Annotated in this window: 49 protein-coding genes and 2 pseudogenes (1 of these 51 cut by a window edge); 25 read left to right on the top strand and 26 right to left on the bottom strand. The window is 73.4% G+C overall.

Features of this window, described 5'->3' with window-relative positions:
• The 8 genes in view from ACFXGN_RS15630 to ACFXGN_RS15595 are tightly spaced (at most 44 nt apart) and all read right to left on the bottom strand, a layout consistent with a single transcriptional unit that may run on beyond the window.
• A protein-coding gene (locus tag ACFXGN_RS15630) for an HD domain-containing protein (protein ID WP_384858723.1) crosses the window boundary here: on the bottom strand, nt 1-219 show its beginning. It extends 396 nt beyond the left edge of the window; the window shows 219 of its 615 coding nt (coding positions 1-219); it begins with the start codon at nt 217-219; its stop codon lies beyond the left edge, outside the window.
• Between the two features lie 5 nt (nt 220-224).
• A complete protein-coding gene (locus ACFXGN_RS15625) occupies nt 225-1,934 on the bottom strand; it encodes a carbamoyltransferase C-terminal domain-containing protein (RefSeq protein ID WP_384858720.1) in 1,710 nt (569 codons plus the stop codon).
• Between the two features lie 23 nt (nt 1,935-1,957).
• Nucleotides 1,958-2,755 (bottom strand): radical SAM protein, encoded by a 798-nt coding sequence (locus tag ACFXGN_RS15620; protein WP_384858717.1) that lies wholly within the window; start codon nt 2,753-2,755, stop codon nt 1,958-1,960.
• Nucleotides 2,756-2,772: 17 nt separating this feature from the next.
• Nucleotides 2,773-3,891: a hypothetical protein gene (locus ACFXGN_RS15615; RefSeq protein ID WP_384858714.1), complete on the bottom strand. Its 1,119-nt coding sequence runs from the start codon at nt 3,889-3,891 to the stop codon at nt 2,773-2,775.
• Nucleotides 3,891-5,000: a radical SAM protein gene (locus tag ACFXGN_RS15610; RefSeq protein WP_384858711.1), complete on the bottom strand. Its 1,110-nt coding sequence runs from the start codon at nt 4,998-5,000 to the stop codon at nt 3,891-3,893. Before ACFXGN_RS15610 ends, ACFXGN_RS15615 begins: the two co-directional genes overlap by 1 nt.
• A 3-nt stretch (nt 5,001-5,003) precedes the next feature.
• On the bottom strand, nt 5,004-6,002 hold the full coding sequence (locus ACFXGN_RS15605; protein ID WP_384858709.1) for a D-2-hydroxyacid dehydrogenase: 999 nt from the start codon (nt 6,000-6,002) through the stop codon (nt 5,004-5,006).
• On the bottom strand, nt 5,999-7,312 hold the full coding sequence (locus tag ACFXGN_RS15600; RefSeq protein ID WP_384858706.1) for a glycosyltransferase family 4 protein: 1,314 nt from the start codon (nt 7,310-7,312) through the stop codon (nt 5,999-6,001). Before ACFXGN_RS15600 ends, ACFXGN_RS15605 begins: the two co-directional genes overlap by 4 nt.
• A gap of 44 nt (nt 7,313-7,356) precedes the next feature.
• Nucleotides 7,357-7,842, bottom strand: a complete 486-nt coding sequence (locus tag ACFXGN_RS15595) for an ATP-binding protein (RefSeq protein WP_384858704.1) — start codon at nt 7,840-7,842, stop codon at nt 7,357-7,359.
• 248 nt (nt 7,843-8,090) lie between these two features.
• Here ACFXGN_RS15595 and ACFXGN_RS15590 point away from each other — a divergent pair, with 248 nt between their 5' ends.
• Entirely contained in the window at nt 8,091-9,536 is a 1,446-nt protein-coding gene (locus ACFXGN_RS15590) for a carph-isopro domain-containing protein (protein WP_384858701.1), read from the top strand.
• A gap of 10 nt (nt 9,537-9,546) precedes the next feature.
• Nucleotides 9,547-10,500, top strand: coding sequence for an FAD-dependent oxidoreductase (locus ACFXGN_RS15585; protein WP_384858698.1), 954 nt, complete (start codon nt 9,547-9,549; stop codon nt 10,498-10,500).
• Nucleotides 10,501-10,668: 168 nt separating this feature from the next.
• On the opposite strand, the gene ACFXGN_RS15580 is transcribed toward ACFXGN_RS15585, so the two are convergent.
• Nucleotides 10,669-10,998, bottom strand: coding sequence for a nucleotidyltransferase domain-containing protein (locus ACFXGN_RS15580; RefSeq protein ID WP_384859168.1), 330 nt, complete (start codon nt 10,996-10,998; stop codon nt 10,669-10,671).
• 158 nt (nt 10,999-11,156) lie between these two features.
• On the opposite strand from ACFXGN_RS15580, the pseudogene ACFXGN_RS15575 reads away from it, so the two are divergent.
• A pseudogene (locus tag ACFXGN_RS15575) lies at nt 11,157-11,372 on the top strand (IS30 family transposase); the annotation flags it as partial.
• 4 nt (nt 11,373-11,376) lie between these two features.
• On the opposite strand, the gene ACFXGN_RS15570 reads toward ACFXGN_RS15575, so the two are convergent.
• Both ACFXGN_RS15570 and ACFXGN_RS15565 read right to left on the bottom strand, forming a co-directional pair.
• Nucleotides 11,377-12,342 (bottom strand): sigma-70 family RNA polymerase sigma factor, encoded by a 966-nt coding sequence (locus tag ACFXGN_RS15570; RefSeq protein WP_384858695.1) that lies wholly within the window; start codon nt 12,340-12,342, stop codon nt 11,377-11,379.
• A gap of 401 nt (nt 12,343-12,743) precedes the next feature.
• Nucleotides 12,744-13,034, bottom strand: a complete 291-nt coding sequence (locus ACFXGN_RS15565; RefSeq protein WP_384858693.1) for a hypothetical protein — start codon at nt 13,032-13,034, stop codon at nt 12,744-12,746.
• Between ACFXGN_RS15565 and ACFXGN_RS15560 the strand changes: the two genes are divergently transcribed.
• Entirely contained in the window at nt 13,021-13,539 is a 519-nt protein-coding gene (locus tag ACFXGN_RS15560; protein WP_384858690.1) for a hypothetical protein, read from the top strand. The genes ACFXGN_RS15565 and ACFXGN_RS15560 overlap by 14 nt on opposite strands.
• Nucleotides 13,540-13,559: 20 nt before the next feature.
• On the top strand, nt 13,560-13,724 hold the full coding sequence (locus ACFXGN_RS15555) for a restriction endonuclease fold toxin-2 domain-containing protein (RefSeq protein ID WP_384858687.1): 165 nt from the start codon (nt 13,560-13,562) through the stop codon (nt 13,722-13,724).
• Between the two features lie 120 nt (nt 13,725-13,844).
• On the opposite strand, the gene ACFXGN_RS15550 is transcribed toward ACFXGN_RS15555, so the two are convergent.
• Nucleotides 13,845-14,216: a hypothetical protein gene (locus ACFXGN_RS15550; RefSeq protein ID WP_384858685.1), complete on the bottom strand. Its 372-nt coding sequence runs from the start codon at nt 14,214-14,216 to the stop codon at nt 13,845-13,847.
• Between the two features lie 169 nt (nt 14,217-14,385).
• On the opposite strand from ACFXGN_RS15550, the gene ACFXGN_RS15545 reads away from it, so the two are divergent.
• Both ACFXGN_RS15545 and ACFXGN_RS15540 read left to right on the top strand, forming a co-directional pair.
• Complete coding sequence (locus tag ACFXGN_RS15545) at nt 14,386-15,519, top strand: hypothetical protein (protein ID WP_384858682.1); 1,134 nt, start codon at nt 14,386-14,388, stop codon at nt 15,517-15,519.
• Between the two features lie 10 nt (nt 15,520-15,529).
• Nucleotides 15,530-16,621 carry a phosphotransferase family protein gene (locus ACFXGN_RS15540; protein WP_384858681.1) on the top strand — a complete coding sequence of 364 codons (1,092 nt, stop codon included), beginning with the start codon at nt 15,530-15,532 and terminating at the stop codon, nt 16,619-16,621.
• A gap of 10 nt (nt 16,622-16,631) precedes the next feature.
• On the opposite strand, the gene ACFXGN_RS15535 is transcribed toward ACFXGN_RS15540, so the two are convergent.
• On the bottom strand, nt 16,632-17,000 hold the full coding sequence (locus tag ACFXGN_RS15535) for a hypothetical protein (protein ID WP_351787682.1): 369 nt from the start codon (nt 16,998-17,000) through the stop codon (nt 16,632-16,634).
• Between the two features lie 225 nt (nt 17,001-17,225).
• Between ACFXGN_RS15535 and ACFXGN_RS15530 the strand changes: the two genes are divergently transcribed.
• The 4 genes from ACFXGN_RS15530 (at nt 17,226) to fxsA (ending at nt 21,262) form a co-directional block, all read left to right on the top strand.
• On the top strand, nt 17,226-17,666 hold the full coding sequence (locus ACFXGN_RS15530; protein WP_017242178.1) for an Lrp/AsnC family transcriptional regulator: 441 nt from the start codon (nt 17,226-17,228) through the stop codon (nt 17,664-17,666).
• A gap of 67 nt (nt 17,667-17,733) precedes the next feature.
• Nucleotides 17,734-19,377, top strand: a complete 1,644-nt coding sequence (locus ACFXGN_RS15525) for an amidohydrolase (protein ID WP_384858677.1) — start codon at nt 17,734-17,736, stop codon at nt 19,375-19,377.
• A 467-nt stretch (nt 19,378-19,844) separates the two neighbouring features.
• On the top strand, nt 19,845-20,621 hold the full coding sequence (locus ACFXGN_RS15520; RefSeq protein WP_384858674.1) for a polyprenol monophosphomannose synthase: 777 nt from the start codon (nt 19,845-19,847) through the stop codon (nt 20,619-20,621).
• Nucleotides 20,622-20,668: 47 nt separating this feature from the next.
• Nucleotides 20,669-21,262 carry an FxsA family membrane protein gene (gene fxsA, locus ACFXGN_RS15515; protein ID WP_384858671.1) on the top strand — a complete coding sequence of 198 codons (594 nt, stop codon included), beginning with the start codon at nt 20,669-20,671 and terminating at the stop codon, nt 21,260-21,262.
• 242 nt (nt 21,263-21,504) lie between these two features.
• On the opposite strand, the gene ACFXGN_RS15510 is transcribed toward fxsA, so the two are convergent.
• From ACFXGN_RS15510 to ACFXGN_RS15495, 4 genes are all read right to left on the bottom strand, one after another.
• Nucleotides 21,505-21,879 carry an RNA polymerase-binding protein RbpA gene (locus tag ACFXGN_RS15510; protein WP_015032218.1) on the bottom strand — a complete coding sequence of 125 codons (375 nt, stop codon included), beginning with the start codon at nt 21,877-21,879 and terminating at the stop codon, nt 21,505-21,507.
• A gap of 255 nt (nt 21,880-22,134) precedes the next feature.
• On the bottom strand, nt 22,135-23,511 hold the full coding sequence (locus ACFXGN_RS15505) for an MFS transporter (protein WP_384858667.1): 1,377 nt from the start codon (nt 23,509-23,511) through the stop codon (nt 22,135-22,137).
• Nucleotides 23,512-23,578: 67 nt separating this feature from the next.
• On the bottom strand, nt 23,579-24,343 hold the full coding sequence (locus ACFXGN_RS15500) for a glycerophosphodiester phosphodiesterase family protein (RefSeq protein WP_384858665.1): 765 nt from the start codon (nt 24,341-24,343) through the stop codon (nt 23,579-23,581).
• Nucleotides 24,340-25,047 (bottom strand): YitT family protein, encoded by a 708-nt coding sequence (locus ACFXGN_RS15495; protein WP_384858662.1) that lies wholly within the window; start codon nt 25,045-25,047, stop codon nt 24,340-24,342. The genes ACFXGN_RS15500 and ACFXGN_RS15495 overlap by 4 nt, the downstream gene beginning before the upstream one ends.
• Before the next feature lie 64 nt (nt 25,048-25,111).
• Here ACFXGN_RS15495 and ACFXGN_RS15490 point away from each other — a divergent pair, with 64 nt between their 5' ends.
• Entirely contained in the window at nt 25,112-26,611 is a 1,500-nt protein-coding gene (locus ACFXGN_RS15490; protein WP_384858659.1) for a PLP-dependent aminotransferase family protein, read from the top strand.
• Between the two features lie 196 nt (nt 26,612-26,807).
• On the opposite strand, the gene ACFXGN_RS15485 is transcribed toward ACFXGN_RS15490, so the two are convergent.
• Together ACFXGN_RS15485 and ACFXGN_RS15480 are read right to left on the bottom strand one after the other, a co-directional pair.
• Nucleotides 26,808-28,427, bottom strand: a complete 1,620-nt coding sequence (locus ACFXGN_RS15485) for a hypothetical protein (protein WP_384858656.1) — start codon at nt 28,425-28,427, stop codon at nt 26,808-26,810.
• A gap of 37 nt (nt 28,428-28,464) precedes the next feature.
• The gene (locus ACFXGN_RS15480) at nt 28,465-28,659 is read right to left on the bottom strand and encodes a hypothetical protein (RefSeq protein WP_015032212.1); all 195 of its coding nucleotides are present in this window, start codon (nt 28,657-28,659) and stop codon (nt 28,465-28,467) included.
• 307 nt (nt 28,660-28,966) lie between these two features.
• Between ACFXGN_RS15480 and ACFXGN_RS15475 the strand changes: the two genes are divergently transcribed.
• The 3 genes from ACFXGN_RS15475 (at nt 28,967) to ACFXGN_RS15465 (ending at nt 35,932) form a co-directional block, all read left to right on the top strand.
• Entirely contained in the window at nt 28,967-29,359 is a 393-nt protein-coding gene (locus ACFXGN_RS15475; protein ID WP_384858653.1) for an ankyrin repeat domain-containing protein, read from the top strand.
• Between the two features lie 256 nt (nt 29,360-29,615).
• Nucleotides 29,616-31,031: a HEAT repeat domain-containing protein gene (locus ACFXGN_RS15470; protein ID WP_384858650.1), complete on the top strand. Its 1,416-nt coding sequence runs from the start codon at nt 29,616-29,618 to the stop codon at nt 31,029-31,031.
• A 1,166-nt stretch (nt 31,032-32,197) separates the two neighbouring features.
• Nucleotides 32,198-35,932 (top strand): hydantoinase B/oxoprolinase family protein, encoded by a 3,735-nt coding sequence (locus ACFXGN_RS15465; RefSeq protein WP_384858648.1) that lies wholly within the window; start codon nt 32,198-32,200, stop codon nt 35,930-35,932.
• Nucleotides 35,933-35,935: 3 nt separating this feature from the next.
• Here ACFXGN_RS15465 and ACFXGN_RS15460 read toward each other — a convergent pair whose 3' ends face one another.
• Genes ACFXGN_RS15460 through ACFXGN_RS15450 form a run of 3 tightly spaced genes read right to left on the bottom strand, consistent with a single transcriptional unit; the run spans nt 35,936 to nt 38,321 of the window.
• Nucleotides 35,936-36,799 (bottom strand): biotin-dependent carboxyltransferase family protein, encoded by an 864-nt coding sequence (locus ACFXGN_RS15460; RefSeq protein ID WP_384858646.1) that lies wholly within the window; start codon nt 36,797-36,799, stop codon nt 35,936-35,938.
• A complete protein-coding gene (pxpB, locus tag ACFXGN_RS15455; RefSeq protein WP_384858643.1) occupies nt 36,796-37,521 on the bottom strand; it encodes a 5-oxoprolinase subunit PxpB in 726 nt (241 codons plus the stop codon). Before pxpB ends, ACFXGN_RS15460 begins: the two co-directional genes overlap by 4 nt.
• The gene (locus ACFXGN_RS15450; RefSeq protein ID WP_384858641.1) at nt 37,518-38,321 is read right to left on the bottom strand and encodes a LamB/YcsF family protein; all 804 of its coding nucleotides are present in this window, start codon (nt 38,319-38,321) and stop codon (nt 37,518-37,520) included. Before ACFXGN_RS15450 ends, pxpB begins: the two co-directional genes overlap by 4 nt.
• A 156-nt stretch (nt 38,322-38,477) precedes the next feature.
• Between ACFXGN_RS15450 and ACFXGN_RS15445 the strand changes: the two genes are divergently transcribed.
• The 5 genes from ACFXGN_RS15445 to ACFXGN_RS15425 all read left to right on the top strand — a co-directional run bounded on the left by ACFXGN_RS15445 (nt 38,478) and on the right by ACFXGN_RS15425 (nt 47,358).
• Nucleotides 38,478-39,188 (top strand): GntR family transcriptional regulator, encoded by a 711-nt coding sequence (locus tag ACFXGN_RS15445; protein ID WP_384858639.1) that lies wholly within the window; start codon nt 38,478-38,480, stop codon nt 39,186-39,188.
• A gap of 69 nt (nt 39,189-39,257) precedes the next feature.
• Nucleotides 39,258-40,802: a hypothetical protein gene (locus ACFXGN_RS15440; RefSeq protein WP_384858636.1), complete on the top strand. Its 1,545-nt coding sequence runs from the start codon at nt 39,258-39,260 to the stop codon at nt 40,800-40,802.
• A 380-nt stretch (nt 40,803-41,182) separates the two neighbouring features.
• Complete coding sequence (locus ACFXGN_RS15435) at nt 41,183-41,743, top strand: hypothetical protein (protein WP_384858634.1); 561 nt, start codon at nt 41,183-41,185, stop codon at nt 41,741-41,743.
• The gene (locus tag ACFXGN_RS15430; protein WP_384858632.1) at nt 41,740-42,639 is read left to right on the top strand and encodes a hypothetical protein; all 900 of its coding nucleotides are present in this window, start codon (nt 41,740-41,742) and stop codon (nt 42,637-42,639) included. Before ACFXGN_RS15435 ends, ACFXGN_RS15430 begins: the two co-directional genes overlap by 4 nt.
• A 39-nt stretch (nt 42,640-42,678) precedes the next feature.
• The gene (locus ACFXGN_RS15425) at nt 42,679-47,358 is read left to right on the top strand and encodes a hypothetical protein (protein ID WP_384858629.1); all 4,680 of its coding nucleotides are present in this window, start codon (nt 42,679-42,681) and stop codon (nt 47,356-47,358) included.
• Nucleotides 47,359-47,566: 208 nt separating this feature from the next.
• Here ACFXGN_RS15425 and ACFXGN_RS15420 read toward each other — a convergent pair whose 3' ends face one another.
• Nucleotides 47,567-47,935, bottom strand: a complete 369-nt coding sequence (locus ACFXGN_RS15420) for a hypothetical protein (RefSeq protein ID WP_384858626.1) — start codon at nt 47,933-47,935, stop codon at nt 47,567-47,569.
• 436 nt (nt 47,936-48,371) lie between these two features.
• Here ACFXGN_RS15420 and ACFXGN_RS15415 point away from each other — a divergent pair, with 436 nt between their 5' ends.
• Genes ACFXGN_RS15415 through ACFXGN_RS15400 form a run of 4 tightly spaced genes read left to right on the top strand, consistent with a single transcriptional unit; the run spans nt 48,372 to nt 52,836 of the window.
• The gene (locus ACFXGN_RS15415; protein ID WP_384858625.1) at nt 48,372-51,371 is read left to right on the top strand and encodes a nitrate- and nitrite sensing domain-containing protein; all 3,000 of its coding nucleotides are present in this window, start codon (nt 48,372-48,374) and stop codon (nt 51,369-51,371) included.
• Nucleotides 51,368-51,814, top strand: coding sequence for a roadblock/LC7 domain-containing protein (locus ACFXGN_RS15410; RefSeq protein WP_351795414.1), 447 nt, complete (start codon nt 51,368-51,370; stop codon nt 51,812-51,814). The genes ACFXGN_RS15415 and ACFXGN_RS15410 overlap by 4 nt, the downstream gene beginning before the upstream one ends.
• Nucleotides 51,815-51,824: 10 nt before the next feature.
• Nucleotides 51,825-52,250 (top strand): DUF742 domain-containing protein, encoded by a 426-nt coding sequence (locus tag ACFXGN_RS15405; protein ID WP_384858622.1) that lies wholly within the window; start codon nt 51,825-51,827, stop codon nt 52,248-52,250.
• A complete protein-coding gene (locus ACFXGN_RS15400; RefSeq protein ID WP_384858620.1) occupies nt 52,231-52,836 on the top strand; it encodes an ATP/GTP-binding protein in 606 nt (201 codons plus the stop codon). The genes ACFXGN_RS15405 and ACFXGN_RS15400 overlap by 20 nt, the downstream gene beginning before the upstream one ends.
• Nucleotides 52,837-52,926: 90 nt before the next feature.
• Here ACFXGN_RS15400 and ACFXGN_RS15395 read toward each other — a convergent pair whose 3' ends face one another.
• From ACFXGN_RS15395 to ACFXGN_RS15385, 3 genes and pseudogenes are all read right to left on the bottom strand, one after another.
• Nucleotides 52,927-54,084, bottom strand: a complete 1,158-nt coding sequence (locus ACFXGN_RS15395; RefSeq protein WP_384859166.1) for a lipid-transfer protein — start codon at nt 54,082-54,084, stop codon at nt 52,927-52,929.
• Nucleotides 54,085-54,260: 176 nt separating this feature from the next.
• A pseudogene (locus ACFXGN_RS15390) lies at nt 54,261-54,704 on the bottom strand (Zn-ribbon domain-containing OB-fold protein); the annotation flags it as partial.
• Nucleotides 54,705-54,785: 81 nt separating this feature from the next.
• Nucleotides 54,786-55,607, bottom strand: a complete 822-nt coding sequence (locus tag ACFXGN_RS15385) for a M15 family metallopeptidase (protein ID WP_384858618.1) — start codon at nt 55,605-55,607, stop codon at nt 54,786-54,788.
• 59 nt (nt 55,608-55,666) lie between these two features.
• Here ACFXGN_RS15385 and ACFXGN_RS15380 point away from each other — a divergent pair, with 59 nt between their 5' ends.
• Nucleotides 55,667-56,176, top strand: a complete 510-nt coding sequence (locus ACFXGN_RS15380; RefSeq protein WP_384858616.1) for an NUDIX domain-containing protein — start codon at nt 55,667-55,669, stop codon at nt 56,174-56,176.
• The last annotated feature ends 138 nt before the right edge of the window (nt 56,177-56,314 follow it).

The raw sequence follows: 56,314 nt of genomic DNA, 5'->3' as shown, positions 1-56,314 counted from the left end.
GAGGAGGAGAGTCTCCACGTGGCTGACGCTGACCTCCGTCCTTAATAGCGTGATGATGGTCAGCGGATGGTCCATGTACGGAGTGCCCTGGTCGCGGGTGTGGCCGTCGTAGACGGTGAGGGCGAGGGCACCGGCCAGGCGGGCGCGGGACTGCTCGTCCGCGCCCCACGCGGCGGCTCCGAGCACGGTCAGGACGTGGTCCAGATCGATGGGGCTCATCCGCCTCACCGCGTACGGACGGCTGTGGCACAGGGGTCGGGCACGTGGTCGGCGAGGAGCAGGGTGTCGCCGACGGCCAAGGCGTCGAGGCCCAGACTGACAGTCGCTGACACGGCTTGCTCGGCGGTACGCAGGATCGGGGTGCCTTTGCGGTTGAAGGAGGTGTTCAGCAGCAGCGGCAGTCCGGTGCGCTCGTGGAATCGCTCCAGGAGTTCGCGCAGGCCCTCGTGGTCGGCGGCGACGGACTGCGCGCGGGCGGTGCCGTCGTGGTGGGTGACCGCGGCGATGCGGTCCGCTCGGCATCGGCGGACGCGGGCGACACGGTTCATGAACGGGTCGCCCGCCGACATGAACCACTCCGTGGCGTGCTCGGCGAGGACCGCTGGCGCGAAGGGGCGGTATGCGGCTCGCTTCTTGATCGCGTTGAGCCGGTCACGCGTGGCAGCGTGGCCGGGGTGGGCGAGGATCGAGCGATGGCCGAGGGCTCGTGGCCCGAACTCGAGCTGTCCCTGCACCCAGCCGACGATGTGGTGTTCTGCCAGGAGTGCGGCCACCGTGGGCGTCAGATCCGGGCCGAGGCCGGTCAGGGCACGGTATTCGCTCGGTACCGAAGGCACCGCGCCCGGGTGCGGGCCCCAGGCCGCGTCGGTAGGCACGGGGAGCCGCTCCTGGCCGAGCTGGTAGTGCCAGCCGTAGAGCGCGGCGCCCACGGCGGTGCCCGCGTCGTGCGGGGCCGGGGCCACGAAGAGGGTGTCGAAGCCGCTGTCGGCGGCCAGCTGGCCGTTGAGATGGGAGTTCAGGGCGCACCCGCCGGAGAACACCAATGTCGATGCAGTGGTGAGCCGTTGCAGGTGACGGGCGACGTGGACGACGGACTCGGCGAAGACCTCCTGGGCGGCGGCGGCCAGGTCGGCCCGCTCGTGCTCCGGCTGTTCCGCGACGTTGTCGGCGGTCCAGGCACGGCCACCGAGCAGCAGCGGTGTGCTGCTGTCCGCCGAGCCCCAGGGGTGATCGATGCGGACCTCGCCGTCGTCGCCGAGCCGGACCAGCTCGCGGATCTGCGCTCCGTAGCGCTGGGGATCGCCGAAGGCCGCGAGCGCCATCATGCTGCCCTCGGGCTCGTCGCCGGGTGGGATCACCCGCCGCGCGAGGTTCCGGTAGAAGTGCCCGAGGGAGGAGTGGAGGCGCCGGGGGCTGGCCGGGCCGGGGACGAGGGTCGGCATGCCCTGGTGGAGGCGGTCGATGCGATCGGGCCGCAGGTCGTACCCCGTGATGCGCTCCCGGCCAGGCCCGAAGTCGGATCCGAGAGAGGAGCCGCCGGCGTCGATGACGAGTCCCGCCGCGTGCTCGTGGCCGGAGAGCAGGTAGCCGGAGAGCACGTGGGCCGTGTGGTGGGAGAGGAGGCGGAGGTGTTCGCCGAGCGGGGCGGGCAGGAGGGCGGCGAGTTCGTCTCGCTCCTCGGCCAGCCACCAGCCGGCGGCGGGGTTGGGGCGCATGGAGGCGGCCCAGACGGCGTCGATGTCCTGCGGTTCGAGGCTGGCGGCCTCCAAGCACCACTGGAGCGCGCGGGTCGGGGCGGTGAGCGTGCCCTTACGGGTGGGGTGGTTGTGCTTGACGCCGCTCCAGCGTTCCTCCTCGGCCGCGTAGAGGCGGCCGTCGACGACCAAGGCGGCGCTGGTGTCGTGGTGGAAGTTCAGTCCGAGGACTGCGGGCATGGTGGTGTACCTCCGGTCTGGGGTCAGACGGTGAGGGCCGGGACGGGGAGGAGGGCGGTGCCGGAGTCGGTGTACTCGTGGCAGCGCAGGCAGAACCGGAAGTGGTGGCTGCGGGGCGCGAACACCTTGGCCGCGAAGTCCTCGTCCCAGATGCTGAATTCGCTGTCGTCCTTCGACATGGCGTTGAAGCAGCGGTAGCAGGATCCGTCTATCTCGATCATCAGGTGCTGGTCGAGGTAGCGGTCGCAGATGCCGCGCAGCTCGTTCGCCGGCTGGCCGACGTCGATGTGGTGTACGTGGTTGGTGACGTGGATGGCGCCGTACGTGTTGCACAGCCTCGCGAGCTGCGTGAGGCGGGTGGAACTGATGCCTTCCAGGACACTGTTGATGACCACGGTCTTGCCGGCCTCGCGGAGGCGGGGCACGACGGCGTGGACCTCGTCGTAGTTCTCGTGCTCGTCGTCGCAGCCGATGAGGACCTGGTCGTACGAGCGGAGGGTGGCCTCCATGATCCGCTTGTTGCGGGCCAAGGTGATGGCGTTCGTGCCTAGGACCATGACCTTGTGGGGCAGGCGGGTGCGGGCCGCGTCGCTGAGGGCGGGGAAGTCCCGGTGCACGGTGGGCTCGCCGCCGTTGATGTGCAGCTGCTGGAAGGGGGTGGTCTCCAGCCGGGCCAGGATGGTGGAGAACAGCTCCATGGACATGTTCTCGCCCTGGGCGCCGTCGGCGAAGATGCAGAAGTCGCAGGAGCGGTTGCACTTCGTCGTGATCTTGATCTTCGCCGTCTTCAGGGCGCGGGGCAGGGGCGCACGCACGGGCATGGGCGGAACTCCTTGGGTCAAGGGTGGGCGTCGCCGGGGGTGAGGCTGAGGAAGTCCTGCACGGTCGACTTCTGCCGGTGCCAGAGCGCGAGGGTCGCGCGCAGGGTGCCAGCGGTGGTCGGTCCGGTGGGAATCAACGCCGCCATCCGGGCGGTCAGCCGCTGGGCGGGAGTGGCCTCGTCCGCCGCGAGCGCGTTCAGGGTCTGCGCGGCGGCTCGGAGTTCCTTCGCCTCCCGTCGGATCAGGTAGTCGGTCGCCACGCCGGGCGGCGGGTCGAGGTAGTACAGCCAGCGGGCGACGCGTACTCGGAGCATCCCCGCGGTCATCACCCAGTCGGTACGGGCGTGCTCCTTGCCCGGGGCAGCGGGGCTGCCTACGGCGGGGACGCGGCGCATGGCCGCCTCCAAAGCGACATGTGCCTTGCGGAGGAGGTGACGAGGGTTGCGGGGAACGGAGTCGGGCCGGTCCTCGGCGTGCCCGAGGAACAGCTGGGCGTACTCGTCCAGCCCGTCCGGCCGCCACTGAGTGAGGGCGGCCGTCTTACCGGGGCAGCGGGTTCGTGTCGCGAGCGCGGAGGCGGCGAACCAGCACGGGGCGAGGTAGTGCCAGGCCACGCAGTGGCGCCGGTACGCGGCGATGTCCTCGACCACGTTGTCGGTGCTGTCCGCCGCCAGCTGGTACCGGCCGCCCAGCCGCCCCTGGAGGATGCCCCGGTAGAACCGCTCGTCGACCTCGCACCACGGCGCCATCTGGGCGCGGGACTTCCAGCGCTGGAAGTCCCGCGCGCTCCCGCTGATCAGCGACCAGGTCGCGAGCTCGGGCGCGGAGACGAGCCGTCCGTCCGCCTCGGCCACGGTGAACGCGAAGCCGGGCGGGTGCTCCAGGAGACGTCCGTGGGAGACCTCCTGATCGACCGCGGTGGTGTGCGCGGCGGCCAGGCGGTGGTTCCACTCCTCCCAGTCCGCCGGAGCCTGGGGGAGGAGGAGCCGGACGTCGATGTCGGAGTGGGGAGCCAGCAGGTCGGCCGGCTGCCACTTGTGGGTCAACATCACCGCCCCGACGCCGTGGGCGTCCAGCTCGCGTTCGTACAGCGCTCCGAGCCCCGGGTACAAGGGCGGCGCCTCGACCATGACCATCACCGCTCTCCGCTGGAGGCGCGGGAGCAAGCGGGCTCGGCCGCGTTCGTGGTGAGCAGGGGGAGCAGGGGCAGGACTGGGGTGCCTTCGGGGCGCTCCATCCGGTCCCAGCGCAGGTCGTAGTCCACGTAGTGGAAGCCCTGCCAGGCGTCGTTGGTGTTGCGGTCGAGCATGGCCTGGAAGAGGTGGGCGAAGGCATTGCCGAGGGTGCCCTCGGCGAGATGGGGCTTCAGCGGGATGTCGCGGTTGTGGAGGATGCAGGGGCGGGCCACACCGGTGGGCGTGATCTTGATGCGGTTGGCGTCGGAGCAAGTGGCGCAGCTGGAGTTGGAGATGAAGCCGATCGAGCCCGCCCAGCCGTCCGGGCGGAGGTACTGCCCGGGGCTGCGGACCCCGAGCTCGTCCCTGCGGACCTCGCTGGCGTTCGAGAACCACTCGTGGAGACCGTCGCGGGCTTCCGCCTCGCTGATGAACTCGGTGTCGAAGAGCGCCTGCGCGGGGCCGATGTTCTGGAGCTCGATCAGCCGCACGGCGATGGGCAGGTCGCGGGCGAGCCCGGCGACGGCGAAGGCGTCGTCCAGGTAGGTGCGCTGGAGAACACAGTTGATCTTCACGCGCAGGCCGAGTGCGAGGGCGGTGTCGAGGGTGCGCCGGGTGATGCGAGGGTCGCCGCCGCCCATGATCTCGGCGGATCGGTCGGGGTCGAGGCTGTGGAGGCTGAGGTTGAGGTAGGTCAGGCCGGCGCTGTGGAGCTTCTCGACGCTCAGGCCGCGGCGCAGGTTGCCGTGGCTGGTCATGCCGATCGCGGCGTCGGGTCCGAGGCCGTCGGCCAGGCCCGCGATCACGTCGAGGATGTCCGCGCGGAGGGTTGGCTCGCCGCCGGAGCAGTGTGCCTTCCTGATCTTCCAGGCGCCAGCCTCGGCGGCGATGGCTGCGTAGTCGGAGGAGGTCAGGGGACGGTCCTTGTGCCCGTAGTCCGGCATGCAGCGCGGCTTGCAGAACACGCAGTCCAGGTTGCAGAGCGAGTTCAGGGTGAAGGCCAGGTAGGGGTGGTTGCGGCCGGTCGTGGCGAAGGCGGCGGCGAGGTCGTGGCGGCGCGTGGTGGGCATCGGTCAGCCTCCTACGAAGGGAGAGCGGGCAACTGGTACCTCGGCCAGGCCGTTAAGCGGCTGGTCGGTGAGGTAGCGGCGCAGGTTGTCGGCGAAGAACGCGACCGCCTCGTTCATGTACGTGCGGCTGAGCGTGGAGCTCTTCGGCGTGAGGACGACCCGGGGGTGGAGCCGCAGCGGATGGCGGGCGGGCAGCGGTTTCGGGTCGAAGACGTCCAGGGCGGCGCCGCGAAGGTGGCCGGCGTTGAGGGCGGCCAGGAGGGCCGACTGGTCGACGGTCGCCGCGCGGCCGAGGTTGAGGAAGACGGACTTCGGCTTGAACGCCGTGAAGAGGTCGTGGTCGAAGAAACGGTCCGTGGCCCGGGTGGCGGGCAGCAGATCGACCACCACGTCGGCGACGACGACCGCCTGGTGGACCGCCGACGTGTGCATCCACGTGATCCCACCCTCGGCGGCCACCGGCGGCGTCCGCCGTACGCCGATGACGTCCATGCCGAAGGAGCGGGCCGCACGAGCGAGGTGTCCGCCGATGCTGCCGCAGCCGACGATGGTCATGGTCGCCCCCGCCAGGTCGAAGAACTCCTCGGCCAGGTCGTCCTTCCACCAGGACCGGTTCCGCTGGGCGAGCTGACTCGTGAACAGCCCGCGGGAGAAGCCCAGGACCATCCCCATGGCGTGCTCGGCCATGGGCCTGCCATGGAATCCGTACGAGCGGGTCAGCACCACTCCGACGGAGTGGGCCTCGGCGACGGGCAGATGGTCCGTGCCAGCGGCCGGGGAGGCGATCCACCGCAGATGGGGAGCGCCGAACAGCCACGAAGGCTTGAACGCCCAGCCGAAGTAGACGTGCGCCTCGGCCAGCTGGTGCGGCACGGACTCCTCGGTCGCCGTACGGAACTCGACACCGGGGAAGGCGGCGGACAGCGCCCGCTCGTGCTCGGCGGACAGCCGCCAGAAGGAGTGCGGGGACTTCAGGCTGATCAACACCACCGGCCGGTTCATCGCGCTCGGCCCTCCGCGCTGGACGCTGGCGCGAGAGCCCAAGGAGCGATGCGTTCGACGACGGAACCGATGCTGGCCTCGTAGTCGTGGCGCGAGCGCACCAGGACCACCCCGGCGCTCCGGAGCCGGTCACGCTCCCGGGGCAGGACGGTCAGGGCGCGATGGAGCGCGGCGGCCAGGGACCGGGCGTCCCGTGGTGCGGCAGTGAAGCCGGTCTCGCCCTCGACGACAGTCTGGGCCAGCCCGCCGGCCGTGGTTGCCACCACCGGGCCCGCTCCGGCCGCGAACGCCTCCAGAGGGATGCGACCGAAGGGCTCCTCCCGCGAAGGAACGACGACCGCGCGCAGGGCCGGGTTGTGCAGCCAGGCGCGGATCGCGGGGGTGAAGCGCGTGATCAGAGTCGCGTCCAGGCCGTAGGCACGGATGCGCGCTGCCAGGTCCTCCTGATACGAGGTGGGGCGCTCGTGCTCCTCCGAGGTCACGGCCGCCAGGACCAGGTGCGGAGCTCGGACCCCGCGCTCCTTGAGGAGGTGCAACGCCTCCAGGAGGTCGTCGAAGCCCTTCGTCGGCACGGCACGGCCCATGGCGAGAAGGAACCCGGCGCGGGCCTTGAAGGGCAGGGGCGGCGCGCTCGTCGGCCGGGCCATCTCCTCCTGGATCAGCCCGTTCGGGACGCTCACGATGCTTCCCCGAGGGACGGCGTAGCTGACGACGAGGTGGCCGCGCATGTGGGAGGAGATGGCGCCGATCCGCCCGCCACGGACGGTCGCCGCCCGCAGGGCGTCCCGCTCCCAGCGGACTCGGGACATGTCCTTGGGCTTCGTCAGCGCCGTCGTGGAGCGGGGCACGAGCAGCAGGTCCGTAGTCGGCGATGTGTAGGGGGCCAGCCCGAGGAACGGGATGTCGAGGCCGATGAGGAGGCACCGGCTCGCGCAGTCGGCGATGCCTACGGCCGCTTCGCCTGCCAGGTCGCACAGCTGCATGGAACCGTGGATCGAGTCCGGCGCCGCCTGGACCTCCGGGATCGTGATGACGTCGGCCTCGGCCTGCCGCAGCATGTGCTGGACCTCGCCGGCCCACCGCCGGTCGTGCGCTCCTGCCGTGTCCGGCACGTGCGGGGTGATCACGGAGAGGCGGCCAGGGGGCAGCAGACGAGCGAGGGCCGTGAGGAAGGCCCGGTTGCTGAAGCCCGTGCCCGAAGCCGCACCGTAGAAGCCCTCGTGGAGGGCGACGACGACACGGGGCTGGCGGGCCGCCTCCGGTACGGCGGCCGTGGGTGGGAGTGGTGGAGTGGCATGGTCGATGCGCACCGTGTGGTGCCTCCTTCGAGGAAGGGGTGTCGTGGGCGTGGACATCAATGGGTGCCGTCGGGCGAGTGGTGGGACCCGCGCCTGAGTCGGCACCAGGCACGGGTGCCGTGATTACCGGTCGTCAGCGACCAGGCATCGGCCAATGCCTCGACGATGACCAACCCTCGTCCCGATTCGGCCTCCTCCTCAGGAGCTGGAGGAGAGCAGGGCGCAGGGTCAGAGCAGCCGCCGTCGGTGACCGTGATCTCGACCTCCAGGTCACCGGCGGTCTGACTCCTGCGGTCGACGCACAGGACCAGAGGCGGCCTGCCCGAGGCGAACGCGTTCGTCGCGAGCTCCGACGTGATCAGGCGGGCGTCATCAAGCAGGTCCGCCTCGGCGTCGTGGAGGGCGACCGCCACAGCCTCCCGCGCGACTTCGGCCGCCTTCGGCCCGTACGGCAGATCCGTGATCAGCGTGGTCGCGTCGGCGGCGTCGACGCCGCCCTGTCCGGCGACGGAGGTTGCTCGCCCGGTACCGATCTCCAGCACACTGCCCGGATGGTCTCTGGAAGTGCCCGTGCGGTGTCTCAAGGCCCACCCCTCTCTCCGTCGGCACCGAAGGCGGCGCCTTCCGCCGGGATCCAAGAACACCGGAGGAGGCTGGTCGCGCAGGACCCGATCAACGGGTCAACTCGGTCAACTTCCTTGAGAAGCAGGTGAATCAGCCGCCTGGGGGCGTCACCATGAGGGAGCGCGAGAAGTGATGGACGAACCACTGGGGCAAGAGGTGGTCGCACGTGGCACCGCAGGCAGGGGAACCCAACGCCGTACTGGCGCGGTGCCTCGACGAGCTCGGGTGGAGCCCGAAGGCGCTCGCTCGGAAGCTCAACAGGGTCTTCGGAGCGGGGACGGTGGCCGAGTCGGCGCCGTACCACTGGCGAGACGCAGGCTCGCTGCCGCGCTTGCCGTTACCGATGATGGCCGCCTACGTGCTTTCCCAGGAACTGGGTAGACCTGTCTCGGTGGCCGAACTCTGGCAGGGCCGCGTCGGCGACTCCTCGGCACTTGTTCCGGCCGACACGGATCTCGCACGGCCCTGGAGCGTGCAGGGCATGGAGGCGATCGTGGAGGACTGGGTGATGGGAGGGCTCGTCGACCGGCGCCGCTTCCTCGCGATCTCGGGCGCGGGGCTCCTCGCGATCGTCGCCCAGTACCTCGACGGAACTGCGGGGCGCGGCCAGTACGCGCCCCGGATCACGCCCTCCCCTGGCGCCGATCCACTCGTGGACCAGGTCGAACAGCACCTGCCCATGCTCTCCGTGCTAGACGACGAACACGGTGGGGCACGTCACCTCCCTTACGTGGGTGCCCAGTTCCGTGCGGTCGGGCTGCTGATCCGCGAAGGCGGTCATGCTCCCGCCGTCGCGAGCCGCCTCATCCGTGCGCTCGCCGAGATCGGCCAGCTGGCTGGCTGGATGGCCTTCGACGCCGCCGACCACGGCCTGGCACAGCGCTACTTCGCCACCGCGCTGCGGGCAGCGCACCAGGTGAACGACCTGCCCCTGTGCGCCCACATCCTCGGCGACCTCTCCTTCCAGGCGGCAAGTCGGGGCCACCCCGCGGATGCCATCGCCCTCGGCGAGGCCGCCCGCCGCGCCGGCGACGCCGCCCCGCCTGTCGTACGGGCATCCGTCCTGTCGCGGCTCGCCTACGCGTACGCCGCCGCCGGCCGCGACAACGACTTCGCGCACACCCGTGGAGGCGCCCGTGATTTGATCGCCAGCCGAGACGGCGGCCGGGAGGAGCCTCGCTGGATGTATTTCCTCACCGACAACCACCTGGACTGCCAGGCCGGTTATGGGCTCATCCAGATGGGCCGAGCCCAGCTCAAGGCGGACGGCAGCACAAGGGCACGGCGCTATCTCGCCCAGGGGACGGAGATGCTCCGGACTGGGGCATACGACGTCCCGCGTGGCGACCCCAGCCAGCGCAGGGCTATGTTCGAAGGAGCCTGGCTGGCCCTGGGCCACAGCGCTCATGGCGACCTAGAGGCCGCCTGCGAGGTCGGCCAGATCGTCGCCGACCGCCTCGACGTCGTGCGCTCACCTCGCAGCGCGGCCCTGCTGCACCAGCTCGCCGCGGACCTGCGCCGCCGACAGCGCAACTCCCATGTGCACAGCTTCCTGCCGGCCCTGGAGCACGCCCTTGCCGAACATGCCCCCTTGACGTCACCTGGCCGTTAGGGTCGGGATCATGACCGTAGGGGAGCGTGTTGTCGTCGTCGGGGCTGGGGTGACGGGGCTCACCACCGCCGTCCTTCTCGCCGAGGCCGGAGCCTCGGTGCACGTGATTGCCGAGCAGGTGCCGGGTGTCACCTCGCTGGCGGCCGGGGCGATGTGGGGGCCGTACCTGGTCGAGCCGAAGGACAAGGTCGACCGATGGGGGCAGCGGTCCCTGGAGATCTTCCGGGAACTGGCCGAGGACCCTTCGACGGGTGTCCGGCTCACCAGCGGCATCGAGGCGTCCCGCACGGCCGAGGTGCCACCGGACTGGGCCACCACCCTGCCCGGCTTCCGGCCGTGTGAGCCGGCCGAACTGCCGGCAGGGTTCTCGGTCGGCTACCGGTTCACGGTGCCGCTGATCGACATGCCGCCCTACCTCTCCTATCTCCTGCGCCGGCTCGACGCCGCTGGAGGATCGGTTGAGCGGCGCCGCGTGGCCTCGCTCGCAGACGCCACGCCTGCTTCCGTGATCGTCAACTGCACGGGCCTTGGTGCCCAGGAACTGGTCCCGGATCACGACCTTCGGCCCATCCGCGGCCAGCATGTCGTCGTCACCAACCCAGGGCTGACCGAGTTCTTCTCCGAGGACACTGGCCTCTCCCCGGACCTGTTGTGCTTCTACCCCCACGGCGACACCGTCGTCCTGGGCGGCACCGCCATCGACGGCGAAGGCGACCTCACGGCTGACGACAAGGCGGCGGCCAATATCTTGGCCCGCTGCGCCGAGGTCGAACCCCGCCTCGCCGAGGCCCGCGTCCTGGAGCACCGGATCGGTGCCAGACCGACCCGGGCCCGAGTCCGCGTGGAAGCAGAGCGGGCGGAGGACGGCACCGTGGTCTTGCATAACTACGGGCACGGAGGCGCCGGCGTCACGCTCTCGTGGGGATGTGCTGAAGAGATCAGCGAGTTGCTGACCGCCCAGTGACGGAGTGTTCGAAGGGTTACGTCTGAGTCGAGCTGATCGTGCGGCGCTGAGGGCGACTGTGCATCATCTTCGCCAGCACCAATGGGCGCGGTTGGGGTCAGCCACCTCCTCAGCGCCAAGGGCCAGTTCCCCAACGAAATCTGATCATGGAGGTCACAGGGACCGCGATCACGTTGATGCGCCCGCTGGCCAGGCGCGTGCCGGAGCATCGAGCAGCGGCAGTGCCGCTTCGAAGTCGGTCCCGTCCTTGTCCCGGGTCGCCGACACCAGATGTCGTGGAGCGGCTGCCGAAGGACCACTCCAGGACGCCACGCTCTCAGCTGCCCGTGGCTGGGCGGGTCCGCAACTAGAGGTCCCAGCCGGCCAGCAATTCCCGTACGCGGGCACCAGGATGTCGAGATCACCGTGTGCGCGCAGCTCGCGTCCAACCGCGAGTTCGATTGCGTAACCACCGGCGATCCACCGCGGGAAGTCCGCCTCGGCGAAAATCGTGTCCACATCCTCGGGATGGTCCGGCACCCAGTGTCCCAAGACCTCAGCAGTCACCCGCCCATACTGCCAGTCGCCCGACAGGCGGGGGACGCCAAGGCCGGCGGCGGGTCGGCGGTCTCGTAGAAGCGGCCAGATGCCACTCCTGCGAACCGGCCTACCTCTGACAGCGCGACTCGAACGAGAATGCGAACGGACTGCCGCGGCAGTACTTTCCAGAGGGGGCCGATCCGTCCCGGCACACCCGTGAGTACCTGGGCATCGTCTCCGCCTAACCCAACGGGTGGCCCTGTGAAACGCTCGGCTGGGACACCCCAGCCGAGCGCCTGCATCGACTCCTCGCGGAGCGAGCAGCGATTCCTGATTCCCAGGCCGACGGCTGATGCCCTACAGGCCGTGGCCGTGGGTTCGGTAAGGAACACCCAGTCGGTTGCTGACCTCTGCCAGGACGTGCGGGCAGAAGTAGTACCAGCGAAGGTGCGTGATGCCCTCGTCGGCTGTCTCCGCGCGCAGGACGTCCTCGACCGCCTCGGGTCCGTCGCCGTCGGTCGGGGTGGCCCACATCAGCACCAGCGGGTCGCTGTCCAGCTCGCGGACTTCGGCGCGCCATCGGACGGACGTCTCCAGGTGGAGCGTGTGGCGCAGCGAGCCGGCGGCGATCTGATCCCGCCCGACTTCGTGGGCCATCCCGATGACGTCACTGACCGCGTCCTCGGTGAAGAGCTTGGCCAGCCTGTCCAGGTCGTACGCGGTGAACGCTGTCGCAAGGGCATCGAGGGTGTCGCGGTCGGGAGCCGCACGGCGGGCGAGCGCGGCGGCCCGGTCCGGGTCGGTGAGCCGTCCGCGGCCACGATGCAGTGCGGCCTTGACCGCCCCCTCGGTGGTGCTGAGCATGGCGGCGATCTCCTTCAGGGGCAGGTCGAAGACATCCTTGAGAACGACAGTCGCACGTTCCTGGGGTGCCAGTAGCGTGGTCATCTCCGCAAGCGCGTCCCGCACCTCGGCCGGGTCGGCGAGGGCAGGTGCCGCACGCTCGGTGGGCTCGACGAGAAGCGGGGCGGGACGTCGGACCTGGTCGAGATAGGCGTTCGTAGCGATCCGCACCAGCCAGGCCATCGGGCGCTCGACCTGCTGGTGGGACTGCGCAGCGCGCGTGAGGGCTCGGGTGAGCGTCTCCTGGACCAGATCCTCGGCATCCCACATGCTTCCGGTCAGACGACGGCAGTATCTGAACAGCTCGCCTCGCAAAGGCTCCAGAGCAATCAGGAACTCACGGCGTGCCGCCTGAGCCACCGCCAGCAGAGAGTGCGGCAGCACGTCGAGCGCGGGAGACAGATCGGGTTCAGGCGCCACTTCACAGCTCCTTGCATGGTGAACGGCTGTACACACCAGTACGACGTGACAGCCTTCGAGTCCGATACGTAGCCGCGGAAGTGAGCCCGGTCACGCCGCGTATGAAAGCAAGGTGGCTCCTGCTCAAGGGGGAGCCATCCATATAGCCGAGTACCGTTCTGACCGAGGCTCCAAGGGCCTGGAAGCGCATCAGATTCCAGCGGTGGTACCGGCGGCGTTTTCGACAGGAACCGACCACAGATGGTCCGCATGCCCGGCGTGGCGGAGTTCCTCTCCACATCAAGGTGTACGGTCCATCGAACATCCTGGTGGCCGAGGGCACGGGGGGTCTTGAATCTTCAGCACAAGGCCGGGAACTACGTCAACGCCTCGTGGTCCATGGTGCGGCTGCGAGACCTGATCTACGACGCTGGGTCTTGCTGTTCACCGAACTCAGCGCTCATGGCGGGATGGCGGGTGACGACAATGCTGGCCAGGCCTTCGCCGTCGTCCACAAGCCGGCCGCGAAGACCGCCTTCGAGGCGGTCGGCCTCGCTCGCCAGGCGATGGCGAACGGTGCGGGCGCCGCCATCCTGAAGGCCACCGGGCGACGCGTACGGGGACTCCGAGAGCGCTTGGCGTACCGCGACCGCCCGGCAGCTCGGCGAGACCGCCGCAGCCGTCCAGACCTTCTTCACCATGTTCGTCGGCAAGACGCCGCCTCCCTCCGAGGTCGGCGAGGACGAGACCCTGATGGCGGACCTGCCGTCCGCCTGTCGGATGATCGCCCACGCCTGCGACGCGTACGCGGATCACATCGAAACGGCGCCGAAGAAGATCCCGGATGAGGAAAGCCCCCTCTTCGGAGAGCCGCTCGCCATCTGGGGACGACCGCAGTTCGGCGGCGAGGGACACGACGGCGGCCTGCGTGAGCTCGTCACCGGCGACATGCGCATCGCGCACCTGGGGAACATCCCACCGGCGCCCGACAGCCCGCAGGTCAAGGTCCCCATGCCGCAGCCTGACGGGGGCGGATCCCTACCCTTTCCGCCCCTGCCGCCCTTCCTCGCACCGCTTATCCGGGTGCCTCTCCTGGTTCGCGTGGGCTACCGGCCGCTGAACGGACCTCGCGTACAACCCATAAGCCCCACCGACACCTCCGGGCCCGTGCTTCCCCACTCAGTGCCCCTGAGCAGTAGAACTTTCAGACATGGCTGAACTCGCCGTGCGCTGGAGACGTGTCCGGCGGGAAGCCTGCCGAGGTCGCCTACCCGAAGCGGGTCGCCGGATACCCCAAGTACGAGGTCCCCATCCCGCCCGGCGTCAGCCCCAACAACACCCTGATGGTCGACGGCTTTTGGAACCGCGACGGCATGGCGAGCGAACCGGTCCCGGGCGCGTGACGGACGTCCGTACGGGTGCCCGCTCCGTCCGTCATCGGCGCCGTGTGTCCGCACGACGCTGATCCGCCCCCGCGCGAGGGCGGCTTCGGGCGGTCGGAGGTCCTCAGTCCCGGAGCCTCGTCATCGTCCGTCACCCGGTCGGGTCAGGGTTCCGTCGACTCGTACGGTCCGGTCCGGTCGGACGGGACCGGTGGCCGGACGGGTCCACTCCTGGTCGTGGTGGCCGGGCAGGGTCCGGCCCTGGCTCGCCCAGAGCGACAGCACCGCCCTGTAGAGGGGCGGGTCGGAGGGCAGGAGGACGGGGACCCGCGCCGGTACGGGGGCGGGCGGGGGCGCGGAGACGGCGGCGGGCGGTGGCTGCCGCACCGGCTCCCGTACGGGAGTCTCCGCCGGGGCGGGCGCCGACACCGGGAGAGGAACCGATTCTTCAATGCGCGGTCCGGTCTGCCGGTGCCGACCGAGACCGCTGGGAGGGGTGAACAGCGTGGTCATGCCCGGACCAACGCGCCCCGGCGGCCCCGGTCACCGCCGAACGGATTCGAGCGACAGTTCACCCGCTACCCGCTACCCGCTACCCGGTGCACGGCACTGGCCCCTCGGCTCGTAACTGACATACCGTCAGACGCCTGTCCGGGAGCCCCCGCCGACCAGGAGGTCAGCCATGTCCGCGCACCGGCACGACGACCGGCCCGTAGCCCTCGACGAATACCCCGTGCACCAGGCCCCGCTCTCCATGAAGCACCACGTCAGCGGCGACCGGAACGCCTACGACCGGTGCATCTTCCACGTCTTCGACCACACCGGCCGCGCCCTGCTCATCGCCGGTCTCGGCGTCTACCCCAACGCCGGGGTCGTCGACGCCTACGCCACCCTCCGCGTCGGCGACCGGCTGCACGCCGTCCGGGCCTCCGACGCCCTCGGCGACGACCGCACGAACCTCTCCGTCGGTCCCTTCACCATCACCGTCGACGAACCCCTCCGACGCCTCACCCTGTCCTGCGCCGCCGACCCCGCCGACCCGGAAGGGCTCTCCTACGAGATCGCCTGGACCGGCGACTTCCCCGCCGTCTGGGAACCCCACCACACCCAGCGCCACGGCGGCCGGCTCACCCTCGAAGGCCGCCGCTTCGTCCAGGCGGGACACTGCGCGGGCACCGTCCGGGCCGGTGGCCGGGAGTTCGCCGTCACCCCGGACGGATGGACCGGCACCCGCGACCGCAGTTGGGGCGTCCGCCCGATCCCCGGCGAAGAACCCGGCCGCGCCACCGAGTTCCGCCCCGAGGGCTTCCACTGGCTCTGGATACCGATGCGCTTCGAGGACCGCTTCCTCATGGTCATCGCCCAGGAGGACGCCGACGGCTACCGCACCCTCAACGAGGCGCTCCTCGTGCGCGAGGGCCGCCGCGACGTCCAACTCGGCTGGCCCCGAACCGAGATCACGTACCGCCCGGGTACCCGCCACCCCGAACGGGCCACCGTGCGCCTCACCGACCCCGGCGGCGAACCCCTGGAGATCGGCGTCGAGGTCCTCGCCTCCTCCCCGCTCGCCGTCGGCGCGGGCTACCCGCCCGCCACCGACTGGCAGCACGGCACCTGGCGGGGCAGGGACTGGACCGACCGGCGCGTCTACGACCTCTCTGACCCGGCGGCCCATCCCGCCGCCGCGTACGGCGTCACCGACCACTCCGCCCGCTTCACCCTCGACGGCCGCACCGGGTACGGCATCTTCGAACACGGTTCCTTCGGCCGTCACGACCCCAGCGGATTCGCCGACCACACGTCAACGGCCCTCTGAGGAGCCCCCCTTGACCTCCGCGCCCCGCCCCCGGACCACCACCCGCGACCCCGAGGAACTCGGCCGTCGGCTCACCGCCTGGCTGCACCGGCACCTGCCCGGGGCCCGCGTCACCGGACTCGCCGTACCCGGCTCCAACGGCATGTCCAGCGAGACCCTGCTCTTCGACCTCGACCACCCGGACGCCCCGGTCCGCGGCTGCGCCCTCCGGCTGGCCGCCGACCCCGCCGCGTACACCGTCTTCCCCGTCTACGACATGGCCCGGCAGCACCGCGTCATGCGGCTGGTGGGCGAGCACACCGACGTGCCCGTGCCGCGCGTGCTGTGGCTGGAGGAGGACCCGGGGCCGCTCGGCGCCCCGTTCTTCGTGATGGCCCGCGCCGAGGGCCGCGTCCCGCCCGACGTCATGCCCTATACGTACGAGGGGAACTGGCTGCACGCCGCCACCGACGCCGAACGCGCCCGGCTGGAGGCCGAGTCCGTCGCCGTGCTCGCGCGGCTGCACGACCAGTTCCCGGTGGCGGAGGCCGCCTTCCTGCTCCCGGAGGGCCGGGGAACCCCGCTGCGCCGCCACGTCGACGCCCAACGCGCCTACTACGCCTGGGTGGTGGAAGGTCTCGCGCGCTCGCCGCTCATCGAGTCGGCCTTCGAGTGGCTGGAGGGGCACTGGCCCGCCGACGAGGGCCCGGCCGTCCTCGGCTGGGGCGACGCGCGCATCGGGAACATCGTGTACGACGGCTTCACCCCCGCCGCCGTCCTCGACTGGGAGATGGCGGCCTGCGTCCCGCGCGAGGTGGACCTCGGCTGGACGGTCTACCTGCACCGCTTCTTCCAGGACCTCACCGTCGGCTTCGGCCAGCCGGGACTGCCCGGCTTCCTGTCCCGCGACGCGGTCGAGCGGCGCTACGCCGAACTGACCGGGCACCTCCCGCGCGCCATGGAGTTCCACACCCTCTACGCGGCCCTGCGGCACGCGATCGTGATGCTGAGGATCGCGTACCGGCAGGCCCACTTCGGCGAGGTCGAGGTGCCCGAGGACCCCGACGCGCTGATCCTGCACCGCGCCGCGCTCGCGGCGATGGTGCGGGGAAGCTACTGGTGAACCGGGCGGCTCAGGCCGCGCGCCGCATCTGCGGCACCTGGATCGGGCGCGAGCCCGGACCGCCGACGTGCGAGAAGGGCTGCGTGCGCCAGTCGAGGCCCTGGGGGAGCGTCAGGAGCAGGGCGGTGTCCTGCTCCAGCACCTCCAGGGTCTCGTCGGCCGGGCGGGCCTCGCCCGCCGACAGGCCCGTACCCGGGCAGACCGTCAGCACGAAGGGGTTCCACGGAGTGGGGCAGAGCGCGTGCTCCGGCAGCACGTCCTCGTCCGCGAGCAGCGCGATGGGCTGCACGCACTCCGGGCAGACGACCCGGAACATCTCAAACGTGTCGTACGCGTCGAGCTCGTCGGACGTGTCGACCGAATCAACAGGCTCCTGCATGGAGATCTCCCCCTCGGGTGGGTCGGCCGGATCTGTGTGGCCTCGACCACAGCAAGCACTTCCCATGCGGTGGTCCGCATAACCGTGTGGCGGTCTCCGGAGGCGGGCGCAAACCTGTGGCGTTCGTCACATGCCCGTCGCAGGTGCCCCGCTATGACTGATACCCGTCGATAGTGGGTGGCCCCGGCGCTGCCGCCCGTCCCCGGGGAGCACTAGGGTCACCGCATGGAGGAGCTGGATCGTCAGATCGTGGAGTTGCTCGTCAAGGACGGGCGCATGAGCTACACCGACCTGGGCAAGGCCACCGGCCTGTCCACGTCGGCGGTGCATCAGCGCGTCCGCCGTCTGGAGCAGCGCGGAGTCATCCGCGGCTATGCCGCGGTCGTCGACCCGGAGGCCGTGGGCCTGCCGCTGACCGCCTTCATCTCGGTCAAACCCTTCGACCCCAGCGCCCCCGACGACACCCCCGACCGGCTCGCCGACATCCCGGAGATCGAGGCCTGCCACAGCGTCGCCGGTGACGAGAACTACATCCTCAAGGTCCGGGTCGCGACCCCGCTGGAGCTGGAGCACCTGCTCAGCCGCATCCGCTCGCAGGCCGGGGTCTCCAGCCGCACCACCGTGGTCCTCTCCACGCCGTACGAGGCCAGGCCGCCCCGCATCTGACCCCGGACCGCCCGCCCGGGGGGACCTGCCGGACAAACCGGGTCCGGACAGGTCCTAGCCTGGTCGCATGAGTGAGTCCATGCCTGCCGCGCCTACCGCCGAACACCGCACCGTGCTGCTGCGCGGGGGAGAGGTCCACAGTCCCGCCGACCCCTTCGCCACCGCCATGGTGGTGGAGCGCGGGCACGTCGCCTGGGTGGGCTCGGAGGGCGCCGCCGACGCCTTCGCCCCCGGCGTGGACGAGGTGGTCGACCTGGAGGGCGCGCTGGTCACCCCGGCGTTCGTCGACGCGCACGTGCACACCACCGCCACCGGTTTCGCCCTCACCGGGCTCGACCTGTCCCGGGCCGCCTCGCTCGCCGAGGCGGCGGAGCTGATCCGGGCCCACGCCGCCGCCCGCCCCCGGGACCGCATCCTCATCGGGCACGGCTGGGACGCCGCTCGCTGGCCCGAGCGCAGGCCCCTGACCCGCGCCGAACTCGACGCCCTCACCGGTGGCCGACCGCTCTACCTCACCCGTATCGACGTCCACTCGGCCGTCGTCACCACCGCCCTGCTCGACCTCGTCCCCGGCGTCCGCGACCTGGACGGCTTCCACGACGGACAGCGCCCGCTCACCGGGGACGCCCACCACGCCGTACGGGCCGCCGCCTTCGGCGCCGTCTCCGCCCATCAGCGCACCGAGGCGCAGCGCGCCGCCCGCACCCGGGCCGCCTCCCTCGGCATCGGCACCCTGCACGAGTGCGGCGGCCCGCAGATCTCCTCCGAGGACGACTTCACCGGCCTCCTGGACCTGGCCCGCGACGAGCCCGGACCCCGGGTGGTCGGCTACTGGGCCGACCTCGACGTGGAGCGGGCGCGCGCCCTCGGCGCGCTCGGCGCCGCCGGGGACCTCTTCGCCGACGGCTCCCTCGGCTCCCACACGGCCTGCCTCCACGAGCCGTACGCGGACCACGCCGACGCCGGGCACACCGGAGCCGCCCACCTGGACGCGGTCACCGTCGCCGGACACGTCGTGGCCTGCACCGAGGCGGGTCTCCAAGCGGGCTTCCACGCCATCGGGGACGCGGCCGTGACGGCTGTCGTCGAGGGCGTCAGGGCCGCCGCAGAGAAGCTGGGACCGGCCAGGATCAGGGCCGCCCGGCACCGCGTGGAGCACGTCGAGATGCTCACCCCCGAGACGATCGCCGCCTTCGCGGAACTGGGCCTCACCGCCTCCGTGCAGCCCGCCTTCGACGCCTTCTGGGGCGGGGACGAGGGCATGTACGCGGACCGGCTCGGCGTCGAGCGGGCCCGCACCCTCAACCCGTACGCCGCGCTGCTGCGCGCCGGTGTGCCGCTGGCCTTCGGCTCCGACAGCCCGGTGACCCCGCTGGACCCCTGGGGCACCGTCCGGGCCGCCGCCTTCCACCGCACCCCGGAGCACCGGATCTCCGTCCGCGCCGCCTTCGCCGCGCACACCCGGGGCGGCTGGCGGGCGGTCGGCCGGGACGACGCCGGGACGCTGGTGCCGGGCGCCCCCGCCGACTACGCGATCTGGGGCGCGGCGGAACTCGTGGTCCAGGCACCCGACGACCGGGTGGCCCGCTGGTCGACCGATCCGCGCTCCGGGACGCCCGGTCTGCCCGATCTGACGCCCGGTGCCGACCTCCCCGTCTGCCTGCGCACGGTCGTGCACGGACAGACGGTGTTCGTACGGCCGAACGTGTGATGTGGGGATATGTCCCCCCGGGGACGGTCGCTCCGGGTGTTTGTCCCCGACCTGCGGATCTTCCCCTCCGGCCTGCGCTTATGAACTGTCTCCGCAGGTCAAGAGGGTATTGACAGTCGCCGGTCGGGGGCGGGTAGGTTCTCCGAGTCCACCACAGGACGTCCGCCGGGACCCCGTTCCTCCCGCAGTCGCCGTACGCCGCCCGCGCCTCGGCCCGAGGGAAGGTTTCTCCGGTGGAAGGTGCGACCCGGGTGGGGCCCGGACGTTCAGTAGACAACGGCTCTCGGTCGACCCGCAGCCAGCGGATCCCAGGTCGGACCGAAGGACGCCGGGCCCCGCACCGCCCTTCCCGCGTCCCGGTGGTCCCTTCCGTCCCGTCTGTCACCCGGGCCGGGCGACCGCCCCGCCGGAGCACGCCGGGGACCTCGCTATGGTGGGGGCCTGTGTATGTATCCGAAGGGGCAGTAGTGAACGACGGTGGCCAGAGGCGTTACGGCCCGCTCGGCAAGGCCTTGGTGATCATTCCGACCTACAACGAGGCGGAGAACATCAAGCCGATCGTCGCGCGGGTACGGGAAGCCGTACCCGAGGCGCACGTTCTCGTCGCCGACGACAACAGCCCCGACGGCACGGGCAAGTTCGCGGACGAGATCGCGTCCGAGGACGACCACGTGCACGTCCTGCACCGCAAGGGCAAGGAGGGGCTCGGCGCCGCCTACCTCGCCGGATTCCGGTGGGGCATCGAGCACGGCTACGGCGTCCTCGTCGAGATGGACGCCGACGGCTCCCACCAGCCGGAGGAGCTGCCGCGCCTGCTCACCGCCCTCAAGGGCGCGGACCTGGTGCTCGGCTCCCGCTGGGTGCCGGGCGGCCGGATCGTGAACTGGCCGAAGTCCCGCGAGTTCATCTCGCGCGGCGGCAGCCTCTACTCGCGCGTGATGCTCGACGTGCCGATCCGCGACCTCACCGGCGGTTACCGGGCCTTCCGCAAGGAGACCCTGGAGGGCCTGGGCCTGGACGACGTGGCCTCGGCGGGCTACTGCTTCCAGGTCGACCTGGCCCGTCGCGCGGTCACCGCGGGCTTCCACGTCGTCGAGGTCCCGATCACCTTCGTGGAACGCGAGATCGGCGACTCGAAGATGAGCCGGAACATCGTCGTCGAGGCGCTGTGGCGGGTCACCGGCTGGGGCGTGACGGCCCGTGCGGAGAAGGTCGGCAAGCTGCTCGGCCGCAAGCCCTCCTGATCGCTCCTTTACGACGTTCCGGCAGGGCGCCAGGCACACTGGTGACCATGACGACCGGCGCACCGCCTCCCCTCGCCCCCAAGCGCTCCCGCGCGCGCACGTTCCTTCCGCTCGGCGTCGCCGCCTGGCTGGTCCTGGAGATCTGGCTGCTCACGGTGGTGGCGGACGCGGCGGGCGGACTGACCGTCCTCGCCCTGCTCGTCGGCGGCGCCGTCCTCGGCGCCGTCGTCGTGAAGCGGGCGGGGCGCCGTGCCTTCCGCAACCTCACCTCGACCTTCCAGCAGGCCCAGGAGGCGGCGCGGGCGGGCACCGCGCCCGTACCGCCGGAGCGTACCGGCGCCGAGGACCGCAACGGCTTCCTGATGCTCGGCGGTCTGCTCCTGATGCTTCCCGGCCTGATCTCGGACGTGGCCGGTCTGCTGCTGCTCGTCCCGCCGATCCGCTCCCTCCTGGGGCGGTACGCGGAGCGGGCCGTCGAGCGGCGGATGAGCGCGGCCCCTTCCGGCAGCCTCCAGGACGCCTTCCAGCAGGCCCGTATCCACCGCCCGGACGGAAAGGTCGTCCCGGGCGAGGTCATCCGCCAGGACGGCGAGCAGGCCCCCCGCCGGGCCGACGGACCCCGTCCGCCGCTGACGCCCTGACGCCCCGGCCCCGGACGCCCTGACGGCCCCGCCCCTCCGTGGGGGCGGGGCCGTCGTGCTCTCCCAGGCGGGCGGAGGATCCGGACGCCCGCCCGCGACGGAGAACCCCGTGTCAGGGGTCCGTGGTGATCAGGAGGTCCAGGACACACGTCCTGGACGCGCGTCCTGGACACGGAAAAACGCCGCGGGGCCCGGTACACGGATCGTGTACCGGGCCCCGCGGCGTTGTCCTGCCGGGTCCGTCAGGCGGACTTGCGGCTGTCGCGCGGATGCACGGCGATGTTCATGGCGCCGGAACGGAGGACGGCCAGCCTTTCGGCGAGGACCTCCTCCAGCTCCTCGCGGGTGCGCCGCTCCATGAGCATGTCCCAGTGCGTTCGCGCCGGCTTGCCCTTCTTCTCCTCGGGTCCGTCCCCGTCCACCAGGAGAGCCTGGATTCCGCAGACCTTGCATTCCCACTCCGGCGGAATCTCCGCCTCGACGGAGAAGGGCATCTCAAAGCGATGTCCCTTCTCACATGCGTACTCCACCGCCTGGCGCGGGGCCAGATCGATGCCGCGGTCGGTCTCGTAGCTCGTCACCACGAGGCGCGTGCCGCGAAGAGCTCGCTCACTCATGAATCGTGCCTCCCGGGCTTGTCGCCCACAGGACAGGTGTCGCTGTCGTCGTTATCCGGTCAACGTCCGGTCGGCGGTAAAGATTCCCGTGCCGGGTCATGCGTCGCCCGTCGTGCCGCCCCTTGTTGTACCCACCAGTGACCGTTTTGTCACATCTGGCGGCAGATGTGACCCGGTGTCTTCACCAAAGCAGCACGCAGTAACGGTCCGCCTGGCAGGCCAAACGCGTACACTACCGCCCTTTCGGTGCCACGTCTAAACGCGATCGGGTATCGGGTTCCCCGCGTCCAGGACCGCCTGCCGCACCGGGACCCGGGCGAGCAGGACGGAACCGACCACGAAGAAGATCACCAGGGAGATGATGGCATCCCGATAGCTTCCGGTCACCTGGTACGCGAGACCGAACACCAGCGGACCCAGCCAGCTGAGCCCCCGGTCGCTCATCTCGTACGCCGAGAAGTACTCCGCCTCCTTGCCCCGCGGCACCAGATGCGAGAACAGCGAACGCGACAGGGCCTGGCTCCCGCCCAGTACCAGGCCGATCGCGGCTGCCAGACAGTAGAAGAACACCGGCGCCCCGGCCGGCAGGAAGTACCCGGCCACCAGGATCAGCGTCCAGACCACCAGCGAGCCCAGAATCGTCCGCTTGGCGCCGTACGACCGGGCGAGTCGCCCCATGCCGAGCGCCCCCGCCACCGCCAGCACCTGCACGAGCAGGACCGCCGTGATGAGCGTGGTCTGCTCCAGGCCCAGTTCCTCCGAACCGAACACGGACGCCTGCGAGATCACCGTCTGCACACCGTCGTTGTAGACCAGATAGGCGAGGAGGAACGCCAGGGTCCTCGGATGGCGCCGCATGTCCCTGAGCGTCTCCCGGAGCTGGCGCCAGCCCCCGCCGACCGCGCCCCCGCCGACCCGCCCGGACTCCCCGGTCCCGCCGCCGGTCCGCCGGTCCCGCAGCCGCCGCAGCGGCACCAGGGTGAACGCGCCCCACCACAGACCGGCCGAGGCCAGACAGAGCCGGACCGCCTCGCCCTCCGTGAGGCCGAAGGAGTCGTGGCCCGAGTACAGGACCAGATTCAGTACGAGCACGAGCGCGCCCGACGTGTAGCCGAAGGCCCAGCCGCGCGAGGAGACCGTGTCCCGCTCGTCGGGCTCCGAGATCTGCGGCAGATAGGCGTTGTAGAGCACCATCGACACCGAGAGCGAGGCGTTCGCCACGATCAGCAGGAAGGCGCCCAGCAGATACCGCTCGCCCGCCAGGAAGAACATGCAGGCCGTCGCCGTCGCCCCCAGATAGGCCGACGCCGCGAGCAGTGGCTTCTTCCGCCCCGTACGGTCCGCCACCGCGCCCACCAGGGGCATCAGGAGGACCGCCACCACGATCGACGCCGACACGGTGTACGCGAAGAGCGAGCCCGCCCGCACCGGGACGCCCAGCGGGTGCACGAAGCCCTCGGCGTCGGCCGCCGCCCGCGCCACCGAGGTCAGGTACGGCCCCAGGAACACGGTCAGCACGCTCGTCGAGTACACCGAGCAGGCGAAGTCGTAGAAGTACCAGCCCCGTTGCTCCCGCCGGCGTTCGCCGGGATCGGAGACGTGCTCCTCCGGCGCGGTGGTCCCTGCGGTCACGGCCGCCCCCTCGTCCCGTCCCCGTGTTCCGTCCCCGTCGTCCCGGCGCGGTGCCGCCGGGACGCGCTCAGACCCAGACGCCCCGGTCGGTCAGCACCGCGCGCAGGGTCTCCAGCTGATCGGTCATGATGCCATCCACGCCCAGGTCGAGGAGGGAGTTCATCCGGGCCGGATCGTTCACCGTCCACACATGGACCTGGAGCCCGCGCGCGTGCGCCTCCCGCACGAACCGCCGGTCCACGACCCGGACACCGCCCTGCCGCTCGGGGACCTGCGCCGCCACCGCGCCGGGACGCAGCGGCGCCGGGACGCCCAGCGACCGCAGCCGCAGCGCCAGCACCCCGCTCACCCCGTACGAGGTGGCCAGCCGGGGCCCCGCCAGCCGCTGCGCCCGCGCCACCCGCGCCTCGGTGAAGGAACTCACGCAGACCCGGTCCCAGGCGCCGGTCGCGCGGACCAGGTCGACCAGCGGCAGCAGCGCCGACTCGGCCTTGAGGTCCACGTTCCACCGGGCCTCCGGGAACTCCTCCAGGAGGTCCGCGAAGAGCGGCAGCGGTTCCGTGCCCGCCACCCGCGCCTCCCGCACCGCCGCCCACGGGAGGTCGCGGATGCGGCCCGAGGCGTCCGTCACGCGGTCGAGGGTCGCGTCGTGGAACGCCACGAGCGCCCCGTCGGCCGTCGTGTGCACATCGGTCTCGAAGTAGCGGTAGCCCTCGGCGGCGGCCCGGCGGAAGGCGGCGGCGGTGTTCTCCAGGCCGTTCGCCGCACCGCCCCGGTGGGCGAACGGAAGGGGCAGGGGATGGTCGAGATAGGGATGGCGTACGCGAGTCACGGCCGCAGTATGGCCTGTCCCGGTGTCCCGGGGGCGACGGCGGTGCTTCCGGAGTCCTGCTCGGGGAGGGCGAAACGGCGCAGGAAGAACTGCGCGAGCGGTCCGATGGACAGGGCGTACAGGACCGTGCCGACGCCGACCGAGCCGCCGAGCAGGAAACCGGTGGCGACCACCGCCACCTCGATCGCCGTCCGCACCACCCGGATCGACCGGCCGGTGAGCCGGTGCAGACCGGTCATCAGGCCGTCGCGCGGGCCCGGACCGAAGCGCGCGGCGATGTACAGGCCGGTCGCCACCCCGTTGAGGACGATCCCCGCCACGAGCAGGCCGATCCGCCAGGCCAGCTGCCGCACGTCCGGCACGAGGGCCAGGGCGGCGTCCATGGCGAGGCCGACCACGAACACGTTGGAGACCGTGCCGAGGCCCGGCCGCTGCCGGATGGGTATCCACAGCAGCAGGACGGCGGCCCCGACGACGATCGAGACCACGCCGATGGTCAGACCGGTCCTCTCGGCCAGGCCCTGGTGGAGCACCCCCCAGGGCTCCAGGCCCAGACCGCTGCGGACCAGCAGGGCCGCACTGGCTCCGTACAGCGTGAGACCGACGTAGAGCTGGACGAGGCGGCGGCCGAGGTACCGGCCGTGGAGGCCGGAGGTGATGGACAAGGGACTTTCCCCCAGGGTGGTGTCAGTGGACTGGCTCATGACACTCTGTGGCGGGGGAACGGGTGCCAACCATGGCCAATTCGAGGAAGGTGGACTGATTTCGATGGCCCAGTGGACTTCGGCGGTGGGTCCTGCTCAGCTCGCCCGGCAACTCCAGGCCCAGCGGCCCCGGAGCGCCACCCCGGGTGCCCGCAAGCCGCCCGCCTACCGCGCCCTCGCCGACGGCGTCCGGCTGCTCGTCCTGGAGGGCCGCGTCCCGGTCGCCGCCCGGCTGCCCGCCGAACGGGAACTCGCCCTCGCCCTCACCGTCAGCCGGACGACCGTGGCCGCCGCCTACGAGGCGCTGCGCGCCGAGGGCTTCCTGGAGTCGCGGCGGGGCGCGGGCAGCTGGACCGCCGTCCCCGCGGGCAACCCGCTGCCCGCGCGCGGTCTCGAACCGCTGCCCCCCGAAGCGCTCGGTTCCATGATCGACCTGGGTTGCGCGGCGCTGCCCGCGCCCGAGCCCTGGCTCACCCGGGGGGTCCGGGGCGCCCTGGAGGAACTGCCCCCGTACGCCCATACGCACGGCGACTACCCGGCGGGCCTGCCCGCGCTGCGGCAGATGCTCGCCGACCGCTACACCGCGCGCGGCATCCCCACCATGCCCGAGCAGATCATGGTCACGACCGGTGCCATGGGCGCCATGGACGCCATCTGCCACCTCTTCGCGGGGCGGGGCGAACGGATCGCCGTCGAGTCCCCCTCGTACGCCAACATCCTCCAGCTGATGCGGGAGGCGGGCGCCCGGCTCGTCCCCGTCGCCATGTCCGAGGGCCTCGGCAGCTGGGACCTGGGCCGCTGGCGCCAGGTCCTGAGGGACGCGGCCCCCCGCCTCGCGTACGTGGTGGCCGACTTCCACAACCCGACCGGCGCACTGGCCGACGAGGACCAGCGGCGGCAGCTGGTGGAGGCCGCCCGCTCGGCGGGGACCGTGCTCGTCGTCGACGAGACCATGACCGAACTGCACCTCGACGACGTCGAGATGCCCCGTCCGGTCTGCGCCTTCGACCCGGCGGGCTCCACCGTCCTCACGGTCGGCTCGGCCAGCAAGGCCTTCTGGGCCGGGATGCGGATCGGCTGGGTCCGGGCGGCCCCCGACGTGATCCGCTCGCTGGTCGCCGCCCGCGCCTACGCGGACCTGGGCACCCCGGTCCTGGAACAGCTCGGGGTGAACTGGCTGATGCGCACCGGCGGCTGGGAGCAGGCCGTGGCCCTCCGCCGCGAGCAGGCGCGGGAGAACCGGGACGCGCTCGTCACCGCGGTGCGCAGGGAACTGCCGGAATGGGAGTTCTGGGTGCCGAACGGCGGACTGACGCTCTGGGTCAGGACCGGCGGTCTGTCCGGCTCCCGGCTGGCGGAGGCGGGGGAGCGGGTCGGGGTCCGCGTTCCCTCCGGCCCGCGCTTCGGCGTGGACGGCGCTTTCGAGGGCTTCGTCCGGCTGCCCTTCACGGTCGGCGGAGCGGTCGCCGACGAGGCCGCCGCCCGGCTGGCCGCCGCCGCCCGCCTGGTCGAGTCGGGCGCGGGCGGCGGCGGCGCGGAACCGCCGCGCTCCTTCGTGGCGTAGCGCGGTCGGCGCGCTCGTCGACGGTGCGCGGCGGGCCCGGCGCCGGGCCGGGTGGACGTGAGCGGGTGTCCTGGCCCCCGTCTGCCCCACGCGTGCGCGTGGCCGTGTCGTCCCTCCGGCTCCGCGTGCGGGCCGGACGGGCGAGTGGCCGGTACGGACCCGGAGTCCGTACCGGCCACTCGGCCGTCCAGCGGGCTCAGCCCTCGGCGGGGACCGGGGTCTGGAGGGTCGCCGGGCCCGGGTCCGGTTCGGCGGGGGAGGCCGGGGCGGCGGTGGCGGCGGGGACGGCCTTGGCCATCGGTACGGCGGCCGTGAGCCGCTCCGGGAGCAGGTCGAGGACGGCCCGCCGGTGCGCCTCGCTCGTCGCCTCGTCGTACGGGTCGGGCGTGGCGGGCACCTGGAGGCGCAGCACGGGTCCGGTGCCCAGGCGCGCGTAGCCCCGGCCCGCCGGGACCTCGGGCGTCGGCGTGGTGTGCGGATCGGCGCCCAGGACCGCCGCGATCTGCTCCGGCGAGGACGGGCCGAGCGCGATCCGGGCCCTGGTGTGGGTCCGTACCGCCTCGCTCAGGGTGTCCGCGCTGTCGAAGTGCTCGGCGACCACCACCGTGACCTGCGCGGCGCGCCCGTGCCGCAGCGGTACCTCGAGCAGGTCCTGCGGGTCGGGTCGGCCGTCGGCGGCGGCCAGATGGCCGAGGACGCTCGGCCGGTCGAGGAGGATCCAGAGCGGGCGCCGGGTGTCCTCGGGGGCCGCGTGCCCGGCCTGCCGGGCCCGGTTGGCGGAGATCAGGCGCCGTTCCGTCTCGTGCGCCGCCCACTCCAGGCTGGTCAGGGCGCCGGAGAGGCCGCACTCGACGGCCAGGACGCCGTCCCGTCCGGTGAGGCACGCGTACTCGCCCGTCCCGCCGCCCTCGACGACGAGGACGTCACCGTGGGCGAGGGCCTGGAGCGCGATCGAGCGCAGCAGGGACGTGGTGCCGCTGCCGGGCTGGCCGACGGCGAGGAGGTGGGGCTCGGCGGAGCGGGGGCCGGTGCGCCAGACGACGGCGGGGGCGTCCTCCGTGCCGTCCGCGCCGATCACGGGCACGGTCCGCCGCACGGCGTCCGCGTCGGTGAAGCCGAGGACGGTCTCGCCGGGCATGGTCACGAAGTGCTGGGCGGCGATGGTGGTGGGCAGGGCGGGCAGCACGCTCATCACGAGCCGGTTGCCCTCCTCGTCCCAGTCGAAGCGGTACTCGCGACCGCGCCCGGACTTGGCGTGCAGCAACTGCTCGATGCGCGCGCGTGCGGCGGGCTCGCCGTCGGTGAAGTACGGGGGGTAGGCGATCCTCAGCCGGGTGAGCCGTCCGTCCCCGTCGAAGGCGTACTCCCCGAAGGCACCGCTCCAGTCGCCGCCGTGGGCGAAGAGCGGGGAGGGGTCGTCGGCCACGGAGAAGTACGGCACGAGGGCTTCGTAGAGACCGCTGAGACGGGCGGCCTCCGCGTCGTCCGGCCCGGTCTTGACGACCGGGCGCTCACGCCCCTGCCAGGCAGCCGCGCCCATGAGGGCGACGAGGGCCAGGAGGGGGCCGTACGGCGCGAGGACGACGACCATGACGCAGGCCGCGACCAGGAACAACGTGGGACCACGCCGGTCCTTGGGGGTCGCGGCCCACTTGGCGCGCGCGGTCGCGGCCAGCTTCCGCAGACCGCGGGAGACCGTGATCAGCGGATGGAGCACGTCGGTGGCGCTGTCGGCGGCCGTCCGCGCGATCTCTCGACTGCGAGCGATCTGTGCGCTGCCGCTGCTCAGAATGCGGGGGAGTGGTCGCCGGGCCACGAGGTGCTCCTGTAGTGGTGGAAGGGACGGAAGGGCGTCAGAACTTGATCCCGCCCAGGAGACCGGCGAGGCTCTGGCCGCCCGCCGTGATGCTCGGGGCGATGGCCGTGCCCGCGAGGTAGAAACCGAACAGCGCGCTGACGAGGGCGTGCGAGGCCTTCATCCCGTCCTTCTTGAAGAACAGGAAGCAGATGATGCCGAGCAGGACCACGCCTGAGATGGACAGGATCATTGGTTGTTCTCCTGGTTGAGGGGACAGTCACCATGAGTCCTTCCAGGTTCACAGCAAGTATCTATATGACTAAAGCTGCATACGGGTGAAAAACGGGTGATTTCACCTCACCGGCGGACAGTGGCCGGACCGCCGAGTGGCGAAATATCCGGTGTGCGCTAGAGGGGTGCCGGAGGTGTATTGCCGTGATCTTTGCCTTGGTGGGGCGAGGTCATGTCGGTGAACGGGCAGTACCCTGTCGATTCACTCGTACGGCTGCGCTTGCCGTGCTCAGGCCAACACTGCAGGAGAGAGGCGGTTCCACCCGATGAGCGACACTCCGGACCCCGAGGTCATCGAACTGGCGTCCAAGGTCTTCGACCTCGCCCGCACCGGGGACGCCGACGCGCTGGCCGCCTATGTCGACGCGGGTGTGCCGGTGAACCTCACCAACGACAGGGGTGACTCCCTCGTCATGCTCGCCGCCTATCACGGCCATGCCGCCGCGGTCTCCGCCCTCCTCGCGCGCGGCGCCGACGCCGACCGCGCGAACGACCGCGGCCAGACCCCGCTCGCCGGTGCCGTCTTCAAGGGCGAGGAGGCCGTGATCCACGCCCTCCTGGCCGGCGGCGCCGACCCGGAATCTGGCACTCCGTCAGCCGTGGAAACCGCACGCATGTTCGGCAAGGCGGAACTTCTCGACCTCTTCAGTGCCCGGTGAACGGCCGCTGAACCCCAGGTGGGAGCGGCGTCGTAAATGTGGTCGCGTCGGCGAAATGGGTGGGTCATCATGACGTCGGGCCCGGCAAAACGGGCCACCGACGAGAGGCTGAGGAAGATGATCACTACCAAGCGGAACACGACGAGCGGCCCGACATGTCGCCGCACGACCTAGGAGTACGGGCCGCTCAGCGCCCTGCCCCGGTCATCCCGGCATCCCCCGGTCGTGTCGACAGCTTGATGTGAGGCGTCTCCCCATGTTCGAACCAGTCATAGCGCCGAGCGGCACTCTGCTCGGCCTGCTGCAGAGGGGCCGCGGCGACGGCACCCTGCACGCGCTCGCCGCGCCACGCGCCGAGGCCCTCGCGGCCCTCAACCACTGCGTTCTCGACGATCCCCGCCACGACTGGCAGGTCGAGAACCGCTCCCTCTACTACGCCCGTCTCTACCTGGACCTCCACGGAGGTCTCGACGAGATCGAGGCGCACCTCTTCGGTGCCGAGGACCGTCTCGACACCGAGGAGTCCAGGACCGGGCTCGCGCTCGCCGTCCTCGGCCACCTCGCGTCCTACGGACGCCAAGATGCCCTGCTCCTGCTCCGCCGCTACGCGGCGACCGGCACGAACTGGGCCTGGGCCCTGGACGAACTGGCGCTCCGCGACGACGACACCGGACTCCGCGCGCTCGCCCTGCCCGTGCTGTCCCGGTTCCCGGCCGACGCGGAGGGCGCCGCCGAACTCGCCGCCGTCGTCCGTGACGCCTTCGAGCCCCGCCCGTGGCGACTGTGGGCGGAAGACCCGCGCGAAACCGTCGGCGCCCGTGTCAGGGCCGCCGGGGAACAGGGCTCCTTCGACCGCTGGCAGCGCCAGATGCGTCCTTCGGGGCCCCGCCCCGGCTGGAGCGTGCGCGCCGTCCTCGACTGGGCGCAGGAGGGGTACGAACGCGGAGCCGTGCTGTACGGGCCCGCCGCCCGCTGCCTCACCGCCGTCGCGGGACCCGAGGACCGGCCCGAACTGCTCGCCGCCGCCCGGTACGGCGCGGTGGGAGCCCGGGGCGCCGCCCTGCACCACCTCGCCGAGTCGCGAGATCCCGCCGTCCTCGATCTCGTCGAGGCAGCCGCCGACGGGGACTCCCACGAGGTCGCCGAGGCCGCCGTCGCCGCGTACCGGCGCATGTGCGGCGAGGACGCCGTCGCCCGCGCCCGCGCCTGGGTGCGCAGGACGGACGCCCTCGGTGTCGCCGCCGCCGACGTGCTCGCCTGCCGTGGTACCGCCCAGGACTCCCCCTCCGTCCTCGGCGCACTCCGTGGCACCGTCCGCTCCGCCGGTCCCGACGCGCCCGCCCTCGCCGGGCTGGTCGACGGCGCCGGCCGCCTCGGGATCGCCTGCGCGGCCCCCGTGCTGCGCCATGTCTACCGTGAGACGACCTCCTCCCAGCTCCGTGGTCGGGTGGCCCGCGCGCTCGCCGCCACCGACCCCACCTTCGCGACCGGTTTCGCGGTCGAATGCCTCTGGGACTGCGAGGAGACCACCCGCGAGGTCGCGGCCGGGCACGCCGAGACCGGGGACGTGCGCGTCGCCGAGCGATTGCGCCGCCTCGCCGCGGACCCGGCCGAGGAGGCCGAGGTCCAGACCGCCGTGCGCAACCGGATAGGCCCGGACCTCCAGGTCTGACCGGTCCCCTCCGGGGCGGCGCGGCCCGCGGTGGAACCCTCCACCGCCGTGGCCCCGCCCCGGAGCGGCGACCGACCGGCCGTGCCCCGGCGGTGAGGCTCCGCCCCGGGAACGAGCACCTGGGGGCATCGCCGGGACGAGCCCCGGTCGGGGCGGGCACCGGTGGTCGGGGCGGGCGTCCGGTCGTACGAGCTGCCGGTCGTACGAGCCGTCGGTCCGTACGAGCCGTTGTCCGCGCGAAACGCTCATGGGGTGTTCCCTCCCCGTCCGGATCCATGGCGTCGGGGACCCGCCGAACGCGATGACGACACCCGTATGCGTGTCGTCACCGTCACCGAATCCTTCTCCTCCCCCCTCCCGACGTCAGCGAGGTGGCGCATCGCGCCCTGCGGACCGCGCGCCACCTCGTCCGGCGGGGCCATGCCCTCTTGTCATCGCCGCCCGCCGTCGCCGCCCCCGTCGTCGCCGACCCGGCGGCCGACGCCGACGCCCCCTGCCCGGTTGTCGGGTGCTCTCTCCCGCTGTCCGGCCATCCGCGGGTCCGCGTCGCCCGCCACGGCTTCGGCATCGGGGCCGTCGCCCGCCACCCGTGCGAGGACCGCGCCGACCCGGACGCCGCCGGGGCCGTACTCCCGACCGCGTGTCTGCCCGTCCCCGACCGGAGCCCGTCCCCGGTCGTCTGCCCGTCCCCGGCCGGATGCCCGGCCTGTCGCCGCCGCTGGTCCGTCCGCCCGCCCGTCGCCAGCGGACCGTCAACGCCGTCGCGCCCGCTCTCATCGCCCGGTACGGAGCCGTCCATCCGCACCTCGCCTACGAGGCGTGGGCCCGGGGCCGCGCGCTGTGGAGCGCCCGATCGGCCGCATCCGGGGGAGCGGGAGCACCGGGCCGTCGCCGTGGGCTTCCACCGGCTCCTCGTGGGCCCCGGGCCCGCCCATGGCGCACCGCCCGCCCGGGAGCCCGCCCCACCGCCGCGGCCCGCGCGGAAACCCTCCTCAGGCTCGCCACCGTCGGCCCCGGACGGGTCCCGCGCCGCAGCACCTCGCTCCCGCGGCTCCGCCCGCTCGCCGCCGCCGAACCGCGGCACCCGGCCGACGGCGCCGGCACCGGGCCGCTCCACGCGGCGTGGACGCCGCCCCCGTCACGGCTCCCGCGGTCACAATGGAGGGATGAACGACCGCTGGGAGTTCTGGATCGACCGGGGCGGCACCTTCACGGACGTCGTGGGGAGGCGGCCCGACGGGCGGCTCGTCACCCGCAAGGTGCTCTCCCACGACCCGGCCCGCCGCGCGGACGCCGCCGTCGCCGGAATCCGCCTCCTCCTCGGCCTCGGGCCGGACGACCCCGTCCCCGCCGACCGGGTCGCGGTCGTCAAGATGGGCACCACCGTCGCCACCAACGCGCTCCTGGAACGGCGGGGCGAGCCGACCGTCCTGCTGATCACCGAAGGCTTCCGGGACGCCCTGCGCATCGCCTACCAGAACCGGCCCCGCATCTTCGCCCGGCACATCGTGCTGCCCGAAGCGGTCTACGCGCGCGTGATCGAGGTCCCCGAACGGATCGACGCGCACGGCCGGGTCGTCCGGCCGCTGGACGAGACCGCCGTCGCCGAGGCACTGGCCGTGGCCCACCGCGACGGCCTCCGCTCCGCCGCCGTCGTCCTCCTGCACGGCCACCGGTACGCGCGGCACGAGATCCGGACCGGAGCCCTCGCCACCGCTGCCGGATTCACGCAGGTCAGCTGCTCGCACGAGGTCAGTCCACTCATCAAACTGATCCCGCGCGGGGACACCACCGTCGTCGACGCCTATCTGTCGCCGATCCTGCGCCGGTACGTCGACGAGGTCGCCCGCGAACTCGCCGGAATCCGTCTCATGTTCCTCCAGTCCAACGGAGGGCTGCGGGAGGCCGCCCACTTCCGGGGCAAGGACGCCGTCCTGTCCGGACCGGCCGGTGGTGTCGTCGGCATGGCCCGCACCTCGGAGCGGGCGGGCCACGACCGGGTCATCGGTTTCGACATGGGCGGCACCTCCACCGATGTGTCGCACTACGCGGGCACCTTCGAGCGTGAACTCGGTACACAGGTCGCCGGGGTCCGGATGCGGGCACCGATGATGAGCGTCCACACCGTGGCCGCGGGCGGCGGCTCCGTCCTCCACTACGACGGCCGCCGCTACCGGGTGGGACCCGACTCGGCGGGCGCCGTCCCCGGGCCCGCCTGCTACCGCCTGGGCGGCCCGCTGACCGTCACCGACGCCAACGTCATGCTCGGCCGGGTCCAGCCCGCCCACTTCCCCGCCGTCTTCGGGGAGACGGGCGACCGGCCCCTGGACGCCGACGTCGTACGGGAACGGTTCACCGCCCTGGCCGGGGAGGTGGGCGGCGGCCGGACCCCCGAGGAGGTCGCCGCCGGTTTCCTGGAGATCGCCGTCCTCAACATGGCCAACGCGGTCAGGAAGATCTCCGTCCAGCGCGGCCACGACGTCACGAAGTACGCCCTCACGAGCTTCGGCGGCGCCGGGGGCCAGCACGCCTGCGCCGTCGCCGACGCACTGGGCGTCGACACCGTCCTCGTCCCTCCGCTGGCCGGGGTCCTCTCCGCGTACGGCATCGGGCTGGCCGACGCCACCGCGATGCGCGAGCGGTCCGTCGAGGCCGGACTCGACGACCCCGGCACCCCCGCGCGCGTGACGGCCCTCTGCGCCGAACTCGCCGCCCGGACCCGCGCGGAGCTCCGCTCCGACGGCCTCGCGGACGAGGCGATCACCACGCACGCGCGCGTACTCCTGCGCTACGAGGGAACGGACGCGAGCCTCTCGATCGACCTCGCACCCCCGGAGCGCCTGAAAAGCGAGTTCACAGCCGCACACCGCGCGCGGTACGCCTTCACCATGGACCGGCCCCTCGTCGTCGAGGCCGTCTCCGTGGCGGCCGTCGGCCGCGCCGGACCCCACGGCCCCGTCCACACCGCCCCGACCACCGACCCGCCACAGCCCACCCCGGCCACCGGCACCGCAGAGACCGCCCCGACCACCGGCACCCTACGGACCGGCCCGACGCCGGGAACGGCACCGGCCGGACCCCCCGTACCGCACACCACCGTCCGGATGCACAGCGCCGGAACAGCGCACGAAGCCCCGCTCCACCGGCGCGAGGACCTGCGGCCCGGCGACACCGTGGACGGGCCCGCGCTCCTCGCCGAGACCGACGCCACCACCGTCGTCGACAGCGGCTGGCGGGCCACCGCCACCGGCACCGGACACCTCCTCCTGCGCCGCGTCGCGCCCCGCCCCGCACGCGTGGCGGCCGGGACGGACGCGGACCCGGTCCTCCTGGAGGTCTTCAACAACCTCTTCATGGCCATCGCCGAGCAGATGGGCGTCCGCCTGGAGAACACCGCCCAGTCCGTCAACATCAAGGAACGCCTCGACTTCTCCTGCGCGCTGTTCGACGCCGAAGGCAACCTCATCGCCAACGCGCCCCACATCCCCGTCCACCTCGGCTCCATGGGCGAGACCGTCGGGGAAGTGCTGCGCCGACGCGCCGACGACCTGCGCCCCGGCGACGTCTACGCGGTCAACGACCCGTACCACGGGGGCACCCACCTGCCCGACGTCACCGTCATCACCCCGGTCTTCGACGACGCCGTGCCCGCCACCGGCGGCCCACGGCTCCGCTTCCTCGTCGCCTCGCGCGGCCACCACGCCGAGATCGGCGGGATCACCCCCGGTTCCATGCCCGCCTTCAGCCGGACCGTGGACGAGGAGGGCGTCCTCTTCGACAACTGGCTGCTGGTCCGCGACGGACGGCTGCGCGAGACCGAGACCCGGGCGCTGCTCACCCACGGCCCGTACCCCTCCCGGGACCCCGGCACCAACCTCGCCGACCTGCGGGCCCAGATCGCCGCCAACGAGAAGGGCGTCGAGGAACTGCGCCGGACCGTGGAGGAGTACGGGCTCGACGTCGTCCAGGCCTACATGCGGCACGTCCGCGCCCACGCCGAGGAGTCCGTCCGCCGGATCGTCGCCCGCCTCCACGACGGCACCTGCCGCTACGAGACCGACGACGGCGCGGTCGTCCGGGTGGCCGTCCGCGTCGACCGCGAACGCCGCTCCGCCGTCATCGACTTCACCGGCACCTCGCCCCAGCTCCCCGGCAACGCCAACGCCCCCACGGCCGTCGTGACGGCCGCCGTCCTGTACGTCTTCCGCACCCTCGTCGACGAGGACATCCCGCTCAACAGCGGCTGCCTCGAACCCCTGGACATCCGCGTCCCGCCCGGCTCCATGCTCGCGCCCGTCGCCCCGGCCGCGACCGTCGCGGGCAACGTCGAGACCTCCCAGGCCGTCACGGGCGCCCTCTACGCGGCCCTCGGCGTCCAGGCCGAGGGCTCCGGCACCATGAACAACGTCACCTTCGGCAACGCGCGCGTGCAGTACTACGAGACCGTCGCCAGCGGTTCGGGCGCGGGCGACGGCTTCGACGGCGCCGACGCCGTCCAGACCCACATGACCAACTCCCGGCTCACCGACCCCGAGGTCCTCGAATGGCGCCACCCCGTCCGGGTCGACGCCTTCTCGGTACGGGAGGACGGCGGCGGGCACGGCCGGTGGCACGGCGGACACGGGGTCGAGCGCCGCCTCCGCTTCCTGGAACCCATGACGGTGGCCCTGCTCACCGGACACCGCAGGATCCCCCCGTACGGCATGGCGGGCGGCGAGCCCGGCGCCCTCGGCGAGAACAGCGTGGAACGCGCCGACGGCACCGTGGAGCGCCTCGCCGGGCGGGCGACCACGGAGGTGGGTCCCGGCGACGTCCTCGTGCTGCGCACCCCCGGCGGCGGTGGCTACGGCCCGCCGCCCCGGAGCCCTCGCGGCGCGGACCCCGGCGGCGCGCCGGACTGAGCGTCAGCGCACCGGGACGAACCGCACCGGCGTCCCCGGGACCGCCTGCGCCGCCGCGCCCAGATCGGCCTCCCGCACCACGCCGACCACCGGATAGCCCCCGGTCGTCGGATGGTCCGCGAGGAACACCACCGGGCGCCCGTCCGGCGGCACCTGCACCGCGCCCAGGACCATGCCCTCGCTCGGCAGCTCGCCCGGCACCGCCCGCTCCAGGGCCGGTTCTCCGAGGCGCAGCCCCACCCGGTTGCTCGCCGGGGACACCCGGTACGCGCGCGTGGCGAGGGTCCGCAGCGCCGGGCCGGTGAACCAGTCGTCGCGGGGCCCGAACCGTACGCGCAGGACCAGCACGTCCGGCGGGCCCGGCCACGGGGGCGTGTCCACCGGTCCCGGCGCCCCCGCGACCGGCCCCAGCGGCAGCACCGCGTCCGCCGTCAGCGGCGCGGGACCGAGCCCCGACAGCAGGTCCGTGGAACGGCTGCCGAGCACCGGCTCCACGTCGACACCGCCGCCCAACGCCACGTACGACCGCAGCCCGCGCACGGCCGCGCCGACCTCCAGGACGGCCCCCGCGGGCACCCGCAGCGCGGACCCCCAGGCTGCCGGGCGCCCGTCCACCCGTACCGGGCAGGGCGCCCCGCCCACCGCGACGGTCACCGCTCCGCGTGGCCGCAGCGCGCAGCCGTCCACCGTGGTCTCCAGGACGGCGGCCGTCTCCGGATTGCCGACGAGCCGGTTCACGAGCCGCGCGGCCACCGGGTCGAGCGCGCCCGAGCGGCCCACCCCCACGTGCGCGTGGCCGGGGCGGCCCAGGTCCTGGACCGTGGTCAGGGCCCCGGCCCGTACGACGGCGACGGTCCGGTCGCTCATCGCCCGCCCTCCGCCCCGGCGACGGACCCCGAGGCCCCGTCCGCCGACGGGCCCCGCCCGGGAACCGCCCCGGTGGACCCCTTCCGCCCGGGAAGGCCCGCCTCCGTGAACCGGACCCGGGTGCCCGGCGAGAGCAGCGCGGCCGGTCGACGGTCCGCGTCCCACAGGACGGCGTCGGTCGTGCCGATCAGCTGCCAGCCACCGGGGGAGGAACGCGGGTACACGCCCGTGTACGGGCCCGCCAGCGCGACCGATCCGGCGGGGACGGAGGTGCGCGGTGTCGCCCGGCGCGGCACCGCGTACCGCTCGCCGAGCCCCGTCAGATAGCCGAAGCCCGGAGCGAAGCCGCAGAAGGCCACCCGGAACTCGGCCGCCGTGTGGAGGCGCACCGCCGCCTCGACGGACACCCCCCAGTGCGCCGCGACCTCCGCCAGGTCGGGACCGCCGTACCGGACCGGGATCTCGACGGCCCGGCCCGCGCGCGCGGGGACCGGACCCGGCTCCCAGTCGGTCAGCTCGGCCGCGAGCCGCTCCGGGTCCGCCACCCCGTCGAGCAGGACCGTCCGCGCGGCGGGCACGATCTCCCGTACGGCGGGCAGCGTCCCGGCCGCCCGCCGCCGCAGCAGCCCGGCGTGGAACGCCTCCGTCTCCTCGCCGTCGCGCAGCTCCACCAGGAGCGCCCGCTCGCCCACCCGCAACACGCGCGTGCCGGAGCCCGTCATGCGAACGCCTCCACCCGTATCCCGGCGGCTTCCAGGCGCTCCCGCACCCGCCGGGCGAGGTCCACGGCGCCCGGGGTGTCGCCGTGCAGGCACAGCGACCGGGCCCGCACGGCGACCGTTTCGCCGCGGTGCGCCGTGACCACCCCGGACCCGGCGAGGGCCAGCGACCGCTCCACGACCGCCTCCGGGTCGCTGACGACCGCGCCCGGCTCGCCGCGCGGCAGCAGGGAGCCGTCCGCCCGGTACGCCCGGTCGCCGAAGGCCTCGGCGACCACCGGCAGCCCCGCAGCCGAGGCCGCCTCGTGCAGCCGCGACCCCGGCAGCCCCAGGACCGGGAGCGTCCGGTCCGCGAGCAGGACCCCCGCCACGACCGCCGTCGCCTGTTCCCCGTCCCGGACCACGCGGTTGTACAGCGCGCCGTGCGGCTTCACGTACGAGACGCGGGAGCCCGCCGCGCGCGCGAACACCTCCAGGGCGCCGATCTGGTAGGCCACCTCGGCCGCCAGCTCCGCCGCCGGGACGTCCATGGCGCGCCGCCCGAAACCGGCCAGGTCGCGGTAGGAGACCTGGGCCCCGATCCGCACCCCCCGCGCGGCGGCCAGCTCGCAGACCCGGCGCATGGTGGCCGCGTCCCCCGCGTGGAAGCCGCAGGCGACGTTGGCGCTGGTCACCACCGAGAGGAGCCGCTCGTCGTCGGTGAGCGTCCAGCGGCCGAAGCCCTCGCCGAGGTCGGCGTTCAGATCGATCGAGGGACCGGCCGGGGCCTCCTCGGCCGGGTGCGGGCTCGGGGGCGTGCGCATCTGCACCTCGCGGGGGGAGCGTGCCGGGGACGGCACGGGGGACCGGGCGGCGGGGACCGTACGGCGCCGTCAACGTAGAGGATCGTTCAACAATCCGACAAGACCTCCGGTCGGCCGCGTACGATCCCGCACACGACGTACGAGGAGGAGCGCGCCGTGGCGGTGGGCGGAACCGGGGACCTGGCCGACGACCGGGAGCCGCTCGGCCGGACCGGCACGGCGGAGCGGGTCGCGGACGTGCTGCGCACCCGGATCGCGGAGGGCTGGTTCCCGCCCGGCACCCGGCTCTCCGAGGACGCCCTCGGCGGCGCCCTCGGCGTCTCCCGCAACACCCTGCGCGAGGCCTTCCGGCTCCTCACCCGCGAACGGCTCCTCGTCCACGAACTCAACCGGGGCGTCTTCGTCCGGGTCCTGGCCGTCGAGGACGTCGACGACATCCACCGCACGCGCCGCCTCGTCGAATGCGCCGTCGTACGCGGTCTGGGACGGCCGCCGTACGCCCTCGACGGGCTCACCGCCGCCGTGACGGCGGGCGAGGGCGCCGCCCACGCGGGCGCGTGGGCGGACGTCTCCACCGCCAACATCCACTTCCACCGCGAACTCGTCGCGCTGGCGGGCAGCGCGCGCACCGACGAACTGATGCGGGGCGTCCTCGCCGAACTCCGCCTCGTCTTCCACGTCGTCGGCGACCCCCGGCCGCTCCACGAGCCCTACCTCGCCCGCAACCGGGAGATCCTGGACGCGCTGCGCGCCGGGGACCGGACCACGGCGGAACGCCTCCTCGCCCGCTACCTCGACGACTCCCGCGCCCGCGTCACGGCCGCCTACGCGCGGGCCGTGGAAGCCCCGGGGGGCCGTGCGGGCTGAGCCCCCGGGGCCGGGTCCGCATCTGCGCCGTTTCGACCGTTGTCAGTTCGAGGACCTAATCTGTCCACCGTGACTTCGCCTGCCTCGACGGACCTCGCTCCGCCCCAGCTCAGCGCGGGGCCGCGGCCCGCGCAGGGTCCGGCCGCCGACGAAGGGCTCGCGCGGCGCCTGCGCGCGCTCGCGTGCACCGCCCCGCTGCACGACCTGGACGCCCGCAAGGCGAACCTGGCGGGCGAGTACACGGTCTACGCGATGGCCGAGGTGGCCCTCGCCGCGATCGACCTCATCACGCTCAACATGGACTTCGACACCGGCGCCGACCACGAGCAGATAGTGGCCAGGCTGCTGCCCCGCGTCGCCGCCCAGGCCCCCGGGCGGCCCGCCGCCGAGCACGAGCGGGTGGCCCGCTGGGTCCTGGAGAACCTGATCAACGTCGGCAGCGTCGACCGGGGCTTCCGCGCGGTCTACGGCACCTTCGGCACCGACGGGGCGTACGTCCGCAGGGACTACGACTTCAAGCTCATCGAGGAGGTCCCCGGCTACGGCGGCGGGGTGTACCTCCGCACCACCGACGAAGCGGTCAACGTCCTCGTCGGGGCCCTCGACACGGACGTCACCAGCGCCCAGATCGCCGCCGAGGTGAAGCTGGAGGTCCTGATCAACCGGGGCCGCCTCGCCGATGCCCAGCTCGCCGCCGAGCAGGCCCGGTACCGGACCGTCCAGTACGCCGAGACCCTCCGCAGGACCCTGGAGGCCACCCGGCGCAACGTGCGCGCGGTGGACTGGCTCCACGCGGTCCCGGACATGATCGCCGAGGCCCTCGACCACGTCGCCGACCGCTACCGCCACGAGAACGCGATCCTCACCAACATCCGCCGTGTCCGGGACGAGGCGGAGGTCGCGTCCGACGCCAGGACGGCCGAGCACAAGCGGCGCGCCGCCGAACTCGTCGACATCGTGAAGGACTGCATCCGGCGCCACACCCAGCTCCAGTCCCGGCTGCTCGACGCCGGACCGCTCTTCCGCGCCGAGCAGGACCGGCAGGCGTTCGCCGCCCCCACCGTGTACACCGGGCTCGACCTGTACGGACAGCTCGTCGCGCCCACCCTGCCGCTCCCCGTCGAACAGGCCGCCAGGGTCACCGACGCGTTCTTCGCCCGGGGCACCGGACTGCGCACCCCCGCCTCCGTCCGCCTCGGCGACCTCGTCGACCTGCTCCTCACCCCGCCCGTCGAGCGCGAGCACCTCGGCGCGGAGATGCCCGAGCCCGACCTCATCGCCACCCCCGACGACTCCCGCTTCAGCGAGGAGCAGCTGAGAGACGCGCTGCGGCTGCTCGACCTGGAGCACGACGCCCCGCGCCGCCTCTCCGGGCTGCTCGCGGAGGCCAGGGACATGGACGCGGAGCTGCCGTACCTGGTCGCGCTCCTCGCCGTGCACGCGGCGAGCCCCCCGGTCGGCACGGCCTACCGGCAGGGCGAGGAGCGCCTCCTGTTCGCCGTCGACGACGGGACCCCGCTGGACGACGCCGAGTTCGGCGGCGCGGACCTCATCGTCGGTACGGCCCTGCTCGACGCGGCGGGCATGGCCGCCGACCGCTCGGAGGCGACGTGACCCTCGTCCCCCCGCCCCCGACGACCGCCCCTCCCGCCCCGGCCCCGTGCCGGGCCCCCGCGCGGCAGCCCGAACCGGCCTCCGCGCGCGTACCGAAGCCGGACCCCGGACCGAAGCCGGCCCCCGGACCGGCCCCGGAGCCGACCCCCCGACCGGCACCGGCCACTGGTCCCGACGCCGTGCGCGGGACCGCGCCCGGCACCGAGCCCGCGCCGGAAGCCGGGCTGACACCCGAGGCCGGGGCCGGACCCGAGGAGGCCGGATCCACGTCCGGATCCACGTCCGGGGAAGCGCCCTGCCCCGGCGAGACGTCCCGGCCCGGGGAAGCCCCCCACCCCGGTGAGACGGCCCACCCCCGCGAGACGCCCGCGCCGGACCCCGTGCCCGGCCACGCGCGCGCGTGCACCCCGGAGACCGCACCCGCGCCGGGCCCCGACCCGGGTGCCCCGCTCGCCCCGGTCCCGGACACCGGGACCTGGACCGCCCCGGACCGGGGCGCGCCGCTCCCGGCCCCCGTGCCCGTACCCCTCCCGACTCCCGGGGGCGGCCCCGCGCCGTCGCACGAGACCGGCCCCCCACGACTTCCGCGCCCCGGGGCCCCGTCCCGCCCCGGCCCCCGTCTCGCCCCCGTCCTCGTCGAGCCGCCCCGAGTCGCGGACGGCGCCGCCGGTGCGGAGGGCGGCGGTGAGCGGTCCGTGCCGGGGGAGGGCGCCGCCCGGCCCCGGCTCGGGGTCGTCGCCGTCCCCGTCGCCCCGCGCGCCGGGGCCGGGCGGCGGCCGGGCCCGCCCACCGTGCGGGCCGTGCGCCTCGCCGACGGACCGGCCGCGCCCGGGGAACGCCCCGGCGCCCCGGCGGCCGTCACCCCCGTACCGCTGCCCGTCCCCAGGGCCGTACCGACCACGCCACCGACCGAGAGCCGCACCGAGGAGCCCCAGCCGTGAGTGAGACCCACGCCGAGCACGCCGACGCGTGGAGCGAGCAGGAGCCCCCGCAGCCCCCGGCCGGTGCCACCGTCCCCGTCACCCCCGCCGACGCCGCCGACGCGGCCCGGCTGGTCTCCTTCGGCCTCCAGCCGAAGCTGCTGCCCGCCCGCGACGCCGAATACGGCGAACTGCTCCGCCGCTACCGCGAGAACCCCGCCTTCGCACGTCTCGCCGACGCCGTCGCCACCGGCCTCGGCCTGATCGTCCTGGAGGTCTCCCCGCGCGCGGGGATGGCCGTCACGGCGGGCGAGGACTCCGTCTTCGCCGTCCGCATGGGCGACTACGCGCGCCGCGCCTCCACCGACTCCGCCGACCGCTTCCTGCACGGTCTGGCCCACCTCGCCGTCGCCACCATGGCCTTCCCCCGCCCCGAGGACCTCGCGGACGACGCGTACATCGGGCGCCTCACGGTCAACGGCGTCGACGCGTTCGTACGCCAGGCCTGTCTGCGGCTCGAACAGCGCGCCGAGGAGCAGGGGGAGAACACCGACCCCGTGACCGGCGCCCCCGGTCTGGAGGCCGCCTGGCGGATCTACGCGCGCCGCAGCGCCACCGGCGCCACCAAGGACGCCCGCCGCCTCGCCGGTTCGACCACCGGCATCGTCGGCAAGGCCGCCGCCTTCCTCACCGACTCCGGCTTCCTCCAGCGCACCGGGGACGAGGGCGGCGGCTCCTACCGCACCACCGCCCGCTACCAGCTCCAGGTCCGTGACATGGCGGGTTCCGCCGCCATGGCCGAACTCCTCGAACTCGGCGTCGTCCCCGTCAGCGACGGCACCGCGACGCTCCTCCCGCCGCCCGAGGGCGACGATCTGGAGCTCGCCGCCGACGCCGGCCTGCCCTTCCACGCGTAACCCGCGCACCACCCGAACGAGACGACGAGAGTCCGACGCATGTACGAGCTGTCCCGGGTCCGCCTCTACTCCATCGGCCCCGCCGGTGCGCGCTACGCCGACACCGTCCTGGACCTGCGCGGGGTCGGCGCCCCCGTGCCCCACCCCGCACCCACCCAGGCGGAGTTCTTCGAGGAGGAACCGGTCGGCCCGCCACGCCGCCCGGCCCCCGCGGGCGTGCTCTTCCTGGAGAACGGCGGCGGCAAGTCCGTCCTCCTGAAGCTGATCTTCTCCGTGATGCTCCCGGGCCACCGCAACACCCTGGGCGGCGCCAGCTCCGGCGTGCTGCGCAAGTTCCTCCTCGCCGACGACTGCGGCCACGTCGCCCTGGAATGGCAGCACACCCTCACCGGGGAACTCGTCGTCGTCGGCAAGGCCAGCGAATGGCGCGGCCGACAGGTCTCCTCCGACCCGCGCAAGTTCGCCGAGGGCTGGTACTCCTTCCGGCCCGGCCCCGGCCTCAGCCTGGACAACCTCCCCGTCGCCGAGGCGACCTCCGTCCGCCCGCCCGTCGAGGGCGCCTCGGGCGCGACCGGCCGCCGCCGCACCATGAAGGGCTTCCGCGACGCGATCACGGAGGCGGGCAAGGCGTACCCGCACCTGGAGGTCTCCTGGGAGGAGATCCACGACCGCTGGAACGAGCACCTCGGCGAGCTGGGCCTCGACCCCGAACTCTTCCGCTACCAGCGCGAGATGAACGCAGACGAGGGCGAGGCCGCGGGCCTCTTCGCCGTCAAGAAGGACTCCGACTTCACCGACCTGCTGCTGCGGGCCGTCACCGACACCCGCGACACCGACGGCCTCGCCGACCTCGTCGGCGGCTTCGGCGACAAACTGGGCCGCCGCGCCGAACTGACCGCCGAACGCGACTTCACCGCCGGTTCCGTCGACCTCCTCGGCCGGATCGTCGAAGCCGCCGCGACCCGCGCCCAGGCGCGCGAGATCCACACCGCGGCCGAGCGCCGCACCCGTGGCCTCGTCCGCCGCCTCTCCGCGCGCGCCACCGAGGAACGGGGCCGGGGCACCGAACTCGCCCAGTCGGTCACCTCCGCCGCCCACGCCGTCGCCGAGGCCGAGACCGCACGCGGGCACGGGGCCCTCATCGCCGCCGAACTCGCCTACCGGCACGCCTCCCTGGCCCTGGCCGCCGCAGAGAAGGGCGCCGCCTCCCAGCGCCGCGAACTCACCGACGCCCGCACCGCGCACTCCGCCTGGCAGGCCGCCGAGGTCGTCCTGCGGCACCGCGCGTCCGGCGACCGCTCCGCGCGCGTGGCCGCCGCCATCCGCGAGGCCGAACGGGACGCCGCCCCCGCCCTCGCCGCCCGCTCCCTGGCCGCCGCCGGCCTGGTGAGGGCCCTGGCCGCCGCCGCCGAGGAGGGCGGACGCCACGCGGCCGAGGAGGAGGAACGCTCCAGCGCCCTCCAGGAGGTCGGCGAGACCGCCCACCGGGACGCCACCTCCGCCGCGACCGAGGCCCAGCGCGCCCGCAGCGAGGCCGGACACCTGCGCCAGCGGCTCGCCGAGGTCGAGCAGGAGACCGCCGAAGCGGTACGGGCCGGCTGGCTCGACGACTCCGCGCCCGACGCCGACCCGGCCCGCGCGGCACTCGCCGCGAGCGACGCCGAGAAGACCACCGTCGCCGCCTGGGACACCGCCCGCGAGGCCGCCCGCACCGCCGCGGACCGCGCCCGCGAGAGCGCCGCCGCCGAATCCCGCGCCGAACTCGCCGCGGCCCGCGCCGCCGACGCGGCCGAGGCCGCCGGGAACGCCTACGACGCGGAGCGCCGCGCCGCCGAACTCCTCGCCACCGAGGAGCGCCTCGCCGAACTCCTCAGCCTCCCCGCCACCGGCTCCCCCCTTCCCGGCCAGCGCGCCGACGGCGGCGACCGGGACCCCGGCGCACCCGCCCCGGACGAGGGCCCCACCGGAGACACCGCGCCCCAGGGCCCGCTCACCGTCACCGAGTTCGACCGGTACGCCGACGAACTGCGCGGGATGCTCGACCAGGCCGTCGCCTCCGCCGAGCGCCAGCTCTTCGACCTGCGCACCGCCGCCGCCGACGACTCCCGCATCCTCGGCGCGCTCGGCGACGGCGGACTGCTCCCGCCCGGCCCCGACGTCCTCGCCACCGTCGAGTACCTCGGCGAGCACGGCATCCCCGCCCTCCCGGGCTGGCGCTACCTCGCCCAGGCCGTCGACCCGGCCGACCACGCCCGGGTCCTCGCCGCCCGCCCCGAACTCGTCGACGGCGTCGTCATCACCGACCCCGTCTCCTACGGCCGCGCCCGCGACGTCCTCGGCACGGCCGCCCTGCTGCCCCGCTCCGCCGTCGCCGTCGGCACCGCCGCGGCCCTGCTCGCCCCCGTACCGGCGACCCACCCGGCCGACGACACCGGCGTCTTCCTCGTACCGCCCAACCCGGCCATGCACGACGAGCACGCGGCCGACGAGGAACGGCACGCCCTGCGCGCCCGCGCCACCGCCCGCGACGAGGAGATCCGCTCCCTCGCCGCCCGGCTCACGGGCGACCGCTCCCTCGCCTCCCGCATCGGCGCCTGGCGCGCCGACTGCCCGCCGGGGATGCTCGCCGAACTCGCCGCCGTCGCCACGACGGCCCGGGAGACCGCGGAAGCCGCGGCCACCACCCTCGACGAGACGCGCGCGGTCCGCGCGGAGGCCGACGAGACCGCCGCCGAGGCGTCCCGGACGCGCGACGAGCGCCAGGAGGCGGCCCAGCGCGCCCGCCGGGCCGCCGACGCCCTGGCCGGACTCGCCTACCGGCTGCGCGAGCGCTCCGCCTGGCAGGCCAAGCTCCGCGAACTCGCCGACGACGCCGCCGAGGCCGAGGCCCGCGCCCAGACCTGTCTGGAACGCGCGCGCGCCGCCGACGAGGACCGCCGCGCCGCCCAGCGCTCCGCCGACGACGCCCACCGCACCGCCCGCGCCCTGCGGGCCGAGCGCGCCGAGATCGCGGGCGCCCCCGACACCCTCCCCGAGGAGGACCCGGACGCCCCGCGCGTCGCGCTCCCCACCCTCCGCGAGGCCTACCGGGCCGCGTCCCAGCTGTACGAGAAGGTCGGCGTCGGCGCCGACCTGCGCGCCGAGCAGGCCCGCGCCGAGAGCGACGAGTCCGCCGCCCTCGCCGAACTCGACCGCCTCACCAACAAGGTCCGCACCCGCGCCGAACAGCTCCTGGAGTCCACCGACGGCGCCGACGGCCCGTCCCGGCAGGCGGCGGCGGCCCGCGCCGAGGCCCTGGTGCAGATGCTGGAGATCCGCGCCTCGGAGGCCAGCGAGAAGCTGGGACGCCTCCGGGGCGAGGCCGAGCGGCTCGCTCCCGAGGACGGCGGGGCGCACACCGCCCTGCCGGACGAGCGGGTGCCCGCCGACGCCGAGCGCGCCCAGGCCCTGCTGCGCACCGCCACCACCGAACTTGCCGCCCGCACCGACGCCCTGGAGGCCGCCCGCGCGGCCCACGCGGGACTCCTGCGGGACCACCGGGCCGCCGAGGACGCGGCGGGCGGCTTCGACGAGACCGCCGCCCTCCTGCGGGACCTGCTCCGCGACCACGCCGACGAGGAGCGCGAGGAGACCGAGACCTACCGGGGGACCCTGGAGGAGGCCCGGACCACGGCCGCCGAGACCCGCCGCACCCTGCGCGGCTGCACGGCCGAACTGTCCGCCGCCGACGCCTCCGTGCGCGAGGCGAGCGACATCCTCGTACGGCACGCCAACTCCACCCGGTACGAGCAGGTCCGCACCCCGGCCCGCCAGCAGATCCGCGAACTCCCCGCCTCCGCGCTGCCCGAGCACGCCGCCAAGTGGGCGCAGGCCTTCGCGCCCCGGCTGCGGGTCCTCACCGACGAGCTGGAACAGCTGGAGCGCAACCGCGACTCGATCGTGGACCGGCTGCGCGGACTCGTGGAGTCCTCGCTCGCCACGCTCCGCTCCGCGCAGCGCCTCTCCCGGCTCCCCGAGGGCCTCGGCGAGTGGTCCGGCCAGGAGTTCCTGCGCATCCGCTTCGAGGAGCCCGACCAGGCCACCCTCGCGGAGCGGCTCGGCGAGGTCGTCGACGAGGCCACCCGCGCCGCCGTCAGGAAGAACTCCGACCTGCGCCGCGACGGCATGTCGCTGCTGCTGCGCGGGGTGCAGGCGGCGCTCGAACCCAAGGGGATCTCCGTCGAGATCCTGAAGCCCGACGCGGTGCTGCGCGCCGAGCGGGTGCCCGTGGGGCAGATGGGCGACGTCTTCTCCGGCGGCCAGCTCCTCACCGCGGCCATCGCCCTGTACTGCACGATGGCGGCGCTCCGCTCCAACGACCGGGGACGGGACAAGCACCGGCACGCGGGCACGCTGTTCCTCGACAACCCGATCGGCCGGGCCAACGCCACGTACCTCCTGGAGCTCCAGCGGGCCGTGTCGGACGCGCTCGGCGTCCAGCTCCTCTACACGACGGGCCTGTTCGACACGACGGCGCTCGCCGAGTTCCCGCTGGTGATCCGGCTGCGCAACGACGCCGACCTGAGGGCGGGCCTGAAGTACATCAGCGTCGAGGAGCACCTGCGGCCGGGGCTGCCGCAGCCCGTGGGGGAGGGCGAGAAGATCCACGGCGAGATCACGGCGACGCGCATGTTCCGCCGCCACCAGTCCGACGGCCCGGCCCCCGCGCACACCCCGTAGGGGGCGCGGGACGCGGAACGGCCCGGCCCCCACGAGGGGGACCGGGCCGCTCTTCCGCCCGTACGGGCCGGGGCCGCGCGACGCCGTGAAGGCCGACGGGACCGCCCGCCCTCCGCCCGTACGGGCCGGGGCCGCGCTCCCGCAGGAGACGGACGCCCTTCCCCGTACCGGCGGAAGGCCACCGTCCCGTGGACGGCCGGTCAGACCGTCAGGCCGCCTCCGACAGCGGTACCGTCTCCGTGCGCTCCGCCACGCGCTTGGCGCGCAGCGAGGGACGGGCCGTACTGCTCGGCTCCGACACCACGCCGTTGCGCTGGCGCCAGACCTGACGGGTGATCCACACGTCCAGGACGCTCCAGGTGGCCACCACGGTCGAGGCGACCGCCGTGACCGTGACCGGGAACGCCAGCCAGGAACCCGCCACACTGCAGAGGAACGCCACCACTGCTTGGATCAGCGTCACCGATGTGATCATCACCGCGCGTACCGCCGCGTTGCGCACCGGGTCCGGCATCCGCTGAGTGCCCCGTTCCTCCTCCATCCACAACTGCCGCGCCGACCGCGCCTCGTGTCCCATGGTCCTGTCACTCCCCACCGCTGAACGACTCCAGGGGTGGCTGCCCGCCTTGAGTAGCTTTACGCGGACAGAGACCTCCCCGTACTTATTGACGCACGACCGAGGTAAAAGGTTTCGCCCGACCCCCGTGAAACATGCGACACGAGCGAACCGAGCAGAAAGTTCCAGCCATCTCCCCGAGTAGGCGAAATGGCGTGCCATCAGGTGTCCTGCGCCACAGTGGCCGATCCCAACTCCCCGAATACCGGGACATCTCATGATCAACGCTCACTCGACAGGCTGAAAATAGCCCGGACGTGCCTTCGAGATGGTCTTGATGCAGTAGTAGGCTCGCGCCGCCGTTTGTTGAAACCGAAGGTTGACGCCGCGTGTTGACGCCGGACGTCACCAACGTGAAGGACCCCCGTCACGCGCGGGGGCCGAGCTGGGGGAGGCCATGCGCTTTCGCGGGAAGTCCATCCGCCGGAAGATCGTGGCGTTGCTGCTCGTACCGCTCGTCTCCCTCACCGGGCTCTGGGCGTTCGCCACGGTCCTCACCGGCCGCGAGGCCGACCAGCTCCTCGACGTCGGCTACATCGTCGACAAGGTCGGCTACCCCCTGGAGGACACCGCCCGGGTCATCCAGCTCGAACGCCGCCAGTCCCTGATCTACCTCGCCGACCCCCGGGGCTCCGAGGCGCTCGACTCGCTGCGCGAGACCCGGGAGGCCACCGACCGGCAGATCGCCCGCATCCGCGCCAACGCCGGAGACCCCGGCGTCCGCGAGGAGATGCGGCCCGTCACCGCCCAGCGGCTCACCTCCCTCCTCGAAGCGTTCGACGGCCTCGACTCCCTGCGCCTCTCCGTGGAGAAGCGCGATGTCGGCCGGATCCAGACCCTGGAGTTCTACAACCGGCTCGTCGACCCCTGCTACAGCTTCCTCATCACCCTCCACGCCCTGGAGAACGTGGAGATGGACAAGCAGGGCCGGGCCCTCGTCGGCATCACGCGCGCGCGTGAGCTGCTCTCCCAGGAGGACGCCCTCGTCCTCTCCGCGCTCGTCGCGGGCCGCATCACCCGCGAGGAGATCCGCGCGGTCTCCGACCTGGTCGCCAAGCGCACCCTGTTCTACGAGGTCAACCTCGAAGTCCTGCCCGCCGCCGAGCGCGACCACTTCGAGAAGTACTGGCGCAGCCCCGGCACCCAGCCGCTGCGCGCCGCGGAGAACGCCATCCTCCGGGAGGGCCCCACCGACACCCCGCGCGCCGTCACCGCCGCCCACTGGCAGGACCGGGCGGGCCCCGTCCTCGACGACCTCGCCCGGGAGAACACCGCCGCGGGCGACCGCTACCAGGAGCGGGTCAGGCCCGCCGCGTACAGCGTCCTGCTCAAGGTCGGCGTCGCGGGCGTCCTCGGCTTCGTCGCGCTGCTCGCCTCGCTCGTCATCTCCGTCCGCGTCGGCCGCTCCCTCGTCCGCGACCTGCGCCGCCTCCAGAAGGAGGCCCAGGAGGTCTCCGGGGTCCGGCTGCCCAGCGTGATGCGCAGGCTCGCCGCGGGCGAACAGGTCGACGTCGGCACCGAGGTGCCCCACCTGCGGTACGGAGAGGACGAGGTCGGCCAGGTCGGCCAGGCCCTGAACACCCTCCAGCGGGCCGCCGTCGAGGCCACCGTCAAGCAGTCCGAGCTCCGCCGGGGCGTCTCCGAGGTGTTCGTCAACCTCGCCCGGCGCAACCAGGTCCTGCTGCACCGTCAGCTCACCCTCCTCGACACCATGGAGCGGCGCACCGAGGACACCGACGAGCTGGCCGACCTCTTCCGCCTCGACCACCTCACCACCCGTATGCGGCGGCACGCCGAGGGGCTCGTCATCCTCTCCGGCGCCGCCCCCTCCCGGCAGTGGCGCAAGCCGGTCCAGCTCATGGACGTGGTCCGCGCCGCCGTCGCCGAGGTCGAGGACTACGAGCGGATCGAGGTGCGCAGGCTCCCGCGCCTCGGCGTGGGCGGACCCGCCGTCGCGGACCTCACCCACCTCATCGCCGAACTCCTGGAGAACGCCACGGTGTTCTCGCCCCCGCACACCGCCGTGCAGGTCCTCGGCGAGCGCGTCGCCAACGGCTTCACCCTGGAGATCCACGACCGGGGCCTGGGCATGAACGCCGACGCCCTGCTCGACGCCAACCTCCGGCTCGCCGAGACCCCCGAGTTCGAGCTGTCGGACACCGACCGCCTCGGCCTCTTCGTGGTCAGCCGCCTCGCCCAGCGCCAGAACGTCCGGGTCTCGCTCCAGACCTCCCCCTACGGGGGGACCACCGCGGTCGTCTTCATCCCGGTCGCCCTGCTGACCGACGCGCCCGAGACGCAGGGCGCGGGATTCCGGCTGGACCGCAAGACCCCGGACCGGGTCGGTCCGGCCGACGCCGGTACCGATGGCGCCGACGGCACCGCCGTGCTGCCGAGCCGCCGTCCCGCGCTGGCCCGGGTCCCGGACGTCGTCGAGGTGCCGGGCCCGCTCGACGGCCCCGTCGAGCTCGAAGGACCGGTCGGCGCCGAGGACCTCGACGTGCTGCTCGACCGTTCGGCGGACCTGCTCGACAGCGACAGCGAGCGCGGTGGCCTCTTCCGGCCCCGGCGCGGGCGCCGCACGGGCCCGGGACCGGCCGACGGGCAGCACGGGCAGGCCCAGGACCGTCCGGACGGCCCCGGCGACGGGGAGGACCCGGCCGACGGCCCGGCTCCGCTGCCGCGCCGCCGCCCCACCCCGACCCTGGTGGTGGACCACGGCCGCCGCGTCGGCGAACCAGACCGCGCGGGTACGTCCCAGGACCGGCCCGGCGCCGCCCAGGACCGGACCCGTACGGCCCAGGGCCGTACGGACTCCGTCCAGGACCGCGCCCACGGGCTCCCCGCCCACGACCACGAGCTTCCCGTCCTGGAGCAGCCGCTCACCGGCCGGGCGCACCCCGCTCCGGGACGTCACCCCGGGGGCCCGGACGCCCCCGGCCGGACGGCGGACGGCACCGGCCACCCCGGCACCGGCCACAGGAACACCGGCCACCAGGACACGAGCCACCCCGGCACCGGCCACCCCGGCCACGGTGCCGGACGGGACCAGCGGGGCTCCGGCCCCGCCCTCTTCCCCGTACCGGAGGAGGGTCCCGTCCGGGCGGACGGCCCCGAGCCCTTCGGCGGGCTGCCCCGCCGGGTCCGCCAGGCCAGCCTCGCGCCGCAGCTGCGCGGGACGGAAGGACCGGACGGAACCCGTACGGGTTCCCGCGCCGGCGCCCGTACGGGAAGGGCCGGTTCCGCCGAGGGCCCGGACTCCTTCGAGCGCGACGCCGACGAGGTGCGCGCCCGGATGGCCGCCATGCAGCGCGGCTGGCAGCGCGGGCGCGGCCACGACGCCGATCCGGACGAACCGACAGCACCAGGAACGACACCCGAGGGGGACGGTCGATGACCGCACCGAACGCCGCAGCACCCAGTACGTCCGGTCACGCGCACGGGCACGGCGAGCTGAACTGGCTCCTGGACGAGCTCGTCCAGCGCGTCGGTTCGATCCGGAAGGCCCTCGTGCTCTCCAGCGACGGACTCCCCACGGGTGCCTCCCGGGACCTGACCCGTGAGGACGGCGAGCACCTGGCCGCCGTGGCCTCCGGTTTCCACAGCCTCGCCAAGGGTGTCGGCCGCCACTTCGAGGCGGGCAAGGTCCGCCAGACGGTCGTCGAGCTGGAGGAGGCCTTCCTCTTCGTGACGGCCGCCGGGGACGGCAGCTGCCTGGCCGTGCTCGCGGACTCCGACTCCGACATCGGCCAGGTCGCCTACGAGATGACGCTGATGGTGAAGCGGGTCGGGGCCCACCTCACGACGGCCCCCCGGTCCGGTCTGCCCTCGGGAGGGTGAGCGGGACGGCATGACAGACGCAGCCGAGCGGAACCAGCTGAACCAGGGCCCGACCCCCGGCCACCACCACTGGTTCGACGACGAGGCGGGGCCGGTGGTCCGTCCGTACGCGATGACCCGCGGCCGGACGAGCGCCGCCACCCGTCACCGACTCGACCTCATCGCGCTGGTCGTCCCCGAACCCGCCGCCGACGACCCCGGCCGGGACCAGTCGCTCTCCCCCGAGCACGTGGAGATCGTCGAACGCTGCTCCGAGCAGCCCCAGTCGATCGCCGAGCTCGCCGCGGGACTCGACCTCCCCGTAGGGGTCGTCAGGGTCCTCGTCGGTGATCTCGTCGAGGACGAACTCGTCCATGTGACCCGCCCCGTTCCGCCGGCCGAACTGCCGGACGTGAGCATTCTCCGCGAGGTGATCAATGGCCTTCGGGCGCTCTAGCCGCAAACACCCCTACGTCGAACCGATGACCCTGAAGATCCTCGTCGCGGGCGGGTTCGGGGTCGGCAAGACGACACTGGTGGGCGCGGTCAGCGAGATCAGGCCGCTGCGGACCGAGGAGGTCCTCAGCGAGGCGGGGCGGCCCGTCGACGACCTGCACGGCGTCGAGGCCAAGAGGACCACCACGGTCGCCATGGACTTCGGCCGGATCACCCTCCGCGAGGACCTCGTCCTGTATCTGTTCGGCACCCCCGGCCAGGACCGCTTCTGGTTCCTCTGGGACGAGCTGGCACAGGGCGCGCTCGGCGCGGTGGTCCTCGCGGACACCCGCCGTCTGGAGGAGAGCTTCGCGGCCATCGACTACTTCGAGCGGCGCGGCATCCCGTTCACGGTGGCCGTCAACTGCTTCGAGGGCGCCCGGCGGTTCCCCGCCGAGAGCGTGCGCGGGGCGCTCGACCTCGACCCCGAGGTGGAACTGGTCATGTGTGACGCACGGGACCGCGAGTCCGTGAAGAACGTGCTGGTGGCCGTCGTCGAGCACGCGCTCGTCCTCGCGGACCGGAGCCACGCGACGGCCACCCCCTGAGCGCCCCTCGGGGACCCCGGGGGCCTCGGGCCCCTCACGATCCCTGAGGCCCTCGGGCCCTCGTCCCCCTCACGGTCCTCAGGGGGACGGTCAGCGCACGGCCACCACCGCCGACCCGTGCCCGAACAGACCCTGGTTCGCGGTGATGCCGACCCGGGCCCCCGGCACCTGCCGGTCGCCCGCCGTGCCCCGCAGCTGCCAGGTCAGCTCGCAGATCTGGGCGATGGCCTGCGCGGGCACCGCCTCCCCGAACGAGGCGAGCCCGCCGCTGGTGTTGACGGGGACGCGTCCGCCCAGCGCGGTCGCGCCCTCTCCGAGCAGCTTGGCGCCCTCGCCCGGCGGGCAGAGCCCGATGTCCTCGTACCACTCCAGCTCCAGGGCGGTGGACAGGTCGTACACCTCCGCGAGCGACAGGTCCTCGGGCCCGATCCCCGCCTCCTCGTAGGCGGCGCGCGCGAGGGAGGCACGGAAGGAGTACGGGGCCGGGGCGACGGCCACCGCCGAGTCCGTCGCGATGTCCGGCAGGTCGAGCACCGTCCTGGGGTAGGTGGGGGAGACCGTCGACACGGCCCTGATCCGTACGGGATCGGGGTGCCCGTGCGCGCGGGCGAAGTCCATGCCGGACAGGACGAGCGCGGCCCCGCCGTCCGAGGTGGCGCAGATGTCGAGCAGCCGCAGCGGATCGGCGACCACGGCGGAGGCGGCGACCTCCTCTGCGGTCACCCGGGTCCGGTAGCGGGCCAGCGGGTTGAGCGCCCCGGCCGCCGCGTTCTTCACCTTGACCCGGGCGAAGTCCTCGGGGGTGTCGCCGTACAGCGCCATCCGGCGGCGGGCGGCGAGGGCGAAGTACGCGGGATTGGTGGCCCCCAGCACCCGGAACCGCAGCCAGTCGGGGTCGTCGGGCCGGTCGCCCCCGGCGGGGGCGAAGAAGCCCTTGGGCGCCGAGTCCGCGCCGACCACCAGGACCACGTCCGTGAGACCGGCCAGGATCTGGGCCCGTGCGACCGCGACGGCCTGGGCGCCCGAGGCGCAGGCCGCGTAGACGCTGGTGACCCGGGCGCCCTGCCAGCCGAGGGCCTGGGCGAACGTCGCCCCGGCCACGTAGCCGGGGTAGCCGCAGCGCACGGTGTCGGCGCCGACGACCGAGCCGACGTCGGTCCAGTCGAGCCCGGAGTCGGCGAGCGCGGCACGGGCGGCGGCCGTCCCGTAGGTGACGAAGCGGCGCCCCCACTTGCCCCAGGGGTGCATCCCCGCCCCGAGCACGGCGATGTCGTTCACGACCGCTCCTCCTGTCCGCCCGGGACGGAACCCTGAGATCCGGGGACGGAACCCTGAGGTCCGGGGGCAGAACCCTGAGACCCGGGGACGGAACCCCGAGACCCCGGTACGGAACCCCGAGATCCGGGAGCGGGCCCCTGCTTCCCCCCTAGGGGCCGCCAGTTCCAGGTGGTCCAGATGTGCCGCTCGTCCTCGCCCAGGACCCCGGGCACCACCTCGACCTCCGTGCCGACGGCGAGATCGGCCGTGGTGACGCCGGGCGCGGCCTGCCCGAGGACCACCATCGCCTCCGCCGCCAGTTCCACGGCGACGAGGGTGTACGGCTCCCAGGGGGCGTCCGGGTCGGACACGTAGGGGGCGGGCGGACGGTACCGGCCGTCGGTGTACGACCAGACCCGGCCGCGCGGCGAGAGCGGGACCTCGACGAGTTCCCCGCCCGCGCAGAGCGGATTGCGGCAGGCGTCGTCCTCACGGGGGAAGAACACCGAGGCGCAGGCCGCGCAGCGGGTCCCGAGCAGCCGGAACCGGTCCTCCGGCACGGTGTCGTCGGTGAACCACCCGGCCACCACCGGTCTGCGCGTCCGTGCCATCGAGGTCTCCCGTACCGTCGGCCATCCCGTATCTGACGAACCGTCAGGAGTGTGGCATGGGAGACCGGCCCAGGGAAGACGTCAGTGACCGGCCACCGACCGCCGGGACACCGGGAAGTCGAAGAAGGTGTCGGGGAAGGGCTCCGGCCGGAACGTGAAGTGCCACCACTCCTCCGGAAGGTTCACGAAGCCCTGTCCGGCGAGCACCCCCTTGAGCAGCTGCCGGTTCGCCCGGGGCCCGCCCACGATCCTGGGGTCGTCGGTGTGCGAGCGGGTGTCGAAGCAGTCGTAGCCGGTGCCCATGTCCACGGAGTTGTCCGGGAAGCGCTCCGCCCGGGGCGCGAAGCACTCCACCAGGTCCTCGCCCGGCACGTACGCGCGCGTGGGCGCGGCCGGGAGCCGTACGAGTGTCAGATCCACCGTCGAACCCCTGCTGTGTCCTGACTTCTCCGCGATGTAACCGTCCTCGAACAGCCTCGACTTGTCGACGAGCGGATAGAACTCCCCCTTCATCCGCTCGTCCGCCAGGTCCTCCGCCCAGCGCACGAAGTGGTCGACGGCCCGCTGCGGCCGGTAGCAGTCGTACACCTTCAGCGTGTACCCCCGGGCCAGCAGCCGCGTCTGCGCCCGGCGCAGCGCCTCGGCGGCGGGCCGGGTCAGGACGCACAGCGGCTGCCGGTAGCCGTCCACCGGCGCGCCCACGAAGTTGTGCCCGGTCGTGTAGCGCATCTCCTGGAGGATCGTCGGATCGACCGAGGAGAGCGCCACGAACTCCTTCGGTGCCCTGGGCTCCGGCGCGGCCGAGGCCGGGGGAGCGGGGGCGGTGAGGGCGCCCACGGCGGCGAGCAGCCCGGCCGAGGCCGTGACGGCGAGGGTGCGGAGGGCGGGGACGAGTCCTGTCATGCGCACCGTCTACCAGTTCCGGCAGCGCCGGGAAAGGGCGCACGGGTACGGTCGGCGGTGTGAAGGACACCCGTGACGCTCACTGTTCCTCCTGCGGCGCCGCCCACCGGGCCGCCACGGGGTGGCCCCGCACCTGCCAGGTCTGCGGCGTCACCGCGTACCGCAACCCGCTGCCCGTCGCCGTCGCCCTCCTGCCGGTCACGGACGGCGGCGGTACGGGTCTCGTCGTCATCACCCGCACCATCGAGCCCGCGCGGGGCGGGGTGGCCCTGCCGGGCGGCTTCATCGACCACGGCGAGGACTGGCGGGCCGCCGTCGTCCGCGAACTGCGCGAGGAGACCGGCATCGAGGCCCCCGCCGAGGACGTCCGGCTCGCCGACGCGATGAGTTCCCCGGCCGGGCACCTCCTCCTCTTCGGCCTCCTCCCGCCCCGCGCGGCGAGCGCGCTCCCGCCCTCCACCGCCACGAAGGAGACGAGCGGCCACCACCTGCTCCCCGCACCCCGTGACCTGGCCTTCCCCCTCCACACGAGGGCGATGGCGAAGTGGTTCGCGGGGGAGTACGACTGACGGGACGGGTGTACGGCCCAGCCCACCCCGATACGGCTCCACAGCCGCATGGGCCGCATGGGCCGCATGGGCCGCATGGGCCGCATGGGCCGCATGGGCCGCATGGGCCGCATGGGCCGCATGGGCCGCATGGGCCGC

It is taken from the genome of Streptomyces sp. NPDC059247, assembly GCF_042754005.1.
Classification (GTDB): Bacteria; Actinomycetota; Actinomycetes; order Streptomycetales; family Streptomycetaceae; genus Streptomyces.
Note: the sequence above shows the minus strand (reverse complement) of the source record. Positions and strands in the feature narration are given on the sequence as shown.

Bases quoted from the DNA above. Each gene is read 5' to 3' on its own strand.
- ACFXGN_RS15625 (WP_384858720.1), bottom strand. From the start codon at position 1,934: ATGCCCGCAGTCCTCGGACTGAACTTCCACCACGACACCAGCGCCGCC.
- ACFXGN_RS15620 (WP_384858717.1), bottom strand. From the start codon at position 2,755: ATGCCCGTGCGTGCGCCCCTGCCCCGCGCCCTGAAGACGGCGAAGATC.
- ACFXGN_RS15615 (WP_384858714.1), bottom strand. From the start codon at position 3,891: ATGGTCATGGTCGAGGCGCCGCCCTTGTACCCGGGGCTCGGAGCGCTG.
- ACFXGN_RS15610 (WP_384858711.1), bottom strand. From the start codon at position 5,000: ATGCCCACCACGCGCCGCCACGACCTCGCCGCCGCCTTCGCCACGACC.
- ACFXGN_RS15605 (WP_384858709.1), bottom strand. From the start codon at position 6,002: ATGAACCGGCCGGTGGTGTTGATCAGCCTGAAGTCCCCGCACTCCTTC.
- ACFXGN_RS15585 (WP_384858698.1), top strand. From the start codon at position 9,547: ATGACCGTAGGGGAGCGTGTTGTCGTCGTCGGGGCTGGGGTGACGGGG.
- ACFXGN_RS15560 (WP_384858690.1), top strand. From the start codon at position 13,021: ATGTTCGTCGGCAAGACGCCGCCTCCCTCCGAGGTCGGCGAGGACGAG.
- ACFXGN_RS15550 (WP_384858685.1), bottom strand. From the start codon at position 14,216: ATGACCACGCTGTTCACCCCTCCCAGCGGTCTCGGTCGGCACCGGCAG.
- ACFXGN_RS15545 (WP_384858682.1), top strand. From the start codon at position 14,386: ATGTCCGCGCACCGGCACGACGACCGGCCCGTAGCCCTCGACGAATAC.
- ACFXGN_RS15535 (WP_351787682.1), bottom strand. From the start codon at position 17,000: ATGCAGGAGCCTGTTGATTCGGTCGACACGTCCGACGAGCTCGACGCG.
- ACFXGN_RS15530 (WP_017242178.1), top strand. From the start codon at position 17,226: ATGGAGGAGCTGGATCGTCAGATCGTGGAGTTGCTCGTCAAGGACGGG.
- ACFXGN_RS15525 (WP_384858677.1), top strand. From the start codon at position 17,734: ATGAGTGAGTCCATGCCTGCCGCGCCTACCGCCGAACACCGCACCGTG.
- fxsA (WP_384858671.1), top strand. From the start codon at position 20,669: ATGACGACCGGCGCACCGCCTCCCCTCGCCCCCAAGCGCTCCCGCGCG.
- ACFXGN_RS15510 (WP_015032218.1), bottom strand. From the start codon at position 21,879: ATGAGTGAGCGAGCTCTTCGCGGCACGCGCCTCGTGGTGACGAGCTAC.
- ACFXGN_RS15495 (WP_384858662.1), bottom strand. From the start codon at position 25,047: ATGAGCCAGTCCACTGACACCACCCTGGGGGAAAGTCCCTTGTCCATC.
- ACFXGN_RS15490 (WP_384858659.1), top strand. From the start codon at position 25,112: ATGGCCCAGTGGACTTCGGCGGTGGGTCCTGCTCAGCTCGCCCGGCAA.
- ACFXGN_RS15480 (WP_015032212.1), bottom strand. From the start codon at position 28,659: ATGATCCTGTCCATCTCAGGCGTGGTCCTGCTCGGCATCATCTGCTTC.
- ACFXGN_RS15475 (WP_384858653.1), top strand. From the start codon at position 28,967: ATGAGCGACACTCCGGACCCCGAGGTCATCGAACTGGCGTCCAAGGTC.
- ACFXGN_RS15470 (WP_384858650.1), top strand. From the start codon at position 29,616: ATGTTCGAACCAGTCATAGCGCCGAGCGGCACTCTGCTCGGCCTGCTG.
- ACFXGN_RS15465 (WP_384858648.1), top strand. From the start codon at position 32,198: ATGAACGACCGCTGGGAGTTCTGGATCGACCGGGGCGGCACCTTCACG.
- ACFXGN_RS15460 (WP_384858646.1), bottom strand. From the start codon at position 36,799: ATGAGCGACCGGACCGTCGCCGTCGTACGGGCCGGGGCCCTGACCACG.
- pxpB (WP_384858643.1), bottom strand. From the start codon at position 37,521: ATGACGGGCTCCGGCACGCGCGTGTTGCGGGTGGGCGAGCGGGCGCTC.
- ACFXGN_RS15450 (WP_384858641.1), bottom strand. From the start codon at position 38,321: ATGCGCACGCCCCCGAGCCCGCACCCGGCCGAGGAGGCCCCGGCCGGT.
- ACFXGN_RS15425 (WP_384858629.1), top strand. From the start codon at position 42,679: ATGTACGAGCTGTCCCGGGTCCGCCTCTACTCCATCGGCCCCGCCGGT.
- ACFXGN_RS15420 (WP_384858626.1), bottom strand. From the start codon at position 47,935: ATGGGACACGAGGCGCGGTCGGCGCGGCAGTTGTGGATGGAGGAGGAA.
- ACFXGN_RS15415 (WP_384858625.1), top strand. From the start codon at position 48,372: ATGCGCTTTCGCGGGAAGTCCATCCGCCGGAAGATCGTGGCGTTGCTG.
- ACFXGN_RS15410 (WP_351795414.1), top strand. From the start codon at position 51,368: ATGACCGCACCGAACGCCGCAGCACCCAGTACGTCCGGTCACGCGCAC.
- ACFXGN_RS15405 (WP_384858622.1), top strand. From the start codon at position 51,825: ATGACAGACGCAGCCGAGCGGAACCAGCTGAACCAGGGCCCGACCCCC.
- ACFXGN_RS15400 (WP_384858620.1), top strand. From the start codon at position 52,231: ATGGCCTTCGGGCGCTCTAGCCGCAAACACCCCTACGTCGAACCGATG.
- ACFXGN_RS15395 (WP_384859166.1), bottom strand. From the start codon at position 54,084: ATGCACCCCTGGGGCAAGTGGGGGCGCCGCTTCGTCACCTACGGGACG.
- ACFXGN_RS15385 (WP_384858618.1), bottom strand. From the start codon at position 55,607: ATGACAGGACTCGTCCCCGCCCTCCGCACCCTCGCCGTCACGGCCTCG.